Annotated in this window: 49 protein-coding genes, 1 tRNA gene and 1 riboswitch; of the genes, 20 read left to right on the top strand and 30 right to left on the bottom strand. The window is 74.7% G+C overall.

All coding sequences use genetic code 11. From position 1 onward, the window contains the following. The coding region (locus tag IDM29_RS01160) for an FtsX-like permease family protein (RefSeq protein ID WP_188037044.1) at positions 1 to 317 on the top strand (317 nt) is incomplete at its 5' end. 110 nt (positions 318 to 427) lie between these two features. Here IDM29_RS01160 and IDM29_RS01155 read toward each other — a convergent pair. Beyond that, positions 428 to 1,060 carry a hypothetical protein gene (locus IDM29_RS01155; protein WP_182112417.1) on the bottom strand — a complete coding sequence of 211 codons (633 nt, stop codon included), beginning with the start codon at positions 1,058 to 1,060 and terminating at the stop codon, positions 428 to 430. Positions 1,061 to 1,326: 266 nt separating this feature from the next. Next, positions 1,327 to 1,400, bottom strand: a tRNA-Gly gene (locus IDM29_RS01150). 457 nt (positions 1,401 to 1,857) lie between these two features. Between IDM29_RS01150 and dcd the strand changes: the two genes are divergently transcribed. Both dcd and IDM29_RS01140 read left to right on the top strand, forming a co-directional pair. Further along, positions 1,858 to 2,433 (top strand): dCTP deaminase, encoded by a 576-nt coding sequence (gene dcd / locus IDM29_RS01145; RefSeq protein ID WP_182112416.1) that lies wholly within the window; start codon positions 1,858 to 1,860, stop codon positions 2,431 to 2,433. Between the two features lie 62 nt (positions 2,434 to 2,495). Further along, entirely contained in the window at positions 2,496 to 3,566 is a 1,071-nt protein-coding gene (locus IDM29_RS01140) for a hypothetical protein (RefSeq protein ID WP_182112415.1), read from the top strand. Between the two features lie 459 nt (positions 3,567 to 4,025). Here IDM29_RS01140 and IDM29_RS01135 read toward each other — a convergent pair whose 3' ends face one another. Further along, a complete protein-coding gene (locus IDM29_RS01135; protein ID WP_182112414.1) occupies positions 4,026 to 6,401 on the bottom strand; it encodes a (Fe-S)-binding protein in 2,376 nt (791 codons plus the stop codon). 289 nt (positions 6,402 to 6,690) lie between these two features. On the opposite strand from IDM29_RS01135, the gene IDM29_RS01130 reads away from it, so the two are divergent. The 6 genes from IDM29_RS01130 to mnhG are packed head-to-tail and all read left to right on the top strand — an operon-like array spanning position 6,691 to position 13,339. Beyond that, a complete protein-coding gene (locus tag IDM29_RS01130; protein WP_182112413.1) occupies positions 6,691 to 9,855 on the top strand; it encodes a Na+/H+ antiporter subunit A in 3,165 nt (1,054 codons plus the stop codon). After that, the gene (locus tag IDM29_RS01125; protein WP_182112412.1) at positions 9,852 to 10,400 is read left to right on the top strand and encodes a Na(+)/H(+) antiporter subunit C; all 549 of its coding nucleotides are present in this window, start codon (positions 9,852 to 9,854) and stop codon (positions 10,398 to 10,400) included. Before IDM29_RS01130 ends, IDM29_RS01125 begins: the two co-directional genes overlap by 4 nt. Further along, positions 10,397 to 11,950 (top strand): Na+/H+ antiporter subunit D, encoded by a 1,554-nt coding sequence (locus tag IDM29_RS01120; protein ID WP_255491674.1) that lies wholly within the window; start codon positions 10,397 to 10,399, stop codon positions 11,948 to 11,950. Before IDM29_RS01125 ends, IDM29_RS01120 begins: the two co-directional genes overlap by 4 nt. Continuing rightward, positions 11,947 to 12,546: a Na+/H+ antiporter subunit E gene (locus IDM29_RS01115; RefSeq protein WP_182112411.1), complete on the top strand. Its 600-nt coding sequence runs from the start codon at positions 11,947 to 11,949 to the stop codon at positions 12,544 to 12,546. Before IDM29_RS01120 ends, IDM29_RS01115 begins: the two co-directional genes overlap by 4 nt. After that, positions 12,543 to 12,932, top strand: coding sequence for a monovalent cation/H+ antiporter complex subunit F (locus IDM29_RS01110; protein WP_182112410.1), 390 nt, complete (start codon positions 12,543 to 12,545; stop codon positions 12,930 to 12,932). The genes IDM29_RS01115 and IDM29_RS01110 overlap by 4 nt, the downstream gene beginning before the upstream one ends. After that, the gene (gene mnhG / locus IDM29_RS01105; protein WP_182112409.1) at positions 12,929 to 13,339 is read left to right on the top strand and encodes a monovalent cation/H(+) antiporter subunit G; all 411 of its coding nucleotides are present in this window, start codon (positions 12,929 to 12,931) and stop codon (positions 13,337 to 13,339) included. Before IDM29_RS01110 ends, mnhG begins: the two co-directional genes overlap by 4 nt. Here mnhG and IDM29_RS17120 read toward each other — a convergent pair. The 4 genes from IDM29_RS17120 to IDM29_RS01085 all read right to left on the bottom strand — a co-directional run bounded on the left by IDM29_RS17120 (position 13,329) and on the right by IDM29_RS01085 (position 16,012). Further along, the gene (locus IDM29_RS17120) at positions 13,329 to 13,577 is read right to left on the bottom strand and encodes a DUF4235 domain-containing protein (protein ID WP_182112408.1); all 249 of its coding nucleotides are present in this window, start codon (positions 13,575 to 13,577) and stop codon (positions 13,329 to 13,331) included. The two genes, mnhG and IDM29_RS17120, sit on opposite strands and share 11 nt — an antisense overlap. Positions 13,578 to 13,688: 111 nt before the next feature. Beyond that, on the bottom strand, positions 13,689 to 14,981 hold the full coding sequence (locus IDM29_RS01095; protein ID WP_182112407.1) for a sodium:proton antiporter: 1,293 nt from the start codon (positions 14,979 to 14,981) through the stop codon (positions 13,689 to 13,691). Between the two features lie 4 nt (positions 14,982 to 14,985). Beyond that, positions 14,986 to 15,423, bottom strand: a complete 438-nt coding sequence (locus tag IDM29_RS01090) for a hypothetical protein (RefSeq protein ID WP_182112406.1) — start codon at positions 15,421 to 15,423, stop codon at positions 14,986 to 14,988. 133 nt (positions 15,424 to 15,556) lie between these two features. Further along, positions 15,557 to 16,012: a hypothetical protein gene (locus IDM29_RS01085; protein WP_182112405.1), complete on the bottom strand. Its 456-nt coding sequence runs from the start codon at positions 16,010 to 16,012 to the stop codon at positions 15,557 to 15,559. Between the two features lie 136 nt (positions 16,013 to 16,148). Beyond that, a riboswitch (TPP riboswitch) is annotated at positions 16,149 to 16,269 on the top strand. A gap of 77 nt (positions 16,270 to 16,346) precedes the next feature. Here IDM29_RS01085 and IDM29_RS01080 point away from each other — a divergent pair. The 5 genes from IDM29_RS01080 (at position 16,347) to IDM29_RS01060 (ending at position 22,004) form a co-directional block, all read left to right on the top strand. Further along, positions 16,347 to 17,429, top strand: coding sequence for a thiamine ABC transporter substrate binding subunit (locus tag IDM29_RS01080; RefSeq protein ID WP_182112404.1), 1,083 nt, complete (start codon positions 16,347 to 16,349; stop codon positions 17,427 to 17,429). After that, on the top strand, positions 17,426 to 19,171 hold the full coding sequence (locus tag IDM29_RS01075; protein ID WP_182112403.1) for an iron ABC transporter permease: 1,746 nt from the start codon (positions 17,426 to 17,428) through the stop codon (positions 19,169 to 19,171). Before IDM29_RS01080 ends, IDM29_RS01075 begins: the two co-directional genes overlap by 4 nt. Continuing rightward, complete coding sequence (locus IDM29_RS01070; protein WP_182112402.1) at positions 19,168 to 20,214, top strand: ABC transporter ATP-binding protein; 1,047 nt, start codon at positions 19,168 to 19,170, stop codon at positions 20,212 to 20,214. Before IDM29_RS01075 ends, IDM29_RS01070 begins: the two co-directional genes overlap by 4 nt. 255 nt (positions 20,215 to 20,469) lie before the next feature. After that, the gene (locus IDM29_RS01065) at positions 20,470 to 21,606 is read left to right on the top strand and encodes a GNAT family N-acetyltransferase (RefSeq protein ID WP_182112401.1); all 1,137 of its coding nucleotides are present in this window, start codon (positions 20,470 to 20,472) and stop codon (positions 21,604 to 21,606) included. Beyond that, complete coding sequence (locus IDM29_RS01060) at positions 21,603 to 22,004, top strand: SRPBCC family protein (protein ID WP_182112400.1); 402 nt, start codon at positions 21,603 to 21,605, stop codon at positions 22,002 to 22,004. Before IDM29_RS01065 ends, IDM29_RS01060 begins: the two co-directional genes overlap by 4 nt. Positions 22,005 to 22,016: 12 nt before the next feature. Here the strand turns inward: IDM29_RS01060 and IDM29_RS01055 are convergent, their stop codons facing one another. From IDM29_RS01055 to IDM29_RS01045, 3 genes are read right to left on the bottom strand one after another with little or no spacing between them, the layout of a single operon-like run. After that, positions 22,017 to 22,628 (bottom strand): GyrI-like domain-containing protein, encoded by a 612-nt coding sequence (locus IDM29_RS01055; RefSeq protein WP_182112399.1) that lies wholly within the window; start codon positions 22,626 to 22,628, stop codon positions 22,017 to 22,019. Positions 22,629 to 22,685: 57 nt separating this feature from the next. Next, on the bottom strand, positions 22,686 to 23,480 hold the full coding sequence (locus tag IDM29_RS01050; RefSeq protein WP_182112398.1) for an ABC transporter permease: 795 nt from the start codon (positions 23,478 to 23,480) through the stop codon (positions 22,686 to 22,688). Further along, the gene (locus tag IDM29_RS01045) at positions 23,477 to 24,439 is read right to left on the bottom strand and encodes an ABC transporter ATP-binding protein (protein ID WP_182112397.1); all 963 of its coding nucleotides are present in this window, start codon (positions 24,437 to 24,439) and stop codon (positions 23,477 to 23,479) included. Before IDM29_RS01045 ends, IDM29_RS01050 begins: the two co-directional genes overlap by 4 nt. Positions 24,440 to 24,553: 114 nt before the next feature. On the opposite strand from IDM29_RS01045, the gene IDM29_RS01040 reads away from it, so the two are divergent. Then, positions 24,554 to 25,372 carry a TetR/AcrR family transcriptional regulator gene (locus IDM29_RS01040; protein WP_182112396.1) on the top strand — a complete coding sequence of 273 codons (819 nt, stop codon included), beginning with the start codon at positions 24,554 to 24,556 and terminating at the stop codon, positions 25,370 to 25,372. A gap of 11 nt (positions 25,373 to 25,383) precedes the next feature. Here the strand turns inward: IDM29_RS01040 and IDM29_RS01035 are convergent, their stop codons facing one another. The 8 genes from IDM29_RS01035 to IDM29_RS01000 all read right to left on the bottom strand — a co-directional run bounded on the left by IDM29_RS01035 (position 25,384) and on the right by IDM29_RS01000 (position 32,364). Continuing rightward, entirely contained in the window at positions 25,384 to 26,652 is a 1,269-nt protein-coding gene (locus IDM29_RS01035) for an RNA polymerase sigma factor (RefSeq protein WP_182112395.1), read from the bottom strand. Positions 26,653 to 26,662: 10 nt separating this feature from the next. Next, positions 26,663 to 27,007, bottom strand: a complete 345-nt coding sequence (locus tag IDM29_RS01030) for a YciI family protein (RefSeq protein ID WP_182112394.1) — start codon at positions 27,005 to 27,007, stop codon at positions 26,663 to 26,665. After that, the gene (locus tag IDM29_RS01025; protein WP_182112393.1) at positions 27,004 to 27,408 is read right to left on the bottom strand and encodes a YciI family protein; all 405 of its coding nucleotides are present in this window, start codon (positions 27,406 to 27,408) and stop codon (positions 27,004 to 27,006) included. The genes IDM29_RS01030 and IDM29_RS01025 overlap by 4 nt, the downstream gene beginning before the upstream one ends. 131 nt (positions 27,409 to 27,539) lie before the next feature. After that, a complete protein-coding gene (locus IDM29_RS01020) occupies positions 27,540 to 28,352 on the bottom strand; it encodes an ABC transporter permease (RefSeq protein WP_182112392.1) in 813 nt (270 codons plus the stop codon). Next, positions 28,349 to 29,434, bottom strand: a complete 1,086-nt coding sequence (locus IDM29_RS01015; RefSeq protein ID WP_182112391.1) for an ATP-binding cassette domain-containing protein — start codon at positions 29,432 to 29,434, stop codon at positions 28,349 to 28,351. Before IDM29_RS01015 ends, IDM29_RS01020 begins: the two co-directional genes overlap by 4 nt. Positions 29,435 to 29,650: 216 nt before the next feature. Beyond that, positions 29,651 to 30,301, bottom strand: coding sequence for a PadR family transcriptional regulator (locus IDM29_RS01010; protein WP_182112390.1), 651 nt, complete (start codon positions 30,299 to 30,301; stop codon positions 29,651 to 29,653). 148 nt (positions 30,302 to 30,449) lie between these two features. Then, positions 30,450 to 31,664, bottom strand: coding sequence for an EAL domain-containing protein (locus IDM29_RS01005; RefSeq protein WP_220457982.1), 1,215 nt, complete (start codon positions 31,662 to 31,664; stop codon positions 30,450 to 30,452). A 100-nt stretch (positions 31,665 to 31,764) separates the two neighbouring features. Then, entirely contained in the window at positions 31,765 to 32,364 is a 600-nt protein-coding gene (locus IDM29_RS01000; protein ID WP_182112388.1) for a YdeI family protein, read from the bottom strand. 307 nt (positions 32,365 to 32,671) lie between these two features. Here IDM29_RS01000 and IDM29_RS00995 point away from each other — a divergent pair, with 307 nt between their 5' ends. Beyond that, positions 32,672 to 33,430, top strand: a complete 759-nt coding sequence (locus IDM29_RS00995; protein WP_182112387.1) for a DinB family protein — start codon at positions 32,672 to 32,674, stop codon at positions 33,428 to 33,430. Between the two features lie 93 nt (positions 33,431 to 33,523). On the opposite strand, the gene IDM29_RS00990 is transcribed toward IDM29_RS00995, so the two are convergent. Together IDM29_RS00990 and IDM29_RS00985 are read right to left on the bottom strand one after the other, a co-directional pair. Continuing rightward, positions 33,524 to 34,462: a hypothetical protein gene (locus IDM29_RS00990; RefSeq protein ID WP_182112386.1), complete on the bottom strand. Its 939-nt coding sequence runs from the start codon at positions 34,460 to 34,462 to the stop codon at positions 33,524 to 33,526. A 172-nt stretch (positions 34,463 to 34,634) separates the two neighbouring features. Continuing rightward, positions 34,635 to 35,663, bottom strand: a complete 1,029-nt coding sequence (locus IDM29_RS00985; RefSeq protein WP_182112385.1) for a suppressor of fused domain protein — start codon at positions 35,661 to 35,663, stop codon at positions 34,635 to 34,637. 250 nt (positions 35,664 to 35,913) lie between these two features. On the opposite strand from IDM29_RS00985, the gene IDM29_RS00980 reads away from it, so the two are divergent. Then, positions 35,914 to 36,087, top strand: coding sequence for a hypothetical protein (locus IDM29_RS00980; RefSeq protein ID WP_182112384.1), 174 nt, complete (start codon positions 35,914 to 35,916; stop codon positions 36,085 to 36,087). Positions 36,088 to 36,121: 34 nt separating this feature from the next. Here the strand turns inward: IDM29_RS00980 and IDM29_RS16940 are convergent, their stop codons facing one another. From IDM29_RS16940 to IDM29_RS00935, 10 genes are all read right to left on the bottom strand, one after another. Next, positions 36,122 to 36,424, bottom strand: a complete 303-nt coding sequence (locus tag IDM29_RS16940) for a transcriptional regulator (RefSeq protein ID WP_220457981.1) — start codon at positions 36,422 to 36,424, stop codon at positions 36,122 to 36,124. Then, positions 36,421 to 36,918, bottom strand: coding sequence for a hypothetical protein (locus IDM29_RS16935; RefSeq protein WP_220457980.1), 498 nt, complete (start codon positions 36,916 to 36,918; stop codon positions 36,421 to 36,423). The genes IDM29_RS16940 and IDM29_RS16935 overlap by 4 nt, the downstream gene beginning before the upstream one ends. Positions 36,919 to 36,947: 29 nt before the next feature. Further along, a complete protein-coding gene (locus IDM29_RS00970) occupies positions 36,948 to 37,268 on the bottom strand; it encodes a PadR family transcriptional regulator (RefSeq protein WP_182112383.1) in 321 nt (106 codons plus the stop codon). Continuing rightward, the gene (locus tag IDM29_RS00965) at positions 37,265 to 38,206 is read right to left on the bottom strand and encodes a hypothetical protein (RefSeq protein ID WP_182112382.1); all 942 of its coding nucleotides are present in this window, start codon (positions 38,204 to 38,206) and stop codon (positions 37,265 to 37,267) included. The genes IDM29_RS00970 and IDM29_RS00965 overlap by 4 nt, the downstream gene beginning before the upstream one ends. 175 nt (positions 38,207 to 38,381) lie before the next feature. Beyond that, on the bottom strand, positions 38,382 to 38,864 hold the full coding sequence (locus IDM29_RS00960) for a GNAT family N-acetyltransferase (protein ID WP_309232652.1): 483 nt from the start codon (positions 38,862 to 38,864) through the stop codon (positions 38,382 to 38,384). Between the two features lie 19 nt (positions 38,865 to 38,883). Then, on the bottom strand, positions 38,884 to 39,609 hold the full coding sequence (locus IDM29_RS00955; protein WP_182112381.1) for a trans-aconitate 2-methyltransferase: 726 nt from the start codon (positions 39,607 to 39,609) through the stop codon (positions 38,884 to 38,886). Between the two features lie 81 nt (positions 39,610 to 39,690). Next, positions 39,691 to 40,056, bottom strand: a complete 366-nt coding sequence (locus tag IDM29_RS00950; protein ID WP_182112380.1) for a DUF2255 family protein — start codon at positions 40,054 to 40,056, stop codon at positions 39,691 to 39,693. A 236-nt stretch (positions 40,057 to 40,292) separates the two neighbouring features. After that, on the bottom strand, positions 40,293 to 40,772 hold the full coding sequence (locus tag IDM29_RS00945) for a type II toxin-antitoxin system RatA family toxin (RefSeq protein ID WP_182112379.1): 480 nt from the start codon (positions 40,770 to 40,772) through the stop codon (positions 40,293 to 40,295). Positions 40,773 to 40,868: 96 nt separating this feature from the next. Then, positions 40,869 to 41,390 (bottom strand): GNAT family N-acetyltransferase, encoded by a 522-nt coding sequence (locus IDM29_RS00940; protein ID WP_182112378.1) that lies wholly within the window; start codon positions 41,388 to 41,390, stop codon positions 40,869 to 40,871. 22 nt (positions 41,391 to 41,412) lie between these two features. Further along, complete coding sequence (locus IDM29_RS00935; protein ID WP_182112377.1) at positions 41,413 to 42,351, bottom strand: aminoglycoside phosphotransferase family protein; 939 nt, start codon at positions 42,349 to 42,351, stop codon at positions 41,413 to 41,415. 97 nt (positions 42,352 to 42,448) lie between these two features. On the opposite strand from IDM29_RS00935, the gene IDM29_RS00930 reads away from it, so the two are divergent. The 3 genes from IDM29_RS00930 to IDM29_RS17475 all read left to right on the top strand — a co-directional run. After that, entirely contained in the window at positions 42,449 to 43,285 is an 837-nt protein-coding gene (locus IDM29_RS00930; protein WP_182112376.1) for a sigma-70 family RNA polymerase sigma factor, read from the top strand. A 91-nt stretch (positions 43,286 to 43,376) separates the two neighbouring features. Further along, on the top strand, positions 43,377 to 43,613 hold the full coding sequence (locus tag IDM29_RS00925; RefSeq protein WP_182112375.1) for a DUF1059 domain-containing protein: 237 nt from the start codon (positions 43,377 to 43,379) through the stop codon (positions 43,611 to 43,613). A 384-nt stretch (positions 43,614 to 43,997) separates the two neighbouring features. Next, positions 43,998 to 44,694, top strand: a 697-nt coding sequence (locus IDM29_RS17475; protein ID WP_188037043.1) for a cold-shock protein, incomplete at its 3' end; no start/stop codon positions are given.

Raw genomic sequence — 44,694 nt, 5'->3', positions numbered from 1 at the left:
CCGCGCACGCCGTGCTCCGCGTCGTGGGGCTCGCCCGCCGCGACGTGCGGCGGGTCGCCCTCGGTGAGCTGCTCCCGTGGGTGCTGGCCGCTTGCGCCTGGGGTACGGCCGTCGGCGCCGCGCTCGCGGCCGCCGTGAGCGGGCCGCTGGAGCTGCGGCTGCTCACGGGTCAGGCGGGCGACCCCGCGCCTGCGGCGCCGTGGTGGGCGCTCGGGGCGCTCCCCGTGCTCGCGCTCGTCGTCGTCGCGGTGGTCGCCGTCGAGCAGTCCGCACGCCGCCGGGAGCGGCTCGGCCTGGTGCTGCGCGCCGGCGGCTGAACCGCCCGTGCCGCGCGTCAGAGCGCGATCGTCGCTTCGGGCCTCGGGGGTAGTCGAGCCTCCGGGGGCGTTCCCGCCAGGGTCCGAGTCCGGCGGGAAGCTCGCTGGACTCAGGTGAGGTCGATGACCTGGATACCGGGGAACTGGTCGATCCACGGCTGCACCTTGGCGAGCGCCTCTTCCTTCGTGTCCGAGGGGGTGAGGCTCCCGTTGTACTCCCGGGCGGCCGGAACGTTGCCCACGAATGCGCTGTACCGGATCCGCGTCACGGTGTTGCCGTCGTAGGTGGGGATCTTCTGGAACCGGATGGACGGGACACCTGTCTTTGCGAACTCGTTGCTGACCGCGGTGAGGGCGTCCCTGCTTGCCTGCCACTGACTCGTGCTCTCGGGCAGCGGACCGCCGTATGCGGCCTCGAAGTCGTTGACGACCTGGGCGGGGAGGGGCTGACCCGGCTGCACCACGACGCCGTTGCCGCCGTGGGGCGACACGTAGACCGGGATGCCCGCGGCGCGGGCTGCCTCGACCTGGTCCAGCGGGATCGCCGCGCCGGCCTCGGTGGGGAACGGGGGCGCCTCGGTCGTGGGCTCCGCGGTGGGCTCGTCCACGACCGGCTCGGTCGTGGGCTCCGATGAGGGGGTGCTCTCAGGCTCCGGGGTCGCTGCCGTCCCGCCCGTGCACGCTGTCAGGCCCGCCATCACGGCGATGGTCACGGCGAGCGTCGTCGTCCTACGCGTGGTCACGCTCCTGTATCGGTCGACCAGGACCGTTCTTGACCCGGCCTGCTCGCGATAGCTGGCGAAGCGCCCGCATGCGGGAGTGGTGTCTGGTGCGAGCACAGCGGCGCGCACGCGTGGACGCCGAAAAGACGCTCTTGACCCCGCGACCGGGCGGACGACAGACGATCGCCGCGTGCCGGCACGCCGTCCTCGTCCCTAGGTCGTCCCTAGCTCTCATCCCGACGACGAAGGGCCAGACCGGAGCATGTGCTCTGACCTGGCCCTCGAGGTGGAGCGGGTGACGGGAATCGAACCCGCGCTATCAGCTTGGGAAGCTGAAGTTCTACCATTGAACTACACCCGCGAACGCCCGGATGCCCGGGCGTGCGGACCGATCATACCCGCCGCGGCGCGACGCTCCAGCCCTCCCTGTCCCCCGCGTCCGCATGCGCTCGCCGGTGCTGCCGGGCGCCGTCGTGCACAGCCGTTGTCCACAGCTCCGCCCCCCGGATCCCCGCACGAGCACCGCAACCTGTGGACAAAAATGTGGAGAACCGGTCCCGCCCCAGGTCAGCCCCGCGACGCTTCGCCCGGCGCCCCTCGACCACGTCCGAACCGGACGACGACGTCCTGCGCAGCGGACGTACTCGCGGGGAACGGACGTGCTCACCAGCCGGTCCCGGGCGGGCCGATGTGGCACCCGCCCCCGTCGCCCGCCACCGGCACGGCGAGCACGTCCGAACCGGACGAGCACGTCCTCCGCAGTGGACGTGGTCGGGTGGAACGGACGCGCCCGGTGGGCAGCCGCTAGCGTGTCGCCCGTGCTGCTCTCCGACCGCGACATCCGCGCCGAGCTCGACTCCGGTCGCATCCTGCTCGACCCGTACGAGCCGACGATGATCCAGCCGTCGAGCATCGACGTGCGGCTCGACAAGTTCTTCCGCCTGTTCGACAACCACAAGTACCCGTTCATCGACCCGGCGCAGGACCAGCCCGACCTCACGCGCCTGGTCGAGGTCGAGCGGGACGAGCCGTTCATCCTGCACCCCGGCGAGTTCGTCCTCGGCTCGACGTACGAGGCCGTCACGCTGCCCGACGACGTCGCCGCGCGTCTCGAGGGCAAGTCCTCGCTGGGCCGCCTCGGCCTGCTCACGCACTCCACGGCGGGGTTCATCGACCCGGGCTTCACGGGCCACGTGACCCTGGAGCTGTCGAACGTCGCGACGCTGCCGATCAAGCTGTGGCCGGGGATGAAGATCGGCCAGATGTGCTTCTTCCGCCTCTCGTCGCCGGCCGAGGAGCCCTACGGCTCGGCGACCTACGGGTCGCGGTACCAGGGACAGCGCGGCCCGACGGCGTCGCGCTCCTTCCTGTCGTTCCACCGCACGCAGGTCTGACGCACCGGCCCGGGCAACGTCCCGGAAGCACACCGGCAACACGACCGACCTAGGCTGCGACCATGCCGTTGCCCGTACTGGATCCCACGTCCGACGACGTCGTCTCCCACCATCTCCTGGTGCTGCCGGGCGACGTCGGGCCGGACGAGGTCGGGACCCTCGCGGCGAGCCGCTTCCCCCGCGCCACCTGGGAGCGGGAGCCGACGACCGCGACGCCACGTCCCTCCGGCGGTGCGCGCGGGCTGCGCGTCGTGACGCCGCCGCCGGGGCGCCTGCGCCTCTCGCGCCACAGCGTCCTCGTCGGCCCGTACACGCTCGACCGCCCGACGGCGGCGGCGCTCGGTGTGCCCGCGCAGGCCGGCATCGCCTACGTCGTCGAGGCGCCCGTCGAGCGCGGCGAGCGACCGTTCCCGTACGGCGGCGACCGCGACGGCCTGCGACGCGCGTTCCCCGAGGGCCTGCCCGTGCGCGACGAGGAGCGGACCGTCGCGTGGCTGCTCGCCGCCGCCCGGCGGCTCGGTGGCGCCGTGCGGACCAGCGCCCGCGGGGGGAGTCCCTCGGCGCTGCTGGTGCCGGACCCGGCGGCCGCCGTCGACCTCACCGTCTGGACGGACATCTGGCTCGAGCCCGAGGCGGCGCTCACGGTCATGCGGCAGGCGCTGCCCCGCGCCCGCCTCAACCTCCCGACGCCGCACTACGCCGGCCCCGCCCGGCACGCGGCACCGGTGCCCGGCACGGAGCCCCTGACGGACGACATGCGCCGTCGGCTCCACGCGGCCGCCGACGACCACGACATCGCGGCGCTGACCTCGCCCCCGGCGATGACCGGCTACGGCGCCCTGGCGGACCTCGACCTCGACGGGATCGTCGCGCTCGAGGTGGCAGGCGAGACGCACGTGCCGCCGGTCATCGCGCAGGTGCCGTGGGCCGTCGCCGGTGCGGTCGCCTACCGCGTGCGGTGGGAGCCGGTCGACCTCGCCGACGCCGAGGCCGAGCGCCCGTCGCTCGCGCACAAGGTGGCCCGGGGCCGGGCGACGCCGCTGGTCATCGCGCTGACGCGTGCGGTCCACAAGGCCGTCGGCGGCGAGATCACCGACGTCATGGACTTCATCGTCGACCCCGCGGACCTCTAGCCCCCGCCCCGCCCCGCACACCGGGCCCGCCCGCAGGCCTCGCCGCCCGCCGCGGCGCCACCCCGCACTACCGCTCCCGGCCCCGCTCCGCGGCACCCACCCCGCTCCGCGGCACCCACCCCGCTCCGCGTCACCCACCCCGCTCCGCCTCGCCGCGGCCAGATGTTCGCGTCCGCGCATCCGCGCAGCTGGAGGCGTAAGGAACGTGGCCAGGTGTGCGGTTGCGCGGACGCGAACATCCGTGCGGCGGGAGGGAGGAGCGCGGCCGGGTGCGCAGACGCTCGGACGCGCGCATGCGTGCGGGTGGAGGGGTACGGAACGTGGCCAGGTGTGCGGTTGTGCGGACGCGAACATCTGGGCGGCTGGGTGGGTGCCGGAGCGGGCGGCGACCGGGGTGGGTGCCGGAGCGGGCGGGCGGGGGTAGGGGTAGCGGCGCGGACTGCGCGCCGGGGGACCGCCTCAGGGCTGGGGTGGGCGGACCGCGTCGAGGAGCAGGCGGGCGACGTCGAGCACCTCTGGCTTCGGCGCGGCGCCACCGGTGCCCCCCGCGCCGTCGGTGGCGGCGGAGGCCGCGGCCACGCCGTCGGTCAGCATGATCGTGCAGAAGGGGCACCCGGTCGCGATCGCCGACGCGCCCGTCCCGATGGCCTCGGCGGCGCGGTCGGTGCCGATCCGCGTGCCCGTGGTCTCCTCCATCCACACCCGCGCGCCGCCGCCGCCGCAGCAGAACGACCGCTCGCGCGTCCGCGGCATCTCCGCCAGGCGCACGCCGGGCAGCGCGCCGAGCAGCTCGCGCGGCGGCGTGTAGATCTGGTTGTGCCGCCCGAGGTAGCAGGGGTCGTGGTACGTCACGACGTCCTCGGCCGGCGCCTCGCCGGGCCGTGCCACCGGGGTGAGCCGGCCCTCGCCGACGAGCCGGTCGAGCAGCTCGGTGTGGTGCACGACGTCGTACCGCCCGCCGAGCTGCGGGTACTCCCGCGCGATCGTGTTGAAGCAGTGCGCGCACGTCACGACGATGCGCTGCGCCTTGGCCTCGGTGAGCACCTCGACGTTCGCCTGCGCCAGCATCTGGAAGAGGAACTCGTTGCCCGCGCGGCGCGCCGGGTCGCCGCTGCAGGACTCGCCGTCGCCGAGCACGGCGAAGCTGACGTCGGCGAGGTGCAGCAGCTCGGCCACCGCGCGCGTCGTCTTCTTGGCCCGGTCCTCGTACGCGCCCGCGCACCCGACCCAGAACAGGTACTCGACCTCGGACGCGTCCTCGACGTCGACGCCGATGACGCGCACCGGGAAGTCGAGGCCCTTCGCCCAGTCGAGCCGCTGGCGGGCGGGCAGCCCCCACGGGTTCGACTGCCGCTCGAGCTTGGTGAACATCGGCCCCAGCTCGTCCGGGAAGGCGGACTCCATGAGGACCTGGTTGCGGCGCAGGTCGACGATGTGGTCGACGTGCTCGATGTCGACGGGGCACTGCTGGACGCACGCGCCGCACATCGTGCAGTCCCACAGCGCCTGCGGGTCGACGACGTCGCCCACGAGCGTCAGGACGTCGACGCCGGCGTGGCTCTCGTCGGCCGGTCCGGGCCCGCCCTCCCACGGCAGCGGCACGTGCCCGGTCGTCGCGGTGTGCCCGGCCGGCTCCGTCGACGCGTTCGCCGCGGCCCGCAGGTACGGCGCCGTCGCGTACGCGTGGTCGCGCAGCGCCGTGACGACGAGCTTGGGCGAGAGCGGCTTGCCCGTGTTCCAGGCCGGGCACTGCTCCTGGCAGCGGCCGCACTCGGTGCACGTGGAGAAGTCGAGCAGGCCCTTCCAGGTGAAGTCCTCGACCTGCCCGACGCCGAGCCGGACGTCGTCGGGCAGGTCCTCCAGCTTCTCGAGGTCCACGGCCTCGCCGCCGACGCGGAGCGGCGGGAGCGCGCCGAGCGCCGGGCGACCGTCGACCTCGCGGCGGGCCCAGACGTTGACGACCGCGAGGAACCGGTGCCACGAGACGCCCATCGCGGGCCGCCGGCCCACGATCACCATCCAGCTCATCGAGATGAGGATCTTCAGCAGCGCGACGACCACGATCGCCGCCTCGACGGCGGCCGGGGACCAGCCGGTGAACCACTGGCCGAACCAGGCGGTGAGCGGGAAGTGCGCGAGCGACCCGGGCGCCGCCGGGTAGGTCCCCGCGCCCGGCGCGTGGACCTCCTGCGACAGCGGCGCGTAGGCGAACCAGCCGAGGGTGCTGCCCTGCACCGCCATCGCGTACTCGAGCCCGCGCAGCAGCAGCACGCACACCACCACGCCCAGGACGACGCCCTCGACGACGTAGGCCTGCGCCCAGTTCGATCCGAAGAACCGCGAGGCGCGCCCGTCCGGCGGCGCCATCTCCCCGGCGGGCGTCGACACCGCGGCCGACGGCCGCGCGGCCCGACCGCGTCGCGGGTGCTCGCGCTGGCGCACAGCGATGAGGAGCACGATCCCGACGAGCGAGAGCCACGCGATCGCCTCGGTCAGCCACTCGAACGGGAGCAGGCGCCCCACCAGCGGGACGGCGAAGTGCGGGTCGACGAGCTGGCCGTAGGCCTGGACGAGCGTGAGGAAGAGCAGCGGGAAGCTGACCATGACGGCCCAGTGCGCGACGCGGACGAACGGCCGGTGCTGGAACCGGCCGTGGCCGACCAGCTCCTTCGCCACCAGCCAGGTCCGTCGCACGGGGTGGTCGGTGCGGCCCGCCGCCGGCCCGCCCCGGCGCAGCGTGCGCACGATCGCGCGGACGCCGAGGGCGAACGTCCAGACCCCGACGACGGTCGCGGCCAGGGCGATGACCAGGGCGGTGAGCTGCAGCGCGGGCACCCTGTCACGCTAGCCGGTCGGTCGCGGCGGGCTCGTGACCGGCGCCCGGGCCGCCGCCCGCCGGTCCGGAGCAGCGCGGCCATGGCTTGACCCGGGCATGACCGCACGGTGAAGGTCACCGCATCGCAGCCGGTAGACTTGGACCCCCGGGGTGCTGCGACGGCGCCCGGGGGCCGGCGGGGCTCACCGCCACCCTTCTCAGCCTGACCCTGGCCCCGTGCCGCCGCACCCTCGGCGAGCGCGCCGGGCCGCCGACCGACCGACCACCGCCCAACAGGACGGAGCGGACGTGCTGCTGCTGCTCGCGGTTCACCTCCTGGTGGCCCTCGTCGCGCCCGCACTCTGCCGCCTCCTCGGACGCCGCGCGTTCCTGATCCTGGCCCTCGCGCCGGCCTCGGCCGCCGCGTGGGCGCTCAGCCAGACGAGCGCCGTCATGGCCGGGGACGGCCCCGTCGAGATCGTCGAGTGGGTCCCGTCCATCGGGATGGAGCTGGCGTTCCGCCTCGACACGCTGTCGTGGCTCATGGTGCTGCTCGTGGGCGGCGTCGGGGCGCTCGTGCTCGTGTACTCGTCGGCCTACTTCTCGCGGTCCGCGTCGGGCCTCGGCCGGTTCGGCGGGGTCCTCGTCGCCTTCGCCGGCTCGATGCTGGGCCTCGTCACGACCGACGACATGCTGCTCCTGTACACGTTCTGGGAGCTCACGACCGTCTTCTCCTACCTGCTGATCGGCCACTACGCCGACCGCAAGGCGTCCCGCCGCGCGGCGATGCAGGCCATCATCCTCACGACCGCGGGCGGCCTCGCGATGCTCGTGGGGCTGGTGATCCTCGGCGAGCACGCGGGCACCTACCGGATGTCGGAGGTCATCGCGGACCCGCCGTCGGGCGCCGGCGTCACGGTCGCCGTCGTGCTGCTGCTCGCGGGGGCCGTGAGCAAGTCCGCGCTCGTGCCCCTGCACTTCTGGCTGCCGTCGGCCATGGCCGCGCCGACGCCCGTCTCGGCCTACCTGCACGCCGCCGCGATGGTCAAGGCCGGCGTGTACCTCGTCGCGCGGTTCGCCCCCGGATTCGCCGACCTGGCGGCGTGGCAGGTCGTGGTGCTGGGACTCGGCGCGTGGACGCTGGTCCACGGCGGCTACCGCGCGCTGCGCCAGTACGACCTCAAGCTGGTCCTCGCCTTCGGCACCGTGAGCCAGCTCGGCCTGCTGGTCATGCTCGTCGGGTCCGGCTCGCGCGCCGCCGCGCTCGCGGGCATCGCGATGCTCGGCGCCCACGCCATGTTCAAGGCGTCGCTGTTCCTCACGGTCGGCGTCGTCGACGCCGCCACCGGCACGCGTGACCTGCGCCGGCTCTCCGGGGTGGGCCGCAAGCTCCCGCTCACCGCCGCGGCCGGCGCGCTCGCCACGGCGTCGATGATCGGCCTGCCGCCGTTCGCCGGCTACGTCGCCAAGGAGGCGGCGCTCGAGGCGCTCCTGCACGACGTCGGCACCCTGCCCGGGCTCCTCGTGCTCGTCGCGATGGTCGTCGGGTCCACCCTGACCGTGGCCTACGGCCTGCGGTTCTGGTGGGGCGCGTTCGCGCGCAAGGAGGGCGTCGACGACGTGCTGGACGACGCCGTCGACAAGCGCGGCACGGAGGCCCGGGCCGGGCGGGGCGCCGAGGAGCCGGTCGCGGTCAGCCAGCCGTCGCTCGTCCTGGTGGTCCCCGCCGCGCTGCTGGCCCTCCTCGGCCTCGTTGCGGCGCTGGTACCCACCGTCGGCGAGGAGCTGCTGAGCCCCTACGCGGACACGCTCCCGGGCGAGCCGGGGCACCTGGCGCTGTGGGCCGGGCTGACGCCCGCGCTCGGGCTCACGGTCCTGGTCCTGGTCGCCGGCGTGCTGCTGTTCTGGTGCCGGGCGGCCGTGGAGCGCGCGCAGGCGCGGGTCAGCGTGCCGCTCGAGGCCGACGGCGTCTACCGCCGCACCATGCGCCGTCTCGACGACCTCGCCGCGGACGTCACCGCCCTCACCCAGCGTGGTTCGCTGCCGCTGTACCTGGGCACGATCTTCGTCGTGTTCGTCGCGCTCGCCTGGAGCGCCATGGGCAACGGTCCCGCGTTCGCGGACCTCCAGGTCCGCGCCTGGGACACGCCCGTGCAGCTGCTCGCGGGCGGGCTCGCCGCCGTCGCGGCCGTCCTCGCGGCCCGCGCCCGACGCCGGCTCAAGGCGGTCGTCCTCGCGGGCGTCAGCGGCTACGGCGTCGCGGCGATCTTCGTGCTGCACGGGGCGCCGGACCTCGCGCTGACGCAGATCCTCGTGGAGACGATCACGCTCGTCGTCTTCGTCCTCGTGCTGCGGCGGCTCCCCGCGTACTTCTCGGTGCGCCCGCTGGCGGGCAGCCGGTGGGTCCGGCTCGCCATCGGCGCGGCCGTCGGCCTGACGGTCGGTGCGCTCGCGCTCATCGTGCCCAACGCGCGGGTCGACGCCCCGGTCTCGACGGACTTCGCCGAGGAGGCCTACGTCTACGGCGGCGGCAAGAACATCGTCAACGTGACGCTCGTGGACATCCGCGCCTGGGACACCATGGGCGAGATCTCGGTGCTCCTGGTCGCCGCGACCGGCGTCGCCTCGCTGATCTTCCTCAGCCGGCGCAGCGGCGAGGTGCTGCGCACCCGCGACCTGGACGAGGACAGCTCCGTGTGGGCCCAGGCGGGCGACCCGATGAGCGCGTTGCGCGGCCCCGCCGCCGGGGCGCGTGCGCGGGTCACGGACCCCGCCTCCGCCGACGGTGACGACGGCGACGTGCTCGCGGGCGACGAGCCGGGCGGGCAGCGGCGTCATCGCGGTCCGCGCGCGCCAGCGCTCGGCGAGGGTCGCCAGCGGGAGTGGCTGCGCGGGGGCAGCACGCTCGCGCCCCAGCGCCGGTCGGTGATCCTCGAGATCACGACCCGGCTGCTCTTCCACTCGATGATCGTCTTCGCGGTCTTCCTGCTCTTCTCGGGCCACAACGCGCCGGGCGGCGGCTTCGCGGCCGGCCTCGTCGTCGGGATCGCCCTCATCGTGCGGTACCTCGCGGGCGGCCGGTACGAGCTGGGCGAGGCCGCACCCGTCCACCCCGGCCTGCTCCTCGGCACCGGGCTGTTCCTGTCGGCCGGCGTCGGTCTGGTCGCGATCCTCGCCGGCGGCTCGGTCCTGCAGAGCGTGATCATCGAGATGGACCTGCCGCTGCTCGGCCACGTCAAGCTCGTGACGTCGCTCTTCTTCGACTTCGGCGTGTTCCTCGTGGTGATCGGGCTGATGCTCGACATCCTGCGCAGCCTCGGGGCCGAGATCGACCGGCACGGCGAGGAGGCCGGCACGGCGGAGGTCTCGGACGAGCTCCCCGTGGCTCCGCAGGCGACCGACGACCCCGGCGTCGCGGCGGCGGCAGGGTCCGCGCGGGGCTCCGGCACGTCCGACGCGGGAGGACCCTCATGATCGAGATGTCCCCGAGCCTCGCTCTCGTCGCCACGATCGTCGTCCTCGTGACGGTGGGCGTCTACCTGCTGCTCGAGCGGAGCCTGACCCGCGTGCTGCTCGGCGTGATCATCCTGGGCAACGGCGTCAACCTCCTCTTCCTGGTGGCGGGCGGCCGTGCGGGCGGCGCCCCGATCATCGGGCTCACGCCCGAGGGCGAGATGAGCGACCCGCTGCCCCAGGCGATGGTGCTGACCGCGATCGTCATCACCCTGGGCATGACCGCCTTCCTGCTGGCGATGGCGTACCGGTCCTGGCAGCTCAACCGGCACGACGAGGTCCAGGACGACCTGGAGGACCGCCGGATCGCCCGGCGCGCGGCCGCGGACCAGGCGGCCTACGCCGACGCCGACGCCGACGTCACCACCACCCTCGACGAGGATGCGGAGTCCGTGCGCGACGAGACCGGACCGGTGGACCAGGGCATCGACGGCGACGGCGCGCCGATGCACGCGACGCTCGACGAGGCCGCGTCCGGCCGGCGCGACCGCGGGGGTGACGCGTGAACCTCAGCGACCTGACCTGGGTGGTGCCGCTGCCCGTCGTGCTGCCCCTCTTCGGCGCCGGCCTCGCCCTCGCGCTGTGGAGGCACGGGCGCGCCCAGGGCGTCATCAGCGTCATCGTGCTCTCGCTCGTCCTCGCCTCCTCGGTCGTCCTCCTGGTGGCCGCCGACCAGGGCCCGCTGGTGCTCGACGTCGGTGGCTGGGCGGCGCCCGTGGGCATCGACCTGGTCGCCGACCGGCTCTCCGCGCTCATGCTCACCGTCTCGTCGGCGGTGACCCTGTGCGTCCTGCTGTACTCGCTCGCCCAGGGCGTCGAGGACGGCGACGCCGAGACGCCGATCGCGATCTTCCACCCGACGTACCTGGTCCTGACCGCGGGGGTCGCGAACGCGTTCCTCTCCGGCGACCTGTTCAACCTGTACGTCGGCTTCGAGATCCTGCTCGCGGCGTCGTACGTGCTCATCACCCTGGGTGGGACGGGCGAGCGCATCCGGGCGGGCACGATCTACGTCGTCGTCTCGCTCACCTCGTCGGTCATCTTCCTGCTCGCGATCGCGCTGGTGTACGCGGCGACGGGCACCGTGAACATGGCGCAGCTCGCCGAGCGGCTGCCGGAGGTGGACCCCACCGTCTCGCTCGCGCTGCAGCTGCTCCTGCTGCTCGCCTTCGGGATCAAGGCCGCGGTGTTCCCGCTCTCGGCCTGGCTGCCCGACTCCTACCCGACCGCGCCCGCGCCCGTGACCGCCGTCTTCGCGGGCCTGCTCACCAAGGTCGGCGTCTACGCGGTGATCCGGACCCAGACGCTGCTGTTCCCCGACGGCCGGGTCGACGACCTGCTGATGTGGGTCGCGCTGCTGACCATGGTCGTGGGCATCCTGGGCGCCGTCGCGCAGAACGACATCAAGCGACTCGTGTCGTTCACGCTGGTCAGCCACATCGGCTACATGATCTTCGGCATCGCGCTGTCGTCGGAGCAGGGCCTCGCGTCGGCGATCTTCTACGTCGCGCACCACATCACCGTCCAGACCGCGCTGTTCCTGGTGGTCGGCCTGGTGGAGCGCCGCGGCGGGTCGACGTCGCTCGACGACCTGGGCGGGCTCGCCAAGCTCGCGCCGGTGCTCGCCGTCCTGTTCTTCATCCCCGCCATGAACCTCGCGGGGATCCCGCCGCTGTCGGGCTTCCTCGGCAAGGCAGGTCTGCTCCAGGCGGGCGCCGCCGTGGGCACGCCGTTGGCGTGGGCGCTGGTCGCCGGCGCCGTCGTCACCTCGCTGCTGACCCTGTACGCCATCGTCAAGGCGTGGAACAAGGCGTTCTGGCAGACGCCGCCCGTGGAGCCGCCGGCCGCTCGCCTGCCCGGCGGCATGCTCGGCCCCGCGGGCGCGCTCGTCGCGCTCGGCCTCACCCTCACCGTCGTCGCCGGGCCGCTCTTCGCCTACACCGAGCGTGCCTCGCTGACCCTGCGCGACCGCGACCAGTACATCACCGCGGTCCTGCCGGACGGCTCGCGGGGCGAGGGCCAGTCGGCCGACGTGACGGAGGAGGCCGAGGGATGAGCCTGCACCCGCGCCGCCGCTCGCTCGGCTTCCCCCTCCTCGCCGTCGCCTGGCTGACGGTCATCTGGGTGCTGCTCTGGGGAGACCTGAGCATCGCCAACGTGCTGTCCGGCATCGTCATCGCGGTCGTCGTCGTGCGGCTGCTGCGCATGCCGGTGATCGACTTCCACGGGCGCGTCCATCCCGGGGCGCTGGCCTACCTGCTCTACCGGTTCGCGGTCGACCTCGTGGTCGCCAGCACCCAGGTCACCCTGCTGGCCCTGGATCCGCGCCGGACCCCGCGCAGCGCCGTCATCGCCGTCCAGCTGCGCTCCCACTCGGACCTCTACCTCACGCTCACGGCGCAGTTCTGCTCGCTGGTGCCCGGGTCCGTCGTCGTCGAGGCCCACCGCACGACCGGGATGCTCTACGTGCACGTGCTGGACGTCGACATGGCGCACGGTGTGGACGCCGCCCGCCAGCACGTCCTGGACCAGGAGGAGCGCATCCTGCGCGCGCTGGCGTCGGACGAGGAGCTGGCGCAGGTCGGTCTGCGCCGGCGCCCCGAGGACACCCCGGCCGTCGCGTCGGGCGCGTCGAGCGGGGGTGCGCGATGACCGTCGTCGTGCTGGTGTGCGGCGCCCTCCTGGGCTCGGCCGCGGTGCTCGCCCTCATCCGGGCCGAGAAGGGCCCGAGCATGCTCGACCGCACGGTCGCGCTCGACATCCTCACCGGCGCCCTCGTCGGGGGCATCGCGCTCGAGGCGGCGTGGTCGCGGCGGGTCGACACCGTGCCGATCCTCGTCGTGCTGTCGCTGGTCGGGTTCCTCGCCTCGGTCACGGTCGCGCGCTTCGCCGCCGTCGAGACCGAGGGCGAGGGCCGCATCCTCACGCGCGAGGAGCTCGCGGCGCTCGAGAACGAGCGCATCGAGGCCGAGCGTGCGGAACGCGAGAGCAGCGACGAGGAGCACCGCGGCGGCCGCGCGAAGGGGGAGGTGTCATGAGCTGGGAGACCGTGCTCGACGTCGTCGCGTGGCTCTGCCTGCTGGGTGGCTCGCTGCTCGCGTTCTCGGCCGGCGTCGGCGTCGTCCGCTTCCCGGATCTGCTGGCGCGCATGCACACGGCGGCCAAGCCGCAGGTGCTCGGACTCCTGCTGCTCATGCTCGGGCTCGGCCTGCGCCTGCGGACGGGGCACATCATCTGGATGCTCGTGCTGGTCGTGCTGTTCCAGATGCTCACGGCGCCGGTCGCGTCCCACATGCTCTCGCGCGCGGGCTACCGGACCGGCAAGGTGCGCAGCGAGATGCTCGTCGTGGACGAGCTGACGCGTGACATGGAGGCCGCCCAGGCGCAGGCGAGCCGCGAGGAGCAGCAGGACGAGCGCGAGGGCGGCCCCGCAGTCAGCGGATGATCTTGGCGGCGCCGCGCGTCGCGAGCACCCGGGCCAGCGCGACGATGGCCCCCGAGATCGCCGCCGAGGCGAGCACCTCCCCGACGCGTGCGTCGCCCGGGTCCTCCGCCTTGGGCGGCTTGTGGCCGAGCACCTTGTTCCAGCTCCGGTCGATGAGCTGGTTCGCCAGCCACGCCGCGCCCAGCGCGAACCCGAGGCCGACGGCCTTGGCGACCCACGACTCCTTCTTGGACTCCACGGTTCCTCCTGATGATCGTCCTGTCGAGAGGCTAGTGCCGCACGGGTCGCCGCGCGCCCGCTGGTGCGGGGCGTCCGCCTCACCCCAGCCGGAACCCGCGGATCGACACAGTCAGACGGCCGTGTGCGCCGGGTCCTCGTCCGTGCCCGCCGCGCGCCGCTCGCGCGCGCGGTCCAGGCGGGCCATGACGGGCGTCGCCGCGACGCCGTGGAGCAGGATCGAGCCGACCACGACGAGCGCGACGACGGCCCAGATGCGCTGCGGGTCGGCGAAGTCCCCGTGCTCCAGCGCGTACGCCACGTAGAAGAGCGAGCCGACGCCGCGCACGCCGAAGAAGGCGATCACCCGGCGCTCCCGGCGGCCCGTGCGTCCGCCCGCGAGGCCGATCATCCCGGTGAGGGGACGGACCACGAGGAGGAACAGCGCGGCGAAGGCGACGTCGGCCCACCCGATCCCGGCGAGCAGCCCGCGTGCCACGGCGCCGCCGAGCATGACGATCACCACCACGGTGAGCAGGCGCTCGACCTGCTCCACGAAGGAGTGCAGGACCGCGTGGTACTCGTCGTGGCGCTCGACGTCGCGCAAGGCGACGGCGCAGACGAAGACGGCGACGAAGCCGTAGCCCTCCGCGAGCTCGACCGCGCCGTAGGCGAGGAACGTCGCGGCCAGCGCGACGAAGCCCTGCGCGTGCTCGCTCAGGTGTCGCCGTCGGGCGAAGTCGGAGAAGAAGAGCCGGCCCAGGAGCCGGCCCACGACCGCGCCGCCCAGCACGCCGACGGCGATGCGCCAGCCGACGTCGACGACCAGCCACTCGCCGGCCCAGCCGTCGAGCGCCGGTCCGGCCACGCTGATCGCGATGGCCGCGTACGTGAAGGGGAAGGCGAGCCCGTCGTTGAGGCCGGCCTCGGCCGTCAGGGCGAACCGGGCCTCGTCGTCGTCCTGCCCCGGCTGGGCCGTCGGCTCGTTGACCTGCACCTCGCTCGCGAGGACGGGATCTGTCGGTGCGACGGCGGCCGCGACGAGCACGGCCGCGGCGAGCCCGAGCCCGAGCAGCCACGACCCGAGCACCACGGCCGCGATGATCGACAGCGGCATGGTGATGCCGAGGAGCCGCCACGTGGTGGCCCACGGGCGCAGCCCGACGCTGCGGTTGATCGCCAGCCCTGCGCCCATGAGGGACACGACGACGCAGATCTCGGTGAGGTGGAGCGCGACGACGTGGTGCTCGACCGGATCCGGGTCGGGCAGGCCGGGCAGCAGCGTGAAGGCCAGGATGCTGGCGCCCAGGAAGACGGCTGGCATCGACAGCGGCGCGCGGTGCAGCGCCCGGGGCAGTACGGCGGCGGCGAGGGTCGCGACGCCGATGACGGCGAAGACGGCCCCGCTGCCGTCGAACTGGATCACCGCATCACGTCGGCTCGAGCCAGAGGTAGACGTTCTGGCCGGACTCGTGCGCGGCAGCGACCAGGCCCGTGATGGAGCGCACCAGCGGCTGCAGGTCCTCGCCCGCCGCGTCCATCTCCTCCGACGCCGCCCACGCCTGCGCGACCTCCCCGGGCGCGTCGGCGTCCTCGGGCGCGTCGAGCTGCGCCAGCACCTCGCACAGGAACGGCGGCAGCCGGAAGAGGAGCTCGTGGTCGAGGTCCACCTCGGCCACCTCGAGGTCCCCGCTGCCGAAGCGGACGGCCTTCGCGGCGATCTCGCCGAGCACCTCGAGGTCGACGGGCGTCAGCGAGACGTCCAGCGCCGACGTCGCGTCGTCGAGGTCGTCCCCGGCGTCGAGCGCGTCGGCGCGGGCGATCGCCTCGGCGTGGGTCCCTGCGAAGAGCTGTGAGACGAGCGACATGGCCGTCCTCCCGGGGTGCTGCTGGGCCGTGTCGCGAGCGTAACCAGCAGCCGCCCGCGTGTCCCGGCGTACGTCAGCGGGCGGGTCCGGTCACGTCCTCGCGGTCGACGAGCAGCGCGTCCGCGGCCGCCGCTCAGGGGCGGGCGGAGCCCTGGATCGCGTCGACGATGCTCTTCGCCGCCCCGCGCTTGACGCCGACGTTGAGGCGCACGAGCGAGGCGCCGTCGGCCGGGTCCACCAGCGAGATCTCGTTGAGCACCATCGAGCGCCACCGGACCTCCAGCGCGGCGCGGGGCGCGGCGAAGATCGTCTCGCCGATGCCCGCGCCCATGGCCGTGCGCGCGATGAGCAGCACCCGCTCGGTCGTGCCCACGAACCACGCGGCGGGCGGGACGACGGCGACCATCAGGCCCACCGATCCGCCCGTCGCGGCCAGGGTCGCCATCGACGCCGCGGCGCCCGCGAGCGTCTTCGCCGAGAAGTCCCGCTTCGTGCCGCCCTTGACCTGGACCGTCGTCACGGCGAGCACGCGCTCTCCCTCGACCAGCTGCGCCTGGACGTGCTCGAGGAGGTCGGACTTGGCGGACATGGCGGCTCCTGCCGGACGGCTCGTCGGACGGCGCCAGCGTAGGGGCGGGCGGCGGGCCCCAGCAGGACCATGAGGGTGATCGGCGCCGTGTCGACGTCGCACGAACCGGCCGCGGACCTGCGGCGGTAGAGTCGGCTCCGAACGACAGGGGAGCGTCGCCCGGGCCACCGGGCGCAGGACGCTGAGAGTGCGGGTGACCGCAGACCCTCGAACCTGATCCGGGTGATGCCGGCGTAGGGAGTCGGGAACGTCTCAGACGTCGTCCACGTCGGCGCGGCACGATGCCGCGGCCGCCGCGGATGGCGTCCCCCTCCTGCTACCACGAGGAGGAGCCATGGCGAGGATCGCCACCCACCACCGCACGCGACGGCTCGCGCCGTACGCGGCCCTCGCCGTGCTGCCGCTCGCGGCGTGCTCCGCGATCGGCGCCGACCCGGAGCCCGCGGCGTCCGGCGACGGCGCCGGCACGGTCGTGCTCGTCACGCACGACTCGTTCGCGCTGTCCGACGACGTCGTCGCGGCCTTCGAGGCGGAGACCGGCCTCACGCTCGAGACCCGCGCGCCCGGCGACGGCGGCGCGCTCGTCAACCAGCTGATCCTCACCAAGGACGCCCCGCTGGGCGACGTCGTCTACGGCATCGACACTACCTTCGCGAGCCGCGCGATCGCCGAGGGCGTGCTCGAGCCCTACGAGTCGCCGGCGGCCGGCGCGGACGTGGCCGCGCACGCGGTCGACGACGGCCACCACCTGACGGCGGTCGACGTGGGCGACGTGTGCGTCAACGTCGACCACGAGTGGTTCGCCGAGGCGGGCGTCCCCGAGCCGACGACGCTGGCCGACCTGACCGATCCCGCCTACCGGGACCTGCTCGTCGTGACGAACCCGGCGACGTCGTCGCCGGGTCTGGCGTTCCTGCTGGCCACCGTCGCGGAGCTCGGCGAGGACGGCTGGGAGCAGTACTGGACGGCGCTGCGGGACAACGGCGTCAAGGTCGTCTCCGGCTGGTCGGACGCGTACTACGTCGACTTCTCGGGCCCGTCGAGCGAGGGGGAGCGCCCCCTCGTGCTCAGCTACGCCTCGTCGCCGCCCTCGGAGGTCGCCGAGGGCGCGACGCAGGCGCCCACCGGCGCGCTGCTCGACACCTGCTTCCGCCAGGTCGAGTACGCGGGGGTCCTGGCCGGGGCCGCCAACCCCGACGGCGCCCGCCAGGTCGTCGACTGGCTGCTGAGCCAGGACGTCCAGGCGGACCTGCCCGGCAGCATGTACGTCTACCCCGTGGACACGTCGGTGCCGCTGCCGGACGCCTGGGCCCAGCACGCACCGCTGCCGGCCGAGCCCCTGACACTGGACCCCGCGCTCATCAGCGAGCACCGCGACGCCTGGATCGAGCGCTGGACGGAGATCGTGATCGGGTGAGCGCCACCCTGCCGGCCGAGCCCGCCACGCCCCCGCGCGCGCTCGTCGCGCCGGGGGCCTGGCCGGTCGCGCGCCGGTGGGTCGGCTGGGGGCTGGCGGCGGGCCTGCCGCTGCTGTTCCTCGGCGTGTTCTTCGCGTACCCCGTCCTCGCGCTGCTGCGGCTGGGCTTCGTCGGCGACACCGGCGGGCCGGACCTGTCCGGCGTCGCCGACGTGCTCGGCCGCGCCCGGACGTGGCGGATCATCGGCACGACGCTGGGCCAGTCCGTGGTCGGCACGGCGCTGTCCCTGGTGCTCGGCCTACCCGTGGCCTTCCTGCTGCACCGGCGCGAGTTCCGCGGGCGCCGGGCCCTGCGCGCGTTCGTCGTCGTGCCGTTCGTGCTGCCCACCGTGGTCGTGGGCGTGGCGTTCCGCTCCGTCCTGGCCGACTCCGGACCGCTGGGGTTCCTCGGCATCGACGGGACGTTCGCGGGCGTCGTCGCGGCGCTCGTGTTCTTCAACCTGGCCGTCGTGGTGCGCACGGTCGGCGGATTCTGGGCCGGGCTGGACCCGCGCGCCGAGCAGGCCGCGCGCGCGCTCGGCGCCTCGCCCTGGCGGGCGTTCCGGCACGTCACGCTGCCCGCGCTCACGCCCGCGATCGCGTCGGCCGCGGCGATCGTCTTCCTCTTCTGCGCGACGGCGTTCGGCGTCGTCCTCGTGCTCGGCGGGACCGGCTACGGCACCGTGGAGACGGAGATCTGGGTCCAGACGACGCAGTTCCTGGACCTGCGCGCGGCGGCGGTGCTCTCGGTCGTCCAGATCGCCGTCGTCGCGGGGTGCCTGCTGCTCGCCGGCCGCGCCCGGAGCAGCCGCGAGCGCGCCCTGCAGCTCCTGCCCGACGCCGGCCCGCCGCGGCTCGCGCTGCGCGGCCCCGCCCGGCGCCGGGGCGACGTCCTCGCGGTCGCCGTGACGGCCGTCGTCGTCGGCGTGCTGCTCGTGCTGCCGCTCGCCACGGTGGTCGTGCGCTCGCTGCGCACGCCGACGGGGTGGGGCCTGGGCAACTACGTCGCCCTCGGCACGACGGGCGGCGCCAACGCGCTCAGCGTGACGGTGTGGGAGGCGGCGCTGACGTCGGTCCGGATCGCCGTGGACGCGACGGTGATCGCCGTCGTCGTCGGTGGGCTCGTCGCGCTGGTCGCCTCGCGCCGGCCCCGCGCGCCCGGCGCCCGGCGCGCGGTGCGGGTCCTGGACGCGCTGTTCATGCTGCCGCTCGGCGTCTCGGCGGTGACGGTCGGGTTCGGGTTCCTCGTCACCTTCGACCGGCCCTTCGGCCTGGACCTCGACCTGCGCTCGTCCGCGGCGCTCATCCCCGTCGCCCAGGCCGTGGTGGCGACCCCGCTCGTGGTGCGTAGCGTGCTGCCCGTGCTGCGCGCCGTCGACACCCGCCTCCACGAGGCCGCTGGCGTCCTCGGGGCGACGCCCGCGCAGGTGCTGCGGCACGTCGACTGGCCGGTCGCGGCGCGCTCCCTGGGGGTCGCGGTCGGCTTCGCGTTCGCCGTCAGCCTCGGCGAGTTCGGGGCGACGTCGTTCCTTGCGCGGCCCGAGCGGCCGACCCTGCCGGTCGTGATCTTCCGGCTGCTGGGGCGGCCGGGCGCCGAGAACCTCGGCATGGCGCTCGCGGCCGCGGTGCTGCTGGGGCTCATGACGGCGCTGGTCATGGGCCTGGCCGAACGGCTGCGCCCGGCGGGCGGGACCGAGCTGTGAGCGGGGCGGAGGGACCCGGCGCGACCGGCCTGGCCGTGCGCGACGCCGTCGTGCACTACCGGGACGACGACGGGACGGTAGCGACGGCCGTCGACCACCTGTCGCTCGACGTGGCGCCGGGCGAGGTGCTCGCCCTCCTGGGGCCGTCGGGGAGCGGGAAGTCGAGCCTCCTGCGCGCCGTCGCCGGGCTCGAGCCGCTGTCCGCCGGGCGCATCACCTGGGACGGCGCCGACCTCGCGGGGGTGCCCGTGCACCGGCGCGGCTTCGGGCTGATGTTCCAGGACGGGCAGCTGTTCCCCCACCGCGACGTCGCGCGCAACGTGGCCTTCGGGCTCGAGATGGCGGGGGCGACGCGTGCCGAGCAGCGCGCGCGGGTCGCCGAGCTGCTGGAGCTGGTGGGGCTGGCCGGGTTCGAGCGGCGCGAGGTGGCGACGCTGTCCGGCGGGGAGCGGCAGCGCGTCGCCCTCGCGCGCTCGCTGGCCCCGCGCCCGCGGCTGCTGCTGCTCGACGAGCCGCTCTCGGCGCTCGACCGGTCCCTGCGCGAGCGCCTCGCGGCCGAGGTGCGCGCGGCCCTCGTCGCGACCGGCACGACGGCCGTGTTCGTCACCCACGACCACGACGAGGCCTTCACGGTCGCCGACCGGATCGCGGTGCTCGACGCCGGGCGCCTGCTGCAGGCTGCGCCGCCCGTGGTGCTGTGGCACGAGCCCGCGTGCCGGCGGGTGGCCGAGTTCCTCGGGTACGAGGCGTTCGTCGCGGCGGCGTCGCAGGTGGGTGCGCTGCTGGGTGGCGGGCCGGGCGGCGCGACGCTCGCGCTGGGCCCGGGATCCCTGGCGCGCGACGACGACGGTCCGCTGACGGGCCGCGTGCTCAGCGCGGCGTTCGGCCGGGGCGTGGTGGAGGCGGTGGTCGAGGTGGACGGCGTCGGCCCGGTGACGGTCGTCGAGCCGAGCACCCCGGCGGGCGCGGCGCGCGGCCTGCCGGCGCCGGGCACCCCGGTGCGCCTGCGCGCCAACCGCGCCGCCATCGCCGTCCTCCCCTGACCCGCCCCACCTCCTCCGCCCCCAACCCCACCCGCCCCACCCCACCCGCCCCACCCACCCGCCCCACCCACCCACCCGCCCCACCCCAGCCCGCCGAGTACGTCCGTTCGACGTGAGGACGTCCGGTGCGGCGGACGTACTCGGTGGGAACGGACGTGGTCGTCGGCAGGCGTGGGTGGGGCCAGCCGGGCAGGCGGGCCCGGGCGGGCGGATATGGGCTGGCGTCCGGGTGCGGGCGCGGGGGACGCTCGGGGCGTGACGACTTCCACCGCGCACGTGAGCGTCGTCGAGCTCTCGGCCGACGACGACTGGGCGCTCGAGGGCACGGTCCTGGTCAGCGACGCCATCGACCTCGCGCTCTACGGCCACGCCGACTTCTCCATCGACGTCCCCACGGTGCGCGCCTCGATGAAGACGAATGCGTACCGCCGCGTGCACCGGTTCGTCGCCGTGCGCGACGGCGAGCGTCGGGCGGAGGCGGTCGTCGGCCGCGGCTTCGTCCACCTGCCCCTCGTCGGGGACACCCACACGGCCCAGGTCTACGTGGGCGTCCACCCGGAGCACCGCCGGCAGGGCATCGGGTCGGTGCTGTGGGACGCGTGCCTGGGCACCGCGCGTGCCGCCGGCCGCTCGGTGATCCACGCCGAGCCGGCCTATGCGCCCGAGCCGCCGCCGGGCCCCGGCACGCTCGAGGCGCCGACGGGCAGCGGCCGCATCCCCGTCGACGACGACACGACCCGCTTCGTCCAGGCCCGCGGCTTCTCCCTCGAGCAGGTCGTGCGCCAGTCGCTCCTGGAGCTGCCGGTCCCTGCCGAGGTGCTCGCGCCGCTGCTCGCGGAGGCGACCCGCGCGGCCGGGCCCGACTACGTCCTGCACGCGTGGGAGGACGCCGTGCCGGACGAGTGGCTCGACGGGCTCGCGATGCTCGAGACGCGGATGAGCACCGACGCGCCGAGCGCGGGGCTCGACGTCCACGAGGACCCGTGGGACGCGGAGCGCATGCGGGTCGGGCTCGCGGAGCGCGCCGAGCGCGACGAGTCCTACGTCGTCGTCGCGGCCGAGCACGTCCCCACGAGGTCGCTCGCCGCGTTCACGATGGTCGAGCTGCCGCGGGCGCGTCCCGAGGTCGTCTACCAGGACGACACGCTCGTGCTGCGGGAGCACCGCGGGCGGCGGCTCGGGATGCTGGTCAAGGCCACGATGCTCGAGGAGCTCGCCGTCCGCCGGCCCCGCGCGCGGCGTGTCCACACGTGGAACGCCGAGGAGAACGCCTTCATGCTCGGCATCAACGTCGCGCTCGGCTTCCGGCCGGCGTCGGTGGACGCGGTGTGGCAGCTGCGTCTGGATCATGACGAGCGAGCGTCGCAGGACGGTGGCACCCTCGGACGATGACGTTCGAGTCGCGACACCTGAGCGTGCGGATCGACCGCCCGGCGACGGAGGTCTACGCCTTCGCGTCCAACCCCGCCAACCTGCCGCGGTGGGCACCCGGACTGGGGTCCGAGGTCGTGCACGAGCGCGGCGGCTGGTTCGTGCAGACACCAGCCGGCCGCGCCCGGGTCACCTTCGCCCCGCCGAACGAGTACGGCATCCTCGACCACGAGGTCCTCACGCCCGCCGGCGAGGCCGTGCACGTGCCGCTCCGCGTCCTGACCGCGGGGGACGGGAGCGAGGTGGTCTTCACGCTGCGTGCGGCGCCGGGCATGACGGCGGCCGACCTCGAGCGCGACGCCGCGCTCGTGACCGCCGACCTCCAGCGCCTCAAGCGGGTCCTGGAGGGCCGCCCCTGACGAGGAGCCCGGTCAGCGCGTGACCGGTTGGCGCAGGATCGTCCGCAGCCTCGCGGGCGCCGTGCGCCGGGGGTCGCTGAGGTAGATCTCGTGGTGTCTGCCCGTCAGGCTCAGGCCCTGCGCGGGGACGAACTCGTGGTGCAGCGCGTCGAGCACCGGGCCCTCGTCGTCGTACGGGCCGACGTGGAGCGTCTGGACGCTCAGACCCTCGTCCAGCTCCTCGAGGCGGACGTCGTCGAGGGTCGGCGCGCCGCCCTTGCGGGCGACCGTGGCCCGGGCGGCCTCGACGTGCTCGGCGCCCAGCCACGACGGCGCCAGGATCATCAGCGTCCAGTCCCACTGCGCCTTGTCCCGCCGGCTGGTGAACGCGGCCATGTCCTGCGCCCACCACAGCGCCTCGAGCGGCATGACGGTGTAGTCGCGGCCGAGCTCGACCTTGCTGAGGAACTTCAGCGCGTACGCCAGCGGGTAGAGCGAGCTCACCGCGTCGCGGTACGCCGACGACGTGTTCGGGTCGCCGTGGCCGTCCACCATGAGAAAGCTCGCGGGCGGCACGGTGACGAGCGAGAACGTCCCGCGCCGGGCCGTGTAGGTGCCCAGCTCGCGCTTGAGGTCGACCTTCATCGCGCCTCCTCTCCGGCGCCATCGTGGCGGACGACGGCGGCGGTGACCACCCGCGGGTCACGCGCGCTTGCGCAGCGCGAGCACGGCGAGCACGACGGACCCGACGCACCACGTGACCAGGACCGCCAGGGACCGTCCGGAGATGTCGAACGCGTCGGGCGCCAGGCCGGTGCGGACCAGCTGCGCCATGGGCTCGATGGGGAGCCAGGCGTGCGCGTCCTGCAGCCACTGCGGCATGCGCTCCGCGGGGTAGCTCACCGGCGAGAACAGGAGGACCACGAACACCAGCGCCTGCGTGACGAGCTGGGCGAGCGCCGGCGGGAGGAGCGAGGCGATCGCGTACCCGACGGAGGCGGCGGTCAGGGAGACGAGCAGGGCCGCGGGAACGAGCCACGGCGCGGGCGCGAGGTCGATGTCGAAGCGCAGCAGTCCGGCGACGATGCCGAGCACCATGCCGGGCAGCGCGAGCAGGGTCCAGACGAGCAGGTCGGACGCGAGGAACGCGGCGCGTGGCACGGGCAGCGTGCGGAGCCAGTCGAGGCTCCCCTCGGTGCGCGACTGAGAGAGCAGCTGCGGGGTGAGGACCAGCCCGATCGTGATCAGCGTGATGGTCGGCGCACCGGTGGCCAGGTACAGGGCGGTCCGTGGGTCGGGATCCCCGACGAGCAGGCCGTAGCCGATCACGGTCGCCACGGCGATGAACGCCTGCACCACGACCATGAGCGGCAGGTACTGCGTCTGGCGGCGGAACTGCCACTGCATCAGCAGCAGCGTCTGGCGCAGGGCGGTCCGCGGACCGGCAGGCAGGGGCGTGCCGGTCGTGAGGGGACCGGTCAGGGGCAGCGCGGTCATGCCGCGACCTCCTCGGTGGTGGTGGTGTGCTGGGCCTCGCCGACCAGGTGGACGTACACGTCCTCGAGCGAGGCTGGGGTCAGGGCGTACCGCTCGGCGCGCCCGGAGTCGACCTGCGCCTGCGCCCACGCGACGACGTCGGCCGCCCGGTCGGCAGGCACGACGCCCGCCGCGCGCAGACGTCCGGTCGCGCCGGGGCGCACGGCCGGGTGCCAGGCGACGGGGGCGTCGTCGGCGAGGTCGAGGTCGAGCGTCAGGGAGCCGCGCAGCGAGGCGGTCAGGCCGGCGGGCGTGTCCGTCGCGAGCACGACGCCGTGGTCGAGGATGGCCAGGTGGTCCACCACACGCTCGGCCTCGCGGACGTTGTGCGTGACGAGCAGCACCGCGTGGCCCGCGTCGGCCAGGCCCCGGATCTGCTCCCAGAGCAGGCGCCGTCGCACCGGGTCGACGTCGTTCGTGGGCTCGTCGAGCACGACGAGGGCGCCGGGCTGCACGGCCGTCATCGCGAACGCGGTGAGCCGCGCGATGCCGCCGGAGACCTTCTCGGCCGGCGTGTCCGCCCACGGGCCCAGGTCCAGCGCGTCGAGGAGGGCCTCCGCGCGCCGCCGCACCCGGGAGCGCTCGCCCCCGCGGATGCGGCCGACGAGCTCGATGGCGCGGCGCGGAGTGAGCCCGGTGATCGGCACGTTGGCTTGCGCCTGGATCGACGTCAGCCGCCGCGCGACCTCGGGCCGCGCGACCGCGTCCACACCGGCGAGCGTGATGGATCCGGCGTCCGGCCGCACCAGGCCCACCACCTGGTGCACGAGCGTCGTCTTGCCCGCGCCGTTGTGGCCGAGCAGGCCCACGACCTGCCCGGCGGCCAGGTCCAGGTCCACCCCGTCGTTGGCCTGGACGCCCTGGGGCCCGCCGTACCGCTTGCTCAGCCCGCGAACGCGGAGCAGCACCTCGGAGGTCATCGGAATCTCCATTCTGGTCGGTAGGTGCTCAACGGTAGACACACATACCGATCGGAATCAAGCACTGGATACCGAGCGGTGTACCGATCGGTATCCGTCGGGTAGCCTCGGGTCATGACCCAGGACCCGAAGGACCCCCAGGACTCGATCGGCGCGGCGACCCGCGCGCTCGCGGACGCCACGGCCAGCCTGACCCGGCTCCTGGGCGAGCACGCGCGCTCCGTGATGCCCGAGGTGGGCGAGGCCGTCGCGTCGTCGCTGCGGGAGGCGGCCCGCGGCCTCGCCGAAGCCTCCGAGGCGGCGTCGCGGGCGACGACGTCGGGCGGCTCCTCCGCCGAGGAGCGGCGACGCCAGAAGGTCGACCGCACGCGCGCCGACCTGCTGGAGGCGGCCGCGCGGGTGATCGCGGCGAAGGGCTACGAGGGCGCGTCGGTGGGCGACATCGCCGCCGAGGCCGGGTACACGAAGGGCGCCGTGTACGCGCACTTCGGGTCGAAGGAGGAGGTCTTCCTCGCGCTCGCGTCGGACATGCTCCGGGTCACGATCGACTCACCCGGCGCCACCATCCCGGGGGTCACGGTCGACGGGGTCGACCAGGACGCGGTCGCGGAGTGGCTCACCAGCGTGATGGACGACCACCGCATCCTGCTCTCGCTCGAGTTCCTCGCCTACGGGCTGCGCCATCCCGAGGCGTCGGGGGAGCTCGCTCGCCTGCACGTGACCTCGCACGAGGTGCTCGCGGACCAGATCGCCGAGGTGCGCCGGGCGCGGCGCGGCGACGACGCCGAGCCCGGCACCACGCAGGACGACTTCGACACCGCGCTCGCGGTCATCAGCGTCATCAACGTGGCGACGCTGGAGGGCCGGCTCACCGGGTCGCCGCGCCTGTCGCCGCGGGCCGGCGCGCGCGTCATCGCGAAGCTGCTGGGCTGAGGGGCGACGCCTCAGGGTGCCGCCGGCGCCCGCACCGCGGCGGCGCGCTCGGTGAGGTGTCGGCGCTCGGCGTCGCTGCGGACGAGGGCGAGCGCCCGGTCGAACGACGCGAGCGCCGCCTCGCGCCGGCCGAGGCGAGCGAGCAGCTCGGCGCGCACCGCGGGCAGGCGGTGGTGGTGCGGGAGCAGGGCTTCCAGCCCGTCCAGGAGCGTGAGACCCGCCGCCGGACCGTCGGCCTCCGCCACCGCGACCGCGCGTGCCAGCCGCACGACGGGCGACCCGGTGTGCGCCTCGAGCGCCGCGTAGTGGCGCGCGATGACGGGCCACCGGGTCGCGTCCGCCGTCGTCGCGCGGGCGTGCTCCGCGGCGATGAGCGCCTGGAGCCGGTACTCCTCCGCGCGCCCCGTGGTCGGCGCCAGGCCGGCGAGGAGCGTCAGACCGGCGTCGATGTCGTCGTGGTCCCAGCGGGACCGGTCCTGGTCCGGCAGCAGGACGAGGGCGCCGTCCGCGTCGGTCCGTGACCCGCGCCGCGAGTGCTGGAGCAGCAGGAGCGCGAGCAGCGCGCGGGTCGTCGGGCGGCCGGGCAGCTGCTCGTCGAGAAGGCGCGTGAGGCGGATGGCCTCGTCGGCGAGGTCCACCCGCAGGCCGCGGTCGCGGGGACCGGGGTGGTAGCCGGCCGTGAACAGCAGGTACAGGACCGTCGCGACCGCCTCGAGGCGCTCCTCGAGGCGCTCGGGCGGCGGCGTCGTGAGCCGGATGCCCGTGGTCGCGAGGCGCTTCTTCGCTCGGGTCAGGCGCGCGGCCGCCGTCGGCTCCTGGAGCAGGAGGAGCGCCGCGATGTCGGGCACGTCGAGGCCGACGACGAAGCGCAGCGTCAGGGCCACGCGGGCGTCCGGGGCGAGCGCCGGGTGGCAGCAGGTGAGGATCAGCCGCAGGCGCTCGTCCTCGACGTGGGCGCCCGGGTCGACCGTCGCCGCCGCCTCCTCGCGGAGCTGCGCGTCGACCAGGACGAGCGGCTCCTTGCGCCGGTGGACCGCCTCCGAGCGCAGCACGTCGACCGCTCGCCGGCGTGCGGCCGTGAGCAGCCACCCGCCCGGGTTCGTCGGGACGCCCGCCGCCGGCCAGGTGCGCGCCGCGGCCGCGAACGCGTCGGCGACCGCGTCCTCGGCCAGGTCGGCGCGGGCCGTCTGCCGCAGGACGAGGCCGACGAGGCGGCCCCAGTGCTCGCGCCACGCGAGCTCCAGGGCCGCCCCGACCGGCCCGCCGTCCTCGTCCGTCACGCGACCGCCGTCAGTCCATGTCGGCGACGGGACGGATCTCGAGCGTGTACTCGGGCAGCAGGCGGCAGAGGTCGGTCACCGCGTCGAGGTCCGGGGCGTCGAGCAGGTAGAAGCCGCCGAGCTGCTCGGCGGTCTCCGCGAACGGCCCCTCCGAGATGTCCACGTGCTCGCCGCGGCGACGGACCGTCGTCGCGGACGCGACGCCGACCAGGGCCTCGCCGGCCAGCATCGTGCAGCCACGCTCGGGGACGGCCGCGGAGAATGCCTCGTGCTCGGCGTAGTAGCGCTCCTGCTCGGCGGGGGTGGCGTCGCGCCAGACCGACTCGTCCTGGTAGATGAGCACGAGGAACTTCACGACGCCACCTGCTCGGCGGCCGCCGCGCCGGACTGCGGCTGGTCGGTGGGGCGCACGATCGGCCGGATCTCGACGGCGCCGGTACCGGCGAGCATGGCGGCGAGCCGCGCGAGGTCCTGCACGTCGGCGGTCCGGATCACGTAGTAGCCGCCGAGCTGCTCCACGGTCTCGGTGAACGGGCCCTCGGTGACCTGGACCTCGCCCTCGCGGGACCGCACGACCAGCGACGTCTCGCTGAGCCGCAGCTCCTCGCCGCCGAGGATCTCGTGGCCGCGCTCACCGCACAGCCGGGAGAACTCGTCGTGCTCGCCGTACGCCTGCGCCACCGCGGCCTCGTCGGCGTCGCGCCACTCGCGCTCGTCGCCGTGCAGCAGCAGCACGTAGTCCCGGGTGGTGCTCATCGTTCCTCCTCGCGTCCGACGACTCCTGGTGGCGCCGTCGGAAGCATGACGGGCGCCGGGGGCCGGAATCGACACCCTCGCCGGGCGAGTCGACGCGGGGCGCGACGTGGGCGCGTGACCGGGCGGACGGCTCAGGCGTTCTCGCGGCGGAACGTCGCGGTGCCCCACCACACGGCCAGCACGAACATCACGATGGACCAGGCGGTGCCCCAGACCAGGCCGGAGCTCGCGAAGTCGCCGGCGAAGGAGGAGCGCACCCCGTCGACGACGTGCCGGATCGGCATGAAGTCGCTCGCGCTCTGCAGCCACGCCGGGCCGATGGTCATCGGCAGCAGGATCCCCGAGAGCAGGAGGACCGGCATCATCACCATGTTGATGACCGGGGCCATGACGTCCTCGGACTTGGTGGTCAGCGCGAGCGCGTTGGACGCCGCTGCGCACGCCCCGCCCAGCAGGAGGGTGAGGACCACGCCGAGCACGATGCCCCCGCCGGACGCGACCATCCCGAGCAGGTACCCGAGGCCCACCAGGATCAGCGCCTGCACGAAGAGCTGGAGCAGGTCGCGGTAGAGGCGGCCGACCAGCAGCGCCGTGCGGCTGGCCGGCGTCACCCGCTCCGCCTCGATGACGCCCTCGCGCCACTCGCCGATCAGGCTGAACCCCGCGAAGAAGGCGCCGAAGACGCCGAGCTGGACGAGCATGCCCGGCACGAAGAACGTGTACGCGTTCGTCGCCCCGAACTGCCCGATGAGCGGCTCGAGGAGGGGCCCGAAGAGCAGCAGGTAGAGGATCGGCTGCAGCATCCCGATGATCACCCACGCCGGGTTGCGCAGGTTCATCCGCAGCTGGCGGCGGAACACGATGACGCTCTCCCGGAAGAACGACGACGGCGTGCCGCCCGGCACGGCGAGGTCGGCGGAGAGGGCGGGTGCGGTGGCGGTCATCGGTCGGCTCCTGGCGTGGTCGGTGTCGCGGCGGGCGCGCCGGTGCTCGCGCCGGCGGCGGCCGGCTCGAGGTCGGGCTCGCCGGCGCCGGCGTCGGTGCCGCCCGTCGGCTCGGTGGCGGACTCGGCGTCGCGCAGGCTGCGCCCGGTGAGGGCGAGGAAGACGTCGTCGAGCGTCGGTCGGAGCACGCCGATCGACTCGAGGCCGATGCCCGACGTGTCGAGGTCCCGCAGGAAGCCCTGGAGCGTCCGGCCGGCACGCGGCACGCGGCCGCGCACGTGGTTGCCGTCCACCTCGACGGTGGTGCCGGCGAGTGCCGCGAGACGCTCCGCCGCCCGGGACGCGAGCGTGGCGTCCACGAGCTCGAGCTCGACGAGGTCCCCGGCGACCTGCGCCTTGAGGTTGTCGGCCGTGTCGGACGCGACGATGCGGCCGCGGTCGATGATGACGATGCGGTCCGAGAGCGCGTCGGCCTCGTCGAGGTAGTGGGTCGTGAGCAGGACCGTCACGCCGAGGCGGTCGCGCAGGCCTCGGATGTGCTCCCACAGGTTGGCGCGCGCTTGGGGGTCGAGCCCCGTCGTCGGCTCGTCGAGGAAGACGAGCTGCGGCTCGTGGATGAGCCCCATGACCACGTCGAGCCGCCGCTTCTGCCCCCCGGACATGTTCTTGGGCATGCGGGTCCACAGCCCGGGCAGGTCCATCTGCTCGAACAGGTGGCGACCGCGCCGCTCGACGACCGACTTGGGCAGGCCGTAGAGCATCCCGTGGTCGACCACCTCGTCACCGGCCCGGGCGCCGCTGTAGGCGCCGCCCGACTGCGAGACGTAGCCGATGCTCCGCCGGACCTGCACCGACTCGCGGACCACGTCGTAGCCCGCCACGCGCGCCGTGCCCTCGGTCGGGCGCAGGAGCGTCGTGAGCATGCGCAGCGTCGTCGTCTTGCCGGCGCCGTTCGGGCCGAGGAAGCCGACGACCTCGCCCTCCGCGACGTCGAGGTCCACGCCGTCGACCGCGCGCACCTCGCTCTTGGTCCTGCCCTGGCGGGCCAGGAACGTCTGGACCAGCCCTCGTGCCTCGATCATGCGTCCCCCAGGTGTTCAAACTTGAACATCACTCATGCTGCGACCGGCGTCACAGCGATGTCAACGGATTCCGGCGCCGGCCCTGGAGACCAGACCCGGTCCGGGCCGCCGACTCATCGGGTGCGAGCCGCCGGGTCGGTGCCTGACCGGGCGAGCGTCCCACCGGCGTCCGACACGGCCGGGTCGCCCGGCGCGGTACGTCCCCGGCGCGCCGGGTCAGCCGGCGCGCGTCCTGAGCAGGGCCCGGTATCGGGCCTGGTCGGCGGCCATCTGCCACCCCGGGTCGTCCGCCGCGGGCTGCCAGCGCATCGGCTCCCCGGCGAACGCGAGGCCGCCGCGCGCGACGACGTCGACGAGGTCACGCACCCAGGTGCGCTCGAGCTCGGCGAGTCCCAGCTGGAGCTCGAGGACGCGCTCGACGTGCGGTGGCGAGGTGACGTCCGCCGTGGCGTGCGCCCGCCGCAGGGCCTCGACGTGGGCGTCGAGCCGCGAGGCGCGCGTGGCGAGGTGCTCCCGCACGACGTCGCGCGGGAAGAGCAAGCACATGCTCATGGCCGTGTGCACGGGCAGCGGGTTGAGCGGGTCGACGGTCGTCAACGCGTGCTCGAAGAGCCGGGAGAGCTCCTCGCGCCCCGACGGCGTCGTCGTGTAGACCGCGACCGAGCGGCCGCCGTCCTGCAGGTCCGCCCGCTCCAGGTGGCCCTGCTTGGCCAGCGTCGCCAGGCTCGAGTACACCGATCCCGGCAGGACGTGGGCCCAGTCGCCGACGCCCCACGACATGAGCTCGCGGCGGATCTGGTAGCCGTTGACCGGCTCGAACAGGCGCACGGCCCCCAGCACCAGGAGCCGGGTCTCGGGCGCCGCCATGCGGGGAGTCTAGGTCGCGCGCCCCGTCGCCGCCCTTCCTCGTGAGCACGGGCGTGACCCTCGACGGACGCGTGATTGTCCTCGAGCCGGACGGGTGACGTGCGAGGGCGAGAGGCGACTGCCCGCCGGACGACGTCGGGACGGGACGTCAGGAGCGGGCGGCCGCGCGCGGCGTGGGGACACCGGGGGCGAGGGGCGCGAGAGCGTCCGCGGGGCCGGGGCGGCCGAAGTACCAGCCCTGGGCCTCGTCGACGCGCAGCTGTCGCAGCGCCGCGACGTCGGCCGCGGTCTCGACACCCTCCGCGACGACCGTCGTGCCGTTCCCGTGGGCGAACGCCACGAGCGCCTCGACGAGCGTGGTCAGCACCGGGTCGGCGCTGACGCCGTCGACGATGCTCCGGTCCAGCTTGATGACGTCCGGGGCGCACAGGACGATGTGGCGCAGGGACGCGAAACCCGCGCCGACGTCGTCGATCGCGAGCCGCATGCCGGCCGCGCGGGGCCCGGCGAGGGCCGAGCGCAGGGCGTCGTAGTCCTCGACCGGGGAGTGCTCGGACAGCTCCAGGACGACCCGGTCCAGCGGCAACCGCCGCAGGAAGCGCGCGCACGCTCGCGAGAGCAGGACCGCCGGCGACACGTTGAGGGCGAGGTGCCCCTCGATCGCAGCGAGGTGCTCCGCGGCCCGCTCGAGCGCGAGCAGCTCGAGGCGCTCGCCCAGGTCCACGTCGTGGGCCTCGGCGAAGACGACGTCGGGCGTGGTCCGCCAGTCGGCCGGGAAGCGCGCCAGCGCCTCCGCGCCGGTGCGCAGGCCGGTCCCGAGGTCGACGATCGGCTGCAGGAGGATCCTCGGTCCGCCGGCCCGCATCATCGGGACCAGGCGGTGCTCGATGGCCTCGCGGCGCTCGCGCTCGCGGACGCCGGGCTCGATGATCATCGCGGCGGCGGACGCGAGGACCTTGAGCAGGGCCGCGTCGCGCTCGGAGAGGTTGCGCTCGGGGGTGAGGCCGGCGGCGCAGAACGTGCCGTAGAGCCGTCCGTCGCTCAGCGTCACTGGCACCGAGACGTAGCTCCGGAAGTGCGCGAACCGTGCCGCGGGTTGCTTCATCGCGGCCGGGTGGTCGCGGATGTCGGGCATGACCTCCGGCGCGTCGCCGTCGAGCACGGTCTTGCAGAGCGTGGTGTCGCGGCGCTGCCGTGCGCCGTCGCTCAGGAAGACGGGCAGCGAGGTGTCGACGACTTCCATGATCTGCGTGTCGCCCTGGATCCTCGTGAGGAACGAGACGCTCAGTCCGAGCGCCTCCCGCGCCTGGCGCAGCAGCGTTGCGACCTGGTGCTCCGCCTCGGACCTCTGTCGCCGCGCCACGCCTGCTCCGCCCCCGTGCGACACCGTGCCACCCGTTCGGTCGCCCATCGGCCGGTCCGCGCCGGTGGTGAGGCAAACCCGCGCGTCGGCCGCGACCAGCTCAGGCGTTCTCGGGTCGGCGGCGCTGGGGGTGGGGCGTGCGGCCCTCGGCGAGCGCCGCGACGAACTCGGCGATCTTGCGCTCGCGGGTCTCGGCCCGCTTGACGGCGCCGATCGGGTAGAGGATCGCGTACCGGTTACCGGAGGTCAGGACGTCCCACCAGGCCTGGGCGCGCGGCTCGGCGGCGAGGGCCGCCAGGAGGTCCTCGGGGACCTCGATCGTCGCCGGACCGGCGTACGCGGTGTCCCAGCGGCCGTCCGCCCGGGCGGCGTCGACCTGCGCGCGTCCGGCCGGGGTCATTCGGCCCTCGGCCTCCAGCCGGCCGACCCGCTCGACGTTGATCGCGGACCACCGGGAGCGCGCGCGCCGCGGCGTCATGCGCTGGAACGACGACTCGGCGTCGCGCGACCGCGCCTGGCCGTCGATCCAGCCGAAGCAGAGGCACTCCAGCACGGCCTGCTCGTAGGTGAGCGAGGTGACGGTGCCGCCCTTGCGCGTCAGCGCGAGCCAGACGCCGTCGGCGGACGCGTGGTTGTCCTGCAACCAGGCGCGCCACGCGGCGGCGTCGGGCACGACCAGCTCCGGCAGCTCGATGGCCATCCCGCCATGGTGCCCGACCCCACCGACACGCCCCACCCCGACGTCGCCCTCCCGCTGTCGCCGTCCTCCGCCCCGGCCCCGCCCACCGACCGCACCGCTCGCCGACCACGTCCGTTCCCACCGACCACGTCCGCTGCGGAGGACGAGCTGGGTGGGAACGGACGTGGTCGCTGCCGGGGCGCGGCGGACCGACGTGGTCGCCGGCGTCCAGGGCGCGGCGGCCAGCGCGCCTTCCGGAGGCAGCCGGTGCGGCGTAGCGTCGGCGGCGCGCCGGGGAGTCCGGCGGTCTGCGTGCGGGGAGGGGTTCATGGCGTCCTTCACCGGGTCGGACGACCTGCGCGGCGCGGAGTTCCGCGGCGTCGACCTCACGGGCGCCCGGCTCGTGAACTGCGACCTGTCCGGGGCGGTGATCCGCGGCGCCGACGTCGCCGGTGCCGAGATCGACGCCCCGTGGCTGTACGACGGCTCGCTGGTGGTCAACGGCGTCGACGTCGCGCCGTTGGTCGACGCGGAGCTGAACCGGCGCTTCCCCGGCCGCGGCGAGCGATACGCGCAGGACCCGGACGGCCTGCGTGCTGCCTGGGCGGCGCTCGAGCGGACCTGGGAGGGAACCATCGAGCGCGCCGCGTCGATGCCGGCGGGGACCGTGGACGCCCAGGTCGACGGCGAGTGGTCCTTCGCCCAGACGCTCCGGCACCTCGTGATGGCGACGGACACCTGGCTCGGCCGCGGGATCCTCGAGCGGGAGCAGCCGTACCACCCGGTCGGCCAGCCCAACGGCGAGTACGAGACCGACGGCTACGACATGTCCGGGTTCTCCCTGCAGGCGCCGTCGTACGCGGAGGTGCTCGAGGCCCGGGCGGACCGGGTCGCGATGGTGCGCGACTTCCTCGCCGGCGTGACGTCGTCGGACCTCGACGTCCCGCGCAGCAACCCCTGGGGGCCCGACCAGCCCGAGACCACGCGCTCGTGCCTTCACGTGATCCTCGAGGAGGTGTGGGAGCACCACCGCTACGCCGTGCGCGACCTAGACGCGATCGCGGCGGACCCGTCCCTCACCCCCTGACCGCGCCGCCCTGGCGTCCGAGCTCGTCCGTTCCACGTGACCACGTCCCCCACGGCGGACGTGGTCGGCGGGAACGGACGTGCTCGCGGTCGGTCAGAGGAGCGCGAACCGCGGGGTCAGCTGCCGGCGTTCCGTGGGCGGGATGAAGGGCTGGACGCGTCGCAGGAGGCGCTCGGGGCTCCGCGTGTCGTCGGCCATGACGCGGAGCACCGCCCAGCCCTCCGCCCGCAGGGCGTCCTCGCGCCGCTTCTCGGCGAGCAGCGCCACGCGGCCGACGTCGTACTTCGCGACGCCGTCGTACTCCAGCAGCAGCCGCCAGGCCGGCCAACCCAGGTCCGCCCAGAAGGTGCCGAGCGCGGTCCGCACCGGGACCTGCGTCGTCGGCGCCGGGAGTCCGGCCCGCAGGACGGCGAGCCGGGCGAGCGTCTCGCCGGGTGACTCGGCGCCGTCGTCGGCGACGTCGAGGACGGCGCGGGCCCGCACGACGCCACGCCGCCCGGCCATGGTCGTGAGCAGCTGGAGGCACACCGCGAGGTCGGCGCCGCGGTGGAGGGCCGCGTCGGCGACGACGAGTCCAGCGGCCGGCGGGCAGGACATCGCGCAGTCGACCACCGTGCGCTCGAGCGTCGTGACGGCCCGCCCGCAGTGCAGCGTCCGGTCGCCCGCCGCGAGCTCGAGGACGTGCCGGACGACGTCGGCGCTGCACCCGCTCCGGGACGGCCGCGCCTGGGCGACGTGGGTCCGCTCGGGCACCCGCAGCACCGGCAGGCGCCACAGCAGCGCCGCCGACTCGTGGGTCACCACGTGGTCGATCGTCAGCTGGCTGCCCAGCGCGGCGATGCGGGCGAGCGCCAGCGCGCGGGCACGGTCACCGCGGAGGTGGTCGACGTCGACGTAGGCACCGCGCCGGACGCGGACCCACCGACCGCTGCGCAGGTGGGCGGCGGCGAGCGACGGGTCGACGTGCCGCGCCAGGTGGACGGGCGGCAGCGGCTCGTCGGCGGGCAGGGACGCTCCGGGTCGTCGTGGCACGGGACCACGGTGCGCGCGGGAGGCGGCTCCCTGGCGCCGGGCCCGTCGGTCCTGTGGACGCGGGCGTGTCCACAGCCCCGCCGACGCCGCCCCGCTGAGCACGTCCGTTCCCCGTGAGCACGTCCGCCCCGAAGGGCGTTCTGGGTGGGAACGGACGCACTCGGCCGCGGTGTCACCAGGCCGGGTCGGCTTCCGGAGCGGGCATCTGCGTCACGGCGGACGGGCGGATGTCGAAGGTCACGGCGGGGAGTGCCGCCGACCGGTACGTGCCCACCACGGGCGCCAGCGTGTCGGCGAGGCTCGCGGCCTGCTCGGGCGACAGGCCGACGACCCAGCAGCTCGGCTCCTCGCGCAGCGGCCCGACGCCGGCCTGGGGCACCAGCAGCAGCTCGGTGCCCGGTCCGCGCAGCATGAACGCGGCACCGCGGGCCACCCTGTCGAGCAGGGCGCGCCGCAGTCCGTCGACGGGGTGCGTGCTGAGCGTGACGGTGATCCGGGAGCGCCCCAGGGCGCGATCGGCCAGGCGCGCCGACCGTGCGACCTCGAGCGTCGAGACGACGAGCGCGACGCGCTCGGATCCGTCCACCTCGCTTCCCGCCTCGACCTGCGCCGCGACGCCGGGCAGCGCGAGCGTCGACGTCCGCCGGGGCGCCGTGACCAGCATCGGGAGGTGCTGGTCGAGCAGGGCGCGGAAGCCGGACCATCGTTCGTGCGCCGCCAGCTCGTCCGAGGTGATGCCGACGGCCTGGAGGAAGGCATCGCCGAGGTCCGGGTCCGGTGCGAACAGGAGGTGTCGCAGCGGCGAGGGCGCGTCCGGCGTCACGGGAGCGTTGAGGTCGAACGTGTGGCCGGGTCCGAGGAGCTCACCGGTTGCGGCCAGGTACGTCGCGACGTGGTGGAGCAGGTCGAGCGGCCACCGTGGCGGCTGCGTCTCGGCGTGACGCTCGAGGCGGAAGGTGAGCTCGGCCGTCGGTGCCACGCCCGCCGGAGCCGCGCGGGCGCCGGGAGCCGTGAGGCCGAGCCCGATGTAGTGCCAGTGGGGCACGGGAAGGTCGCGCGAGTGGACGAGCACGGTCTCCATCGGAGCGACGTCCCACGGGACGCTGGCCCGGTCGATGCCCACGACGGCCACCGGCGCGGAGTCGCCGTAGCAGCGCTCGATGGCCGCCTCGAGCCCGAGGCGCCAGAGGGTCTCGTCCACCGCGGCAGTCTGTCGGACGCCACCGCCCGCGTCTGCCCCCCGTCCCACCACCCGGCCGACATTCACCCGCTGAGCGTTCGCCGCTGAGCGCGTCCGTCCCACGCGAGTACGTCCGGTGCAGAGGACGTGCCGGGTGGGAACGGACGTGGTCGGCGGGAGATGGGAACCGCCGGGCGGTCAGGGGTGGGTGCGGGGCGGCCGGGAGGGGGTCGTCGCCAGGAACCACGCCACGCCGACGACGACGTGCAGGGTGAAGCTCCTGACGCTGACGCCTGCGGGTCGGGACCTGCGGGGGCGGATCGCCGACAGCATCGCGGAGCACAGCATGGTGCTCGCACGACTCGGTGAGGAGCAGCGCGACGCCCTCGTCCCGATGCTGGACGCTCTGCTCGCGGGCGAGGCGCCGCCGGCCCGACCCGCCTGAGGCCGACCGCTGACGCGTGCCCCCCGGCGGGCGGTCAGGTCGTGGTGGCCATCGCGGCGATGCGCCGCAGCTCCGCGAGGTGGCCGTCCAGCGCCGCGCGGCCCGGCTCGGTCAGGGCCAGCCAGGTGCGGGTCCGCGACCCGTGCGGAACCTTCGAGATCGCCACGTAGCCGGCGTCGGCCAGGACCTTGACGTGCTTGCTCAGCACCGAGTCGCTGATGGCCAGCGCATCGCGCACGGTGGCGAACTCCAGGGCCTCCACCGCGGCGAGCATCGCGCAGATCTGCAGGCGGTTCGAGGCGTGGATGACCTCGTTGAAGACCGGTTCCGCGGTCACGCGGCCGCCCGCACGCCCGCGCCCGCTCGGACCCGACGTCGCAGCCGCTCGTCGATCCGTCGCTCGGTGACCACGGTGGCGACGAAGGCGACGGCGCCCGCGACGTGCAGGGCCGCGGGGACGCCCGCGAACGCCTGCAGCGCGAAGGCGAGCGCGAGCAGGCCGAAGACGACGACGTACCAGGCACCCAGACCCTCGGCGTACCGCTCGACCGAGACCCCTGTCGCGCGCTTCAGCGCCCAGAGCAGCACCACCGGGGCGACGACCGCACCGAGCGTGATCAGCAGGGTCGCCACGGACTCGGTGGTGCCGCGCGCCTCCGGTCTGCCCACGAGCAGGCCCATGCCGACGAACATCGACGTCGTGCAGGAGGCGGCGCCCAGCCGGTACCACCACGGCGAGGCGATGCGCTCGGCGAGCAGGGCCCGCGCGTCGTCGAGCTGGCGCAGGGCGGCACGGGCGTCGTCGGGGGTGGCGCTCTCGCGAGTTTCCATAGCGGCAAGTCGCCCGCGACCAGGAGGGATCACTCGCCCGACCGCACCGCCTCCGCTGCCTCGACGAACGCGCGCCACTGGGCGCGCAGGTCCTCGCGCCGGGCGCGGCCGGCGGGCGTCAGCTCGTAGACCTTCCTGGCGGGGCCGGACTCGCTCTCCTCCCACCCCGCCGTGATCGCCCCCTCGTCCTCGAGCCGGACGAGCAGGGGGTAGAGCTGGCCGCCCTTGATCGGCTGGAGCCCGGCCGAGACCAGGGCCTGCGCGATGCCGTAGCCGTGCCGTGGCGCGACCGCGAGCACGTCGAGGACCAGCATCGGCAACGAGGCGCGCTGCCACGCCGCGAGGCTCATCGCCGTCCCACCCACGGGCGGTCCGCCCGGCGACCGGCCAGGGCGAGGACGGCGCTGAGCAGCAGGACGACCACCGCGGGGATCGTCAGGGAGCCCCAGCTGTCCATGGCGAGGATGAGCCCCGCGACCGCGAGCGGCATGACGGTGCCGGCGACGGTGGAGATCCACCAGCGGCGTGCCCGTGCCGTCCTGTCGGCGTCGGCCACCTGACGAGCCAGGACCACCGGGTGGCCGAACTCGTCGAACGCCGACGAGCTCCCGGCTCGGGTCGCCTGCTCGACCTCCGTGACGTGGCCGCGGGCGGTGGCCGAGGGCACCAGTCGGGTCCGCAGCGCGTGGTGGAACCGGCGCAGCCACTCCGCGTCGTCCCAGCTCTCGCGCAGCACGGGCTGGCGCGTGCGGCGCGCGGCCACGAGCGCGAGGACGCCGGGCACGAGCGCCGCCGCACCCCACAGCGGCACGGGGACGTCCCGCGCCAGGACGTGGCCCGGGCCGACGCCGGCGGCCGCGCCGATGCCCGCCAGCGCGAGCGCACCGACGGCGACGAGCGCACCGACTGCCGGGAGGGGACGGCCGGCGGAGAAGAGGGCCCGGCCGGCGACCCAGCCGAGGAAGGCGACCGTCACGCTCAGCGCGACGAGGACCGACGCGAGGTCGACGTCGACGGCCCAGCCGCTGCGGACCGCCGTGAGCACCGCCCCGACCACCGCGATCGCGACGAGCGTGGCGCCCGCCTCGAGCAGCGCCGGCCGCAGGCCACCGCCCTGCGAGGTCCGCACCGCCTCGTCCGCGGTCCCGAGCTCGGCGGCGTCCTCCGCCGCGAGCTCACGGGCGTCGCCGAAGAGCTCGGCGGCGGGGACGCCGGCCGCGTGGACCGCTGCGAGCAGCTGGCGCTCGCGCTCCCCGAGCGCGTCTGCCGGGACCGGTCTGGCGCCCATCGAGGCGCGATACCGCGTCGCCCACGCCCGGTCGCGCTCCGGCCACGCGATCACGTCCACTGATTCCCCTACCTAGGTCTGATTCCTACCTAGATAGAACCACGGCGGCGCGGGCGCGGCAAGGCCCTCCGGTCCGACATGGACCCCACCACGCGTGACGGGTCGCGGTGTGCGCTCAGAGCTCCCGCAGCATGGTGTCGGAGTCGCCGTTGCGTCCGACGACGGCGAAGCCGTGCCGCTCGTAGAGCGCTCGCGCCGCCGTGTTGCCGTCCTCGACGCTGAGGCTCAGCGCACGTCGGCCCAGGCCCCGGGCCTGCTCGACGCAGCCGGCCAGGAGGGCCGAGCCCACGCCGCGCCCCCGGTGCGCCGGCGCCACGGCCATGCCGATCTCGGGGACGTCGTCGGCGACGTACCCGTAACCCGGTGCCGCCGCGGGCAGCGCCCGGGCCCAGACGGCCCCGAGCGGCTCGTCGCCGTCGACGGCGACGAGACCGAAGTCGTCCGGTCGCTTCCACCCGGCCAGGTAGCGCGCGGTGTGGAGGTCGGCGACCACCTGGTCGCGGGTGAAGCGGGGCGTGCCATCCCAGTTGAACGCCTCCAGGAGCAGGTCGTACAGCAGGTCGAGGTCGCCGGTGGCAGCGTCGCGGAGGGTGATCACCGGGAGATCCTGCCCCGGATCAGCGGCCCGCGCGGTGTGCGCGGAAGATCATCATGGGCGAGTCGGGTTCGCACGGTGCACCGTCCCAGCCTCCCCGCACGTCGTCGACGACGAACCCGGCGTCGGTCAGCTGCTCCTCGATGAGCGCGCGCTCGCGGAACGCGAGGCACAGCTCCTCGACGACCTCCTCGCCTGTGTCCACGAACAGGGTGTGGAACGTCGCGGCGACCAGGCCCGGCGCCGGTTCGGTGATCTCGGACCACTCGCGCAGCGGGCCCCGGCCGGTCTGCCGGAGCGTCGGCGCGCCGGCCCACCAGTCCCAGGCCCGGGCGCGGGGGTTGCGGCTCTCGAAGGCGAGGACGCCGCCGGGGCGCAGGGCGCGGCCGACGTCGGCGAGCGTGCGTTCCCACGCCCCGTCGGGGATGTGCTGCGCGACGTTGCCGGACATGACGGCGTAGTCGAACGGTCCCGCGGGGAGGTTTCGGCTGTCGCCGAGGACCCATCGCACGTCGCCGCCGCCCGGACGGGCGGCGGCGTACGCGAGCATGGCGGGCGAGGGGTCGACCCCCACGACGGTGCGGCCCGGCCCCGCGAGGGTCACGGTGAGGATGCCGGTCCCGCAGCCGAGGTCGAGCACCGCCCGCGCGCCGACCTCGTCGGCGAGAGCGCGGAACCAGTCGTGGTCCGGCCCGTCGGGGTTGTCCTCGTCGTAGAGCTCGACGAGCCGTGCGTCGTAGTCGGCCACCGCGCGAGCGTACGCATCGGCCGGACGCGGACCGCGCCGGCGCCTCGAGCGGCTCGGGGGGTGGTTCGCCACCGCCGCCGCTCAGCGCGGTTCGACGCGCAGCGTGGTCGCCGCGGCGAGCGGGCTGGTGATGGCGCGCACCGCCGAGCCGTCGCCGTACTTGACGTGGTACGCCTGGTCGATCGCCTCGTCGTGGGTGTCGTCCGGGGTGAACACGACGTCGGCGCGCAGGCCGCCGGCGTCGATCACCCCCGTGCCGGTCCGTCTGGCGGCGCGGTACCACGCACCCGACTCGCCGCGGACCGATCGGATGAAGAGATCCCCGTCGACCGCGACGTGCCACACGGTCGCCGGGTTCCGCGGTGTCCCGTCAGGTCGCAGCGCGGCGACCTGCAGCTCACCTTCGCGGTCGATCGCGGACAGCTGGTCCTCGTGCCAGGTCGTCATGATTCCCCCTAGACCCGCCACGCTACGTCGCGGTGGCTCCCCCGGCGATCGGTCGTCCGGCTCAGCGCTCCGGGCGAGGCCCCGCGCTGACGTGCCCGGTGACCCGCAGGCCCAGCGTGCCGCGGGTCACCGCGAGCAGGACCAGCGCCGTCGCGGTGGACGCGATGAGGACCACGTGTCCGGGCCGCCCTCTCCCGGGTACGGCAGGCGCTACCGCCGCGCCCGACGGCGTCCGGCTACCCGGTCCGCTCGCCGGCCGCGGCGAGCACGACGGGGTCGGCGCAGCCGCGGGCGAACCCGGCGATCCGACGGTCGATGTCGCGCTGCAGGACGACGCGCCCGATCCGCTCGGCGAGCGGCGCCAGCCACGGCGGGCGGCAGGTGAAGCTGTAGCGCCACACCGCACGCGTGCCGCCGTCGGGCAGCGGGGTGAACCGCCACCCGGCGGCCAGGACCGCGAAGAACCATGGCCCCTCGACCATCTTCATGCCGACGTTCGTCGGGGGTCGGTAGGAGACGTACTGGCTGACCATGCGCAGCCCCGACCGGTGGCGGGTGAGGGTCCGGACCCCCACCGCCGGGGCCGTCGCGCCGTCGAGGAACCGCTGGTGCCGGATGAAGGGGTCCCAGCGCAGGCGGGCGTCGCCCGTGGTCTGGGACACGGCGTACGCGACGTCGGGCGGGACCGCGACGTCGACCGAGGCTTCGACGATCATGCGGCGACCCTAGGGCCGCGGCCGGATTCCCGTCGCTCGGTCCCGGTAGCGGCTGACGGTCCCGTGACGGATGACCAGGCGCGCCGGCCCGGACGGTCAGCCCTCCCAGCGGACCTCGCCGTCGACCACCGTGGACGTGGCCCGCAGCCCCAGCGCGCGGGCGACGCCCGCCGAGGCCTCGTGGTCGGGGTGCACGTGGGCGACCAGAGAGCCGACGCCCTGCGTGCGGAGCCAGTGCGCGACGGCGGCAGCGGCCTCGCTCGCGTACCCGTGGCCCTGGTGGTCGGTGCCGATGACCCAGGCGAGCTCGGCCTCGACGGCGTCCTCACCGGGTGACAGCGTCGCCTGCACGGTGCCGATCAGGCGCTGCGTGTCCTGACGGCGCAGCATCCAGTTCAGCCAGCCCTGCGAGCCGTCCGCGGACTGCCCGACGGCCTGCCGGGCGAACCGGTCCGTGAGCTCCTGCTGGGAGGCCGGTTCCCCGCCGGTGAAGGTGTGGAGCCGGTGGTCGTCGAAGACCTCGAACGCCTCGGCGGCGTGGCCGACGTGCAAGGGCTCGAGCGCGAGGCGGGGCGTCTGGAGCGGTGCTGCGGGGGGCCATGCCACGGGGTGGTCCATGCCGTGAGGCTAGGGCCAGCCGTCAGTGCCGCCCGCCCGCGGCCTCGGATTCGGCCTCGGACCCGGACCCGGACCCGAGGGTGCGTCGCACGAGACGCCGCGCGACGCGGACCTGCTCCGGCACGCGGTCGGGCGCGTGCTCGAGCGCCCAGCGCGTCAGGTCCAGGGCGCTGACCAGCCGCGACAGCGCCGTGTCGCGTCGGTCCACCTCCTCGCCCCACCCCTGCGCGAGCGCGGCCAGGGCGGTGTCGTCCGGGTCGCCCACCTCGGACCGCCTGAGCAGCAGGTGGAGCAGGTCGGTGGTGGGCACCGGGCCGGCGGTCGCCGAGCCCCAGTCGAGCAGCACCGGCCCGCCCTGCGCCGGGACGCGCAGGTTGCGCGGCGACAGGTCGCCGTGGGTCAGCCCGAACGACGGGGGAGCGTCACGCGCCTCCGTGAGCAGCGCGCGCAGCGGCGCCCGGTCGGCCGCGCGGTAGACGCCGAGCCCTACGAGGGGGTCGTCCGGCCCGAGCGCCTCGAGGTTGTGGTCCACGTGCGCGACCCACGCCGCGGGCAGGTCCCGGCCGAACCGCGAGAAGAGCCCCGCGGGCGCGTCCGTCAGGGGCAGCGCCGCGATGCGCCGGCCCAGCTCGCCGAGCAGGCGCCAACGCTCGGCCACCGGGACGCGCCCGAGGCCGACGTCCGCGACGTACCGCTGCACCATCGCCGCACGTCCGTCGAGCTCGCCCAGCCACAGCACCTCGGGCACCCCGATGCCGTGCTCCGCCGCCCGCCGCATGCACCACGCCTCGAGGTCGAGGTCGACGGCCTGCCCCGGCCGCGGTGCCCGCACGACGACGCGGTCCGCGCCCGAGCCCAGCACGGTCACCTCGTTCACGCCGCCCGCGACGTCGGGAGCGGCGACCGGCCCGTCGGTCTGGCCCGCGGCCCTGGCCACGGCGACTGCGAAGGCCGGGTCCACGGCAGCAGGCTAGTGCGGCACGCCGTCGCTCTCGGTCACACTCACGACGGAGCGCTCGTCATCCTGGCAACGCCCCGCGGAAGGACGGCTGAGCGACGTGAATCACACGGAAGCCTTCGAGCGGGAGCGGCCGCGCCTCGTGCGCCTGGCAGCTCGCGTGCTGAACGATCACGCCGAGGCCGAGGATGCCGTGCAGCAGGCCTGGCTCCGCCTGCAGCGCTCCGACACGGACATCGACTGCCTTCCGGCATGGCTGACGACGGTGACCACCCGGGTGTGCCTGGACCGGCTGCGGTCCCGGACCCCGGTGCCCGTGGGAGCGGTCGAGGTGCCCGGGGTCGCGCACGACGTCGCCGACGAGGTCGCACTGGCCGACACGGTCGGCGTCGCCCTGCAGGTGGTGCTGGACCGACTCTCGCCGCAGGAGCGCGTGGCGTTCGTGCTGCACGACAGCTTCGGTGTCGAGTTCTCGACCATCGCGACCATCCTCGACACCTCGCCGGTGGCGGCCCGCAAGCTGGCCTCACGGGCCCGCGCCAAGGTGCGCCGGCCGTCGCCCGAGGAGCGGCCGTCCAGCTGGGAGGTCGTCGACGCGTTCATGGCGGCAGCGCGCGACGGCGAGTTCGAGCGCCTGATACGGCTCCTAGCCCCTGACGCCGTCGTCACCGCTGATGCGGCTGCCGTGCGCGTCGGCACACCGGAGCGACTCGATGGTCGCCACGCGGTGGCGACGTTCTTCAACGGCAGCGCACGCGCCGCGCTCCCGGTCTACGTCGAGGACCGGCCCGCCGCCGCCTGGTTCCACCGCGGGGAAGCGAAGGTCCTGTTCGACTTCACCGTGGTCGACGGCGTCGTCAGCGCCATCACGTTCCGCGCCGAGCCGGACGTGCTCGCCCGGGTGTCGCGCCGCGAGGGCGAGGAGCGCCGTTCCTGACCCCGGCGGTCGTCACACTCGCCGGCCGCCACTCGTCACTCAGGTGCAGGACCGCTCGACCCACGGCCACGATCACCGGAAGGGACCGACCATGAAGACCATGACCTGCCGCCAGCTGGGGGGACCGTGCGACCTCGAGCACCGCGCAGACAGTGCCGACGACGTCATCAAGGCCCAGGATCGCCACCTCAAGGATGAGGAGAAGGCGGGCGACGCCTCCCACCAGCCGGCGCGTGACGCCATGAAGGGTCGCTGGCGCCACCCGAAGAAGTCGCTCGACTGGTACGGCGACGTGAAGAACGCCTTCGCCGGCCTGCCCGAGAGCTGAGAAGCCCCGACTCGACGCGTACCGGAAGCCGGAGACCCATGACCTCGACGACGAACCCGGCAACCGCTCCCGGGAACGGCCATGACGTTCTCGGGGGCGTGGTGCACGAGCACCCGTGAGCGGCGCATCCGCATCGCCGAGGAGAAGCTGGAGACCGGCGAACGCCGACCATGCTGCTGGCCCGGGTGCACGCACCGGGAGCGCACCGGGAGGTGAGGGGGCATGCCCTAGGGCGGGCTGTCGCGAGCGCGCGGCCGCATCGTCATCGCAGACGGCCAGGCCGAGCAGCCGAGGACGTGCGACGCCGCGTTCACCGCGCAGGGCCACCGATCTGATCAGGGACACTGGAGGGAGCAACCGTCACTCGACAAGGAGTCAACAACCGTGCCCCAGGGAACTGTCCGCTGGTTCGACGCCGAGCGGGGCTTCGGCTTCCTCGCCCTCGGCGACGACACCGAGGACCTGTTCGTCCATGCGTCCGAGATCGTCGGCGGCGACGGCGCCAAGGTGCTCCGCGAGGGGCAGGCCGTCGAGTTCGAGGTGGGCGAGGGGGACCGCGGCCCGCAGGCGCGCCGCGTCCGCGTCACGGGAGACCAGGCCGCCGACGCGCCCCTCGGGGTGCTCGGCACCGTCGCCTGGTACGAGCCGAGCAAGGGCTACGGCTTCGTCATGCCCGACGGCGGGGGCGCCCAGATCTTCGTGCACAGCTCGGCCATCGTGGGCGGCGGCGTGATCGCGGAGGGCCAGCGCGTCGCGTTCCTCGTCGTCGACGGTGAGAAGGGGCCGCAGGCCGACCACCTGCTGCCGCTCGGGGCGCAGGCCGCCCAGGCCGCGGTGTCCGACGGCGCGGACGGCACCGTGACCTGGTACGACGCCGAGAAGGGCTTCGGATTCGTGACCCCCGAAGCCGGCGGGCAGGACATCTTCGTGCACGTCCGCGCCCTGGCCGGTGGGCTCACGGAGCTCGCCGAGGGCGACCGCGTGACGTTCGACATCGCCGAGAGCGAGAAGGGCCCGCAGGCCCGCAACGTCCAGCTCGTGGGCGGCTCCGCGCCGCGGCGCGGGCCCGCGGCGGCGCCCG

The sequence above is a fragment of the Actinotalea sp. JY-7885 genome, from assembly GCF_014525465.1.
Taxonomy (GTDB): Bacteria; Actinomycetota; Actinomycetes; order Actinomycetales; family Cellulomonadaceae; genus Actinotalea.
Note: the sequence above shows the minus strand (reverse complement) of the source record. Positions and strands in the feature narration are given on the sequence as shown.

What these genes read in the sequence shown, in the direction of transcription:
- IDM29_RS01140 (WP_182112415.1), top strand. Translation starts at nt 2,496, where the DNA reads ATGCCGTTGCCCGTACTGGATCCCACGTCCGACGACGTCGTCTCCCAC.
- IDM29_RS01125 (WP_182112412.1), top strand. Translation starts at nt 9,852, where the DNA reads ATGATCGAGATGTCCCCGAGCCTCGCTCTCGTCGCCACGATCGTCGTC.
- IDM29_RS01115 (WP_182112411.1), top strand. Translation starts at nt 11,947, where the DNA reads ATGAGCCTGCACCCGCGCCGCCGCTCGCTCGGCTTCCCCCTCCTCGCC.
- IDM29_RS01110 (WP_182112410.1), top strand. Translation starts at nt 12,543, where the DNA reads ATGACCGTCGTCGTGCTGGTGTGCGGCGCCCTCCTGGGCTCGGCCGCG.
- mnhG (WP_182112409.1), top strand. Translation starts at nt 12,929, where the DNA reads ATGAGCTGGGAGACCGTGCTCGACGTCGTCGCGTGGCTCTGCCTGCTG.
- IDM29_RS01090 (WP_182112406.1), bottom strand. Translation starts at nt 15,423, where the DNA reads ATGTCGCTCGTCTCACAGCTCTTCGCAGGGACCCACGCCGAGGCGATC.
- IDM29_RS01085 (WP_182112405.1), bottom strand. Translation starts at nt 16,012, where the DNA reads ATGTCCGCCAAGTCCGACCTCCTCGAGCACGTCCAGGCGCAGCTGGTC.
- IDM29_RS01080 (WP_182112404.1), top strand. Translation starts at nt 16,347, where the DNA reads ATGGCGAGGATCGCCACCCACCACCGCACGCGACGGCTCGCGCCGTAC.
- IDM29_RS01060 (WP_182112400.1), top strand. Translation starts at nt 21,603, where the DNA reads ATGACGTTCGAGTCGCGACACCTGAGCGTGCGGATCGACCGCCCGGCG.
- IDM29_RS01055 (WP_182112399.1), bottom strand. Translation starts at nt 22,628, where the DNA reads ATGAAGGTCGACCTCAAGCGCGAGCTGGGCACCTACACGGCCCGGCGC.
- IDM29_RS01050 (WP_182112398.1), bottom strand. Translation starts at nt 23,480, where the DNA reads ATGACCGCGCTGCCCCTGACCGGTCCCCTCACGACCGGCACGCCCCTG.
- IDM29_RS01045 (WP_182112397.1), bottom strand. Translation starts at nt 24,439, where the DNA reads ATGACCTCCGAGGTGCTGCTCCGCGTTCGCGGGCTGAGCAAGCGGTAC.
- IDM29_RS01040 (WP_182112396.1), top strand. Translation starts at nt 24,554, where the DNA reads ATGACCCAGGACCCGAAGGACCCCCAGGACTCGATCGGCGCGGCGACC.
- IDM29_RS01025 (WP_182112393.1), bottom strand. Translation starts at nt 27,408, where the DNA reads ATGAGCACCACCCGGGACTACGTGCTGCTGCTGCACGGCGACGAGCGC.
- IDM29_RS01020 (WP_182112392.1), bottom strand. Translation starts at nt 28,352, where the DNA reads ATGACCGCCACCGCACCCGCCCTCTCCGCCGACCTCGCCGTGCCGGGC.
- IDM29_RS01015 (WP_182112391.1), bottom strand. Translation starts at nt 29,434, where the DNA reads ATGATCGAGGCACGAGGGCTGGTCCAGACGTTCCTGGCCCGCCAGGGC.
- IDM29_RS01010 (WP_182112390.1), bottom strand. Translation starts at nt 30,301, where the DNA reads ATGGCGGCGCCCGAGACCCGGCTCCTGGTGCTGGGGGCCGTGCGCCTG.
- IDM29_RS01000 (WP_182112388.1), bottom strand. Translation starts at nt 32,364, where the DNA reads ATGGCCATCGAGCTGCCGGAGCTGGTCGTGCCCGACGCCGCCGCGTGG.
- IDM29_RS00995 (WP_182112387.1), top strand. Translation starts at nt 32,672, where the DNA reads ATGGCGTCCTTCACCGGGTCGGACGACCTGCGCGGCGCGGAGTTCCGC.
- IDM29_RS16935 (WP_220457980.1), bottom strand. Translation starts at nt 36,918, where the DNA reads ATGGAAACTCGCGAGAGCGCCACCCCCGACGACGCCCGTGCCGCCCTG.
- IDM29_RS00970 (WP_182112383.1), bottom strand. Translation starts at nt 37,268, where the DNA reads ATGAGCCTCGCGGCGTGGCAGCGCGCCTCGTTGCCGATGCTGGTCCTC.
- IDM29_RS00965 (WP_182112382.1), bottom strand. Translation starts at nt 38,206, where the DNA reads ATGGGCGCCAGACCGGTCCCGGCAGACGCGCTCGGGGAGCGCGAGCGC.
- IDM29_RS00950 (WP_182112380.1), bottom strand. Translation starts at nt 40,056, where the DNA reads ATGACGACCTGGCACGAGGACCAGCTGTCCGCGATCGACCGCGAAGGT.
- IDM29_RS00945 (WP_182112379.1), bottom strand. Translation starts at nt 40,772, where the DNA reads ATGATCGTCGAAGCCTCGGTCGACGTCGCGGTCCCGCCCGACGTCGCG.
- IDM29_RS00940 (WP_182112378.1), bottom strand. Translation starts at nt 41,390, where the DNA reads ATGGACCACCCCGTGGCATGGCCCCCCGCAGCACCGCTCCAGACGCCC.
- IDM29_RS00925 (WP_182112375.1), top strand. Translation starts at nt 43,377, where the DNA reads ATGAAGACCATGACCTGCCGCCAGCTGGGGGGACCGTGCGACCTCGAG.